Consider the following 57,671-nt stretch of genomic DNA (forward strand, 5'->3'; position numbering starts at 1 on the left):
GCATACCAACATACGTGGCGTTCGACTGTTCAAGCGATTGCTGCTGCGCAAAATAATAAAAATCTGGTGGAGCCAGATTATGGATTTTTAGGTGAGTACTATGACCGTGTATTGCGGATGCAAGAAGACCAAGCACAGATGGATTTTGGTACGGCCAAGTCGACGAATGTGACCTATCAATCTCAATTTGAAAACTCCAAGGCAGGCATGATGTATATGGGCTCTTGGTACATGGGCGCTTTGTTGACTAATATCGATGCTGGAACAACAGATGTGGAGTGGGGGATTTCTCAAATGCCACAAAATGAAAAAGGAAAGGAAATCCAAACATTTGGGTCACCAACAGCCTTTGCAATCAATAAGAACTCGAAAGAACAAGAACTAGCGCAAAAATTCCTTGATTTTTGTTCGGGTGAAGCGGGAGCTAAAGTATTAGCAGAAGTAGGTGTAGTACCTTCTTATCGAACAGATGCGATCAATGAGTTGTACTTTAGCCACAACGGAATGCCAAATGACGAAGTCTCACAAACAGCTTTCAAGCCGGAGAAAATCGCTATTGAGTTTCCAGTGGATGAAAACGGACCAGCTATCGATAAGATTTTACAAGAAGAACATGAACTGATTTTAGTAGGAGACGAAACACCAAAAGAAGCAATTGGTAATATGGAAAAACGAGTAAAACAAGAAAGTGAATAAAAAGGTGTGTGGCAATTTTGTCTTGAAGGTGTAAGATTTCTTTCATTTTCATATCAAATAAATAAGGGGGATAAATGATTTTCCTCCGCTATCTTGTCAACTATATGCTGAAGGTGCTTTCTCTGCGCCTTCAGTGTATAGCTAACAGGAATACCTGTTATTGCCTTTAATGAAAGGGGGAGCGTTAAAAGAACCAATTGGTTCTTTTAACATCAAGCTATGGAAGTAACGAAGTCAGCTTCACGTAAACTAAAACGTAAAAATACATTGATTGCTTGGTCATTTATTGCGCCAAATTTTATTGGATTTTTGATTTTTACTTTAGTACCTGTTGTTTTTTCATTGATTTTAGCCTTTATGAAATGGGATTCCTTTAGTACACCCGAATTTGTTGGTCTGCAAAATTTCACTCGCATGTTATCGGATGATACATTTTGGCTCTCTCTTAAAAACACCTTTTTGTATACGATCGGTGTGGTTCCGGTGACATTGGTATGTTCATTGGGCTTGGCCATTTTATTGAATCAGAAAATCAAAGGAGTCAAATTTTTTCGGACAGCTTTTTTCTTTCCGTATGTCACATCATTAGTGGCAATCGCAGTGGTGTGGAGTATGTTGTTCCATCCTACTATGGGACCGATTAACCAGTTTTTACGTGTGGTTATCGAAAATCCCCCTGGTTGGTTGTCTAGTTCAGATTGGGCATTGACAGCGATCATTATCGTTAGTGTCTGGCGAGGAATGGGGTACTACATGATTTTATACTTAGCTGGCTTACAAGGGATCTCGAAAGAATTGTACGAAGCAGCTGCAATGGATGGTGCGAATAAATGGAAACAATTCATCCACATCACCGTGCCTGCATTGCGCCCAACAACCTTTTTTGTGACGATCATGTTGGTTATCAACTGCTTCAAGATTTTTGACCTTGTTCAAGTGATGACTGATGGAGGACCGGGGCGTGCGACCAATGTGTTAGTTTATCAAGTTTATAGTGAAGCGTTCGTAAAATTCAATTTCGGTTATGCTTCAGCGATTGCTATGGTCTTGTTTGTCATCGTCCTTGTGATTACAGTCATCCAGTTTAAATGGAATCAGATCCGAGAGAAAGTGTAAAGGAGGAAAACGGATGAATAATCGATCAGAAAAAAAATCATTTCATAAAATTTTAGTATTTACGTTACTTCTAATTTTTTCACTGCTCACTTTGATCCCTTTTATCTGGATGATCTCTGCGTCATTCAAAGCAAACAATGATGTCTTTTCGGTTCCGATCCAATGGATACCTAAAACCTGGCATCCAGAAAACTATTCGGTCATTTGGACACGCATTCCATTATTGACCTTTTTCAAAAATACAGCTATTTTAAGTATCGTGATTACGCTGATCCAGTTATTTACATCAAGCTTTGCTGCTTATGGATTTTCCAAAATGCACTTTAAAGGAAGAAACCTCCTTTTTCTTGCATATATTGGTACGATCGCTGTTCCATGGCAATCCTATATGATCCCACAATTTATCATGATGCGGCAATTAGGATTATCTGATACGTTACTTTCTTTGATTTTGTTACAAGCATTTAGTGCGTTTGGCGTATTTTTATTGAAACAATACTATAGTAGTATTCCCGATTCACTTTGCGAAAGTGCAAGAATCGATGGATTATCCGAATGGGGCATCTATCGCAGGATCATCTTACCATTGACTAAACCAGCTTTGGCTAGTTTGACGATCATCACTTTTGTCAATACATGGAATGACTACATGGGACCTTTTATTTATCTGTCATCTACAGAAAATAAAACGATCCAATTAGGATTAAAAATGTTCGTCGGATTGTATGATACGGAATATGCCTTGATCATGGCAGCGTCTGTGTTGTCTGTTTTACCAGTTGCGATCGTCTTTTTAGCCATGCAAAAATATTTTGTTGAAGGTATTGCTTCTTCTGGGGTCAAAGGATAGAAAGGAAAGGCTATGTTTAAAAAGCAAACATTTGAAACGAATGTTTACATGAAGCTGTTTCGTTTAGCATATAGTTTTCTGGCGGGTAATTTATGCTTATTACTTGTGAATCTCCCATTTTTTTTAGTCGTAGTAACTACTGCAATCGATATCAGGAATAGCCTCTTTTTCTTAGGAAGTCTGTTTTTTTTCTTACCTGCCACCATGACAACTTTTGCCTGGTTTGTCGAGGGAATCCAAGAAAATGAAGTACCAGTCAAAACTTTTTTTCAATTGTATCGCTCGTTATGGAAAAAAAGTATGTACTTAGGTGGTCCAGGATATCTTGTAATCGTGATTTCTTTTGTCGATATCCTGTTTTTCATGGACCAACCAATCGGAAAATGGCTCATTCCTTTCTTTTTTATATTCATTATCTTGGCCATTAATCTGATGATCAATAATTTTTATCTCCAAGTGAAAAATCCAGAAATCTCCATACGAAAAATCTACCATGTCTCTTTCTATTATGTAGTGAGAAAATGGTACATTAGTTTATTGAATACTGTGTTGGTGTTTCTTTTGTTGGTCGTGATGGTCGTTAAGCCCCAATTTGGTTTCTTGGTCACACCCTGCTTATTTTTAGGTTTGATTTATTTGAACTGCAAGCAGACGTATCGCTATCTAAATCAAAATAAGTAGCTGTTAACACATAAAAAATGAAAACGAATAGGCCCCCAAAGGTTAGACCAAAAAATCTAACTTTTGGGGGCTAATCATTTCAAATAGTATTCATTTATCGGTGGCTGGAAGATTTCGAAAAAAGGTCAATAGATCCTAAAATCGAAAGCTTTTTCCGACCAATAGCCATAGGACAAGTGGTATCAGCATAAGCCCACTTGCTATCATGATCCAATCGATTGAAAGCATATCTGCTAATGGACCTAGGATCAACATCGTAGCTGGAGAAGCACTACTGATCGCCATCGTTACTAAGCTCATAACACGCCCCATATGTGCGTTATCCGTTTTTGCTTGAAAGAATGAAACCATAGCAGTTCGTGAGATGGGCACAATAAAACCAATTGCTACCATCATGACGAAATACAACCAAAAACTTGATGTGATACCTAATATAAAAAAAGGAAGGATCAATAATGAATAGCCTAAAGCAATCGTTTTGATTTTATTTTTGAAACCTCCCCAAGTACTCATCACAGATCCTCCAACTAACATCCCAGCAGCAAAACCAATCTCAATGGCTGATAGCTGCCATAGTCCGTCATGAAAATTACGAGTGATTTGTAAAGGCGCTAAATTTGCAGCAGGTGTAGAAAATATACTGCCCATAAAACCAACAAGGATCAGTGCGAGCAGGATTTTATGAGTACGGAGGTATTTGATACCTGAGTTTATTTCGGATAACATGTTTATTTTATTTGTTTCTTGAGATTTCATTGGAGAAACTGTTACTCGAAAAAACAGCATAGTCACACCGATAACCGCTGTCACAAAGTCGATCATCAATATCATCTCTAAAGGTAAAACTGTCAGTAATGTTGCTGCTAATGCAGGACTTGCAAGCATCATCACAGCTTGGATCGTTTGATCAATGCCGTTGATCCGTACTAAGTGCTTTTCTTTGGCAATTTGTGGAATGAGCGAAGAGACAGCAGGCGTTTGAAATCCTTGACCTACAGAGCGAATGAATATCAGTCCCAATAATAAGAAAAGATTATGCTCCATTTCTTTGTTTATCATCAATAAAATCGCCATGAACAAAGAAGCAAGTGCAACGCAGCTATCAGATAAAATAGCGATTTTTTTTCGGTCGTAATGATCAGCAAGTGCTCCTGCAAAAGGCATGACCAGCACCATTGGTAAGATGCCAATAGCGTTCATCAAACCAACCATCGTTCCTGATTGGGTTGATAATGTGACATGCCAAATAATAGCATACTGTACCAACATCGTTCCGATCATTGAGATGGCTTGCGATGTTAGTAAGTATGCTATGTTCGTTTTCCAATTCTTTTCATCATAAATAATTTTTGACATTTGTATTCTCTCCCTTTTGATATAAATCATGTGTTTAACAATTTATATGCCCAAAAGGGTTTTTCGGAGAATGTGTCCTAATTGCTGTCACGAATTTATCATATCTAAAAAAATTTGTAAAGAACAAATAGGAGGGAAGTATTTATGCAAACGATTATGATACTAAAAAGATCTTTTATTAGGAATGTAATAAATAACAATGTAAAAATGATAGGATGAGTTGCGTAATAAATTGATCTAAGAGATAGTAGTGAAATTTAATCCTTAAATATAAAGATGAATCAACCGCATTGATTTTGGATTTTCCAAAAATGAGCAACTATTAAATAACGATTTATTTTGATGGAGAAGTAGCTGATAAATTGTTTAGAGGATGTTTCTCAGTTTTTCGTTTTTTGATTGTCTTTGACGTATCTATTAAATAGAGAAGCGAAACTTTATTTTTGAAAGGAAAAGAGGGATAGATGAGAAACCGAACAAACAAACAACTTGTAATAGGTATGGCAGTGCTGATCAGTTTGGTAATGATTGGTATCGGCGGGAAAGTATACATGGATAACAGGGAAGAAAGAAAAGCGCAAGAATTGTTAGCAGTAGAGAAACAATCGGTACGAGTATTAAAAAATACATTTGCGGATATTGCAGAGATAAAATTTGAAGGTTCTGCTAAAAATGACATGACTGGTTCGTATAGATTATTTGTAACAATGAAAAATCTAAAAGGACAATCAGTTTATTTTTCGTATGGATTTTGGAAAGAATCTAATAAGTTAGGGGAACTTGGTGTCGAGGATAGAGCAATACAAATAAAAGGTATTACTAAAAATAAAATAAGGGTGATTTATACTAGTGAGGAGGAAGAAGAGATTTGACAATTACAGACCAAGATTATCAAACTTATAGTGATGTCGTTTATTGGACAGATCCTAACAATAAAAAGAAATATGATTCTAGCTTAAAAGAAGGAGCTATACGCGACTTTAATGGTACCGAATTCAAAATACTAAAACTCAAAGAAAACTCTAAAACAGATGGCATGCAAGCTGTGGCAGTTGCTCCGTTGGACGAAAAAGGGAACGTTGATACTTCCCAATTAGTGATTTCTTATGCAGGAACAAATACATCAGATATTAAGGATATAGAAAATGAAAAAACGAACGAATAAACAACTGTTAATAAGTATCACAGTAATGCTTAGTTTGGTAATAATTGTAATTGGAGGGAAAGTATATATGGATAAGAGAGAAGAACGAAAAGCGCAAGAATTGTTAGCAGTCGAGAAGCAATCGGTCCAAGTATTAAAAAATACATTTGCGGATATTGTAGAAGTGAAAATTGAGGATACAGCTTATAACAATATGACAGGTTCATATAGAATGCTTGTTACTATGAAGAATATCAAAGACCAATCTGTTTATTTTTCGTATGGATTTGGAAAGCATAGCCGAAAAATGGGGGATTACGGAATAGAAAATAGCAGTGTACAGATTGAAGGAATTACAAAAAATAAAGTCAAAATAATTCATTCAAACGGTAAGGTGGACTATGTATGAAAATTACAGATAAAAATTACAGATAAAAATTATAACAAATTAAATGAAGTAGTGTATAGAATAGACCCTAACCATCTTTACTATGATCCTACTTTAAAAGAAGGAGAAATACGGAAATTTAGCGGGACTACATTCAAAATACTAAAACTTAAAGAAAACTCTAAAACAGATGGCATGCAAGCTATGGCAGTTGCTCCGCTGGATGAAAAAGGGAATGTTGATACTTCCCAAGTAGTGATTTCTTATGCAGGAACAAATACATCAGATTTTAAGGATATAGAAACAGATATACGAACGATTGGTGGTTTTTTTGATAAAACAGTTAGTCCGGGTTTTTCTATGACACCTAGTCAAGCACGTGTTTCAGGGCAATTGACGTCAGCTACTGAGTTTGCGAAAGAAGTATAAAGATGCCGAAATTTCTACAACTGGACATTCATTAGGACAGTATCTAGCCTTGTATGTCGCAGTTGAAAACCAATGGAAAAATGTTGGGTTCAATGGACCAGATCCTTACGAACTATTATCTCCAGAATCCAAAAAATGGATAAAGGAAAATCCGGGGATGTTGACGAATTATCGTAATCGTGGGGATGAATTGCTTGGCAATCTCATGGGAGATGGAACAGGCGCAGAAATAAAAATAAGCATGGAAATGGGGTTAATGAATCCGTTTGATTATCATGGTTTAGATATTTGGAGGTTTGATAAATACGGAAATCTGATCATTCCAGAGAACGACTATAATACGAAAGCAAGTATACAACAGGAAAAACATAAAGCAATGAGTGATTTCTCAAGTCATTTGGGAACGTTGAAAAAATGGCGTGAGAAGTTTACTGCGAGTGGAGGACATTTATCAGCGAATGAGCGAATTTATTTGAATCATAGTCAAACAAAGGTAGTTGTAGAAACAATGGGACGAAAGACTAAAAGTGCAATGGAAGAAGTCATTCGAATCAATCAGAGTAGTATTGAACGAATCGAAATGAATTGGGCAGAAGAGGTACGAAGAGCGGAACATGCTGCACCTTCTTTGACTGCTTGGGAAGTAAAAGAAACATTGGCATCTGTTGGCGTGACATGGGAAACACACGTAATGACGCCAAAGGAAAAGTGTCAACAAAGAATCCAAAAAGCCAGACGAAAAGGCGAACGCTATGACGAATTGGCGAAAGAAATCAAAAATAAAATCGATGATTTAGTCGCACGAGATCAAGAATTAGCCAATCGACTAAAGGGATGAGGGAAGAAAATGACGATTGAAGAGTTGCAAGCAGACTATCAGAGAAAACGAATCAAACTAGAAGAAGAGGAAGACTTGTTGCGATATTTCAACCGAAAAGGAGAAGAAGTAGTTGAACAATCTGAACAACTGTTAAGGCGAAGTCTAAATGGTTTAGCCCGTGATAACGAACCATTGATGAGAGCAAGGAAACAATATCAAATTGCAGAAGAGCAATATAAGACAGCATTAAATTCAGAACGACGTCAGTTACATCAACGATTTGATGATTTAGAACGAGAGTATCAAGCGGCTTATCGAAAGTTAAATCAGTGATAAAAGAGCAATAATTACATAAAAACATACCCACATGTCATTTTAAATGGATCAATAATGCGTAGCTTGTGGTTGAGGAGAAATTATACTAAAAGTTCATTCTGCTTTACTCAATGAAAGTGGAGTTTTGAAATTCGAATTTTCTATATTTGGCAATTGTCTCATATAGATTAGTCTATAAAAATGTATCAATCAAAAGAGGAATTTAAGAATGATTGAGGAGCGCTTTCGTTGGTTATAGCGTAAAGTCTCTCAAAAATAAGAGGTAGATAAGGAGGAAACTAGTTTGTCAAAATATATAATCTCTATAAATTAGATGTTAGATAACTTTATCTTGAGGAACTAATTATAGATTTTTGGCAACGGGAAGTCATGGATGAATTAGAAGATTTGTTAAATGAATTAAGAAAAACTTTAGAGCGATGGAATGTCCAAACTGTGGGAATTGCCATGCAGGGAAATTTAGCGGCAGAAAAGAAAACGACGGATAAAACCCATAAGGATGCGGTAAAGGAAGCGGAAAATTCATTTTCTAGTAGTCGTGATCAGTTAGAAAATTCTTTAAAAGGAGGATTTGCCAAAAAGGTAATAGAAGTATTCGATGAACAAGAAAAAGAATTGAAAGTGTTTGAATAAATCAGTGTTATCATGAGAATAATAAGTGTTAGTTTGGCGGGCTGTTCCTCTGTGTTTCTTTTTATAATTGATTTATCCGAACTGCAAGCTACGTCGTCCAACAAGTGGAGTTAAAATGTAAAAAAGAACTTGAGAAAACGATTTGTTTTCCCAAGTTCTTTTTCGATGTTGGATGATGGATTTCGTTTCAAAAAACACGCTATGCATTAGTCTAAAGTATCAAGCCATTGCTTGGCATGGGTCAACTCATCCATTGTCAATTGATGTCCTTGATCTGTGATTTGTGTTGTTACTTTGGCGCCTCGTGAATCAAATTCGCGAACTAAATGACTAAATGAAGTATTAGAAACGATTGGATCTCCTTCGCCAAAGGATAACCAGACAGAAGTGTCAGGGAGTTCTGATTTTTCCTGATAGTCATCTAAGGACATCGGGTGAAAGAAGAGCCCTTTTTTTAGTTCTGTCTGTTGAGCCAACATGATATGAGCGGCAATATTTGCCCCGTTTGAAAAACCGACAACGATCCAATCAGTTAATGGGATATCCTGTAAGTGACTGATTTCCTTGATTTTATTATATAGTTTTGTAGATTCTTCAGCTAAACTGTCATAGTCGAATTGGTTCAAGCCGTTTCTTTTGAAAAAACGATTCAAGCCTTGCTCGTTGATATTCCCCCTAAAGGATAAAAGCGTACTTTCAGGTGCAAGAAATTCTGCAATTTCCAAAAGTGAGTGTTCGTCGCCGCCAGTTCCATGAAGTAGAATCAATTTTTTTTGTGTTGCTTTTCCTTGTCTATAAAGATACTTCAAATGACTCACTCCTGTCGTCGTTAATCTACCCGTTTTTGGTTTGCATCACGCGTGTCAAAAGGTCGAACATACGCTTCGATTTCTTTTCTTTTTGCTTCTAATAATGGTGGCAAAGCAAGGATCTCTCCAGCTGTTTCAGCGGGTTCATCTCCAAAGAATCCAGGGCCATCGGTGGCTAATTCAAATAAGACATGAGTAGAAGCTAAGAAATACTCAGATTCAAAGTAAAAGCGATCAACAAATCCAGAGCTAGGTAGGGACGTTTGACTAATTTTATTGATCCAAAACTGTAGTGCTTCATGATCAGCGACACGTAAAGCGAGGTGATGGACATTGCCGTACCCTTCGATGGCCTTGGGTAGATCGGCACGATGTTCGACGATGATACTAGCGCCGTTTCCACCAGCACTAACTTCAAACAAATAAAAATCATCCACTTGTTCGGTTTCTTTAAAACCGAGTAAGGCCAGCAATACTGTTCGGATCGGCTCAAGATCACTCACACGTACGATGACCGGACCAAGTCCAGTGATTGCCACGTCTGTCGGTATACTACTGTTTCTCCAAGGAACACCCGCAGGAACGCCGCTATTTTTTTCATCCGAAATCAATTGATACGCTTGTTCATCGAAATCTTCAAATTCAAGATATTTCTTACCAAAACGTTCTTTGATCTCAGAATGAGTGATTTGGTATTTTTCAAAGCGAGCCAACCAATACTCTAATGCTGTATCGGAAGGGACACGAAAAGACGTACGTGCGATCGTATCCGTTCCTTTCGTTCCTTTTGGCTGGTTGGGAAAATCAAAAAAGGTCATATCTGTACCGGCAGAGCCATGTTCGTCGGTGAAATATAAGTGGTAAGTTTCAATATCATCTTGATTCACTGTCTTTTTGATTAAACGCATGCCTAAGATATCTGTAAAGAAGCGATAGATTTTTGCTGCGCTAGATGTCATTGCTGTCACATGGTGGACGCCTCTGATTGTTGTATCCATAATTTATCCTCTTTTCTTTTAACTTACAAAAAGTAAGTAAATGTTATTAAAGTTAGTATAGGGCGTCACCAAAAATTTTGCAATAAATATGTCTTGCTAGTTGAAAGAGAGGTTGCTTCTGGAATATTGTTCACTCGATTTAATGAGAGGAAGAGGTGTAGTCAGCTAAGACGATATAAAAAAGCAACGCTCACGATAGTAAGATCGTAGACGTTGCTTAGATGAAATGACGATAGGAAAAGTCAGAATGCTTATTGATTTCCACGGACATCCAACAGTGAATAATTGCGGACATCAAAGCGATTGCGGCTTGAGGAATACTCGATGGGTTGACCATCTTTTAGATAGACTACTTGCTGGACTTCAAGAACTGGATCGGTCTCTGCACAATTCAAATATTGTTGATCAAATGCAGAGCTTTTATCTGCTGAGATCGCGCGATAGGCTCCGGCAAAATGGACATTGAGTTCTTTGTGCAAATAATCATAGATCGATGATAGGAGATGCTCTTTCTTTAATCCTGGAACAAGTTGAACTGGCATAAAAGTATGTTCTAGAATATACGGTTCATCATCTAAGATACGTAGGCGATGAATATTATACACAGGCTGTTCCGCATCGATCATCAAGCGTTCTTGAATAAAAGCATTAGGAAACTCAACATCGAATTGAATGATCTGACTTGTCAGCGAGCGTTGTCGGCGTTTCATTTGTAAACTTAATCCTTCGTATTCATTAGCTGGAGAAGTATCTTTGTTTAAATAAGGATGGCTTAAAATCTTAGTTCCAGACCCTCTTTGGGAATAAACAAGTCCTTCCATGGCTAAGATGTTGATGGCTTTTTTGATCGTCATTCGACTAGCGTTGAATTCTTCGACTAGATCCACCTGATTTGGTAAAAAACTATTTGGTGGATATTTTTTTGAACGAATTCGATCTCTTAGGACATTTGCGATTTCTTCATATTTTGGCACGTTTTTCACCTCACTTTGAGTATAACGAAAGATCATAGCGCCGACAACCAATAAAAGCATGAGAAGCGCGGATAGCTTTATCAGAGAATTTACTTTTTAATTTTGGTACAGGAAATAGCTGACTGATGTTTTATAGAGGACAGTTGCTCATTGCGATCAATAAAATACCAATTTATGTATGTTTCAAAACTTAAAGAAGCACCCATGAAAATGCAACGAGCAAATTTTCGTGGATGCTTCTTTGATTATTGTTCGTGAATATGTTTATTTCAACTTCAAATACTACATTCCTTTAGTATAGGATCAAACAACATCCAAATCAGGTTGTTTATCTAAGATCATCAAGAATGGATACCAGATAACTGCAACGATCACAAAATCGATCACTTGGAGTAAGCCACCTAACCATGAGTTTGTGGCTAAGACACCACTCGCGATGATTGGCACTGTCCATGGAACGGAGACACCAGTTGGCGCTGGTACGATACCTGCTGCCATTACAAGGTAGTTGAACGTTGTTACAACTAATGGTGCGACAACCCAAGGAATCAAAATAGTTGCGTTCAATACGATCGGTAAACCAAAAATTGCTGGTTCATTTACGTTGAAGATTCCTGGTGCAAGAGCTAAACGACCGACATCACGATATTGTTTTTTCTTCAAAACAAAGGCCATCAATAGTACAACTGCTAAAGTCATACCTGAGCCACCGATTCCGACAGTGAATGTTTCCATAAATGGTTTTGTGATGATGTGTGGCAATTCTTGACCATTTTGATATGCCTCTAAGTTATCAAGCATTAGTGTGTTCCAAATCGGGTCCATCACAGAGTTGACAATGATTTGACCATGAAGACCAAAGAACCATAAGAATTGTACAAAGAACAAAGCAATTAAAGTTGCAGGTAAACTACTTCCTAAACCAGTCAATGGTTTTTGGATAACTTCGTAAACCACATCATGCAAGTTTGCGTGGAAGACACCAGTCATCACTGCATTGATGATCAAGAAGACAGTTAAAGTAACCACTGCTGGGATCAACGCAGCAAATGATTTCGTCACAGCTGGTGGTACGCTTGCAGGCATTTTGATTTGCCAACCACGTTTAGTGATTCGGCAATAGATTTCACCTGCGATGAAAGCTGCGATCATACCGATGAACATTCCTTTTGCACCTAAGCGATCAAGAGTCAACACACCTGATACTTCTTCGCCACCAACAGTTGTCATGACGAAAGGTGTTAAGATCAAGAAGCTGGCGAATGAGACAGCCCCTCCAAAAATACCTTCTACATCATATGATTTAGATAAATAATAGCCAATACCAAAAGTAACAAAGACAGACATGATACTCATTGTTGCATTTTGTCCATTTCCAAATAAGCTAGACAACGTTCCTTTAGTCGCATCACTAAAGAAAGGTAAGTTATTGAAAACGACAACAATCGATCCGAACATTGTTAAAGGAAACGACAACATAAATGCATCCCGTAACACTGTCAAGTAACGATTTTGCCCTAGTAGGTTCGCTAAAGGCATGATTTTCTGAGCAAGTTTATCCATAAAACCGTTCATTCTATTCACCTCTATTTAAATTTGCAATCGATTACAAAATGAGTATAACTTCATTTCAGTTAAATGTCTAGTCATTTATTTAAAAAGTATTGATTTATTTTTAAGATTTGGTATGATTACGTTATCAAAAGAAAAATAAGTGAGGGACTAAACATGACAAACTATGTATTTCCAGAAAATTTTTGGTGGGGTTCAGCTGCTAGTGGACCACAAACAGAAGGACGTGTAGCAGGAGATGGAAAAGGAGAAAATATTTGGGATCATTGGTACGACTTGGAGCCTGAGAAGTTTTTCAATCAAGTAGGACCAAGCAAGACTTCTCAAGTCTACACGAAGTATAAAGAGGATGTCGCATTGATGAAAGCTACTGGTCATAATACGTTCCGAACATCGATCCAGTGGAGTCGTTTGCTTCCTAATGGTACAGGGAAAGTAAATGAGCAAGCAGTCACTTTCTATCGTACGTATTTTGAAGAATTGATTGAAAATGGTATTGAACCCTTCGTCAATCTCTTCCATTTTGATATGCCGATGCCTTTACAAGAAAAAGGTGGCTGGTTAGCAAGAGAGACTGTTGATGCTTATGCTGAGTATGCCAAAACATGTTTTGAGCTATTCGGAGATCTTGTGAAGAAATGGTTTACGCACAATGAGCCGATCGTTCCTGTAGAAGGTGGCTATCTTTATCAGTTCCACTATCCAAATCATGTGGACTTCAAAGAAGCAGTTCAAGTGGGTTTCCACGAAAACTTGGCAAGTGCGAAGGCGATTCAGATCTACCATGAAACAGGACAAGATGGGGAGATCGGTATTATCCTGAATTTGACTCCAAGTTATCCACGTGACGAAAATAATGCGGCCGATGTGAAAGCTGCGGCGATTGCGGACGCCTTTTTCAATCGCTCATTCCTTGATCCAGCAGTAAAAGGTGAATTTCCACAAGAGTTGATCGATATCGTCAAAGAATTGGATATCATGCCTGTTATGGAAGAAGGCGATTTGACGATCATCCAAGAAAATAAAGTGGATCTATTAGGAATCAATTACTATCAACCACGACGGATCAAAGCGAAAGAAACACCGATCGACAAAGATCGTGCGCCGTTACCAGATGATTATTTCGATAACTACGATATGCCGAATAAAAAAATGAATCCTTATCGTGGTTGGGAAATTTATGAGAAAGGTATCTATGATATCTTGACGAATACGAGAGAAAATTATGGCAATATCAAATGCTTTATCTCTGAAAATGGCATGGGTGTCGAAGGGGAAGAGCGCTACGTAAATGAACAAGGCATGATCGAAGATGATTATCGTATCGAGTTTGTGACAGATCATTTGAAATATGTGCATCAAGCCATTCAAGAAGGAACAAATTGTTTAGGGTATCATATGTGGACATGTATGGATAACTGGTCATGGACAAATGCGTATAAAAACCGTTATGGCTTTATCGCAGTCGATCTAGATCAAGATGGGAAACGGACGATCAAAAAATCAGGACACTGGTTTAAAGAAGTAGCAACAAATAATGGTTTTGACGCTTAATTAATGGCTTAAAAAACAAGTATTTTATAACTAAATGAATGGGATAAATTATTTTGAAATAAGGCGGTGAATCTAAAAATTAGATTTTCTGCCTTATTTTTTCTGTTGGAGCCATGAGCTTTTGAACCATATCCATAAGAATTGTTCTTCGTTTCTAATCGTGCTACACTAAAAGAAAAGAAGGAGGCGGTTTCAATGGTAGACACGTATAAAAATATTTTAGTAGCAATCGACGGTTCAGAAAAATCAGAAAAAGCATTTATTGAAGCAATCGCAACAGCAAAACGAAATCAAGCAAAATTACACATCTTGTATGTAAATGAGGTGTCAGGGAATTATTTTGGTGACTTTGCTTTTGTCACAACAAGTTTACAAGAAGAGTTAGATGAAGTGGCAGACAAACAAATGAAGGAACATCAAAATCTAGCGATCGAAAAAGGTTTGACGGATATTAAAACATATGTGTTATACGGTTATCCTAAAACATTGATCGCAAACTTCAACGAGTCAGAAGAGCCAATTGACTTGATCGTCATGGGGGCGACTGGGTTAAACGCCGTTGAACGTGCATTGGTTGGTTCAACGACTTCTTATGTGGTAAATCACGCGAAATGCAATGTATTAGTAGTAAAATAGAAGATGTTGTTCGAACTATTTACTTTTAACATATAATTTATCCGTTTTTGAGGATGCTGCATGATTCATTGCGCATCCTTTTTTGTTTTTCAGCAGAAAATGCGGTAGGATAAACAAGACAAACGTATTTCAAATAGGAGATGGATGAAATGGAACAACAATATGTCCAAGTAATGACGATCGCTGGATCAGATAGCGATGGAAGTGCAGGGATGCAAGCAGACTTGCATACGTTTTTTACAAGAAAGGTCTATGGGGTATCTGTTTTGACTGCTTGTGTCGCTGGAAATTCTTATGGAATCGGTGCAAGTGTTCCGTTACCTACGGATTTTATCGATAAAGAATTTGAACTGCTTGCAGATGATTACCAAGTCAAAGCAGCAAAGACTGGGATGCTAGCAGATGCGACATTGATCAATACCGTGGTCAAAAATATTCAAAGGTATGATTTCGGTCCCTTGGTAGTTGATCCAGTCATCATGACGAAACATGGCAATCAATTGTTGGAAGAAGAAGCATTGACTACATTAAAAACAGCATTACTGCCATTGGCAGAAGTAGTGACTCCTAATTTTTATGAAGCAGAAAAACTGACTGGTCTCAAATTGAGAACAGAAGAAGATTATGAAAAAGCGGCTAAGATCCTCCAAGAGCTGGGACCCAAAAATGTTTTGATCAAAGGACATCATACTAGTGATTCCAATCAACAAACAGTGAGGGATTATGTTCGTTTAGCTTCAGGAAAAACATTTTGGTTAGAAGCACCATTTTATGCAACAGATCGCATCAATGGAACAGGTGATTCTTTATCTGCGTGTATTGCTGCTGAATTAGCAAAAGGAGAAACGGTGGAAGCAGCCATCCGTATTGCGAAACAATATGTCAATCAAGCAATCAAAGAAGAACTTTTTATTGGACATAAATATGGCCCAATCAATCATTGGGCGGCAAGTACGATCGACTAAGAACGCCATACCTGTTTGAACGATTCATACTATGGACTAAAAAAATAAGCTGGCTTGCTCAAAATAGTTTGAGTAAGCCAGCTTATCATTTATTGTTCTTCTAACAATTTTGGGTTACAAAATCGGTGAGAATAGTCTGGAGATTTGTTGTTTGAACAACAACCAATTTGACATTTCTTTGACTGTTTCAGTAGTCATCGGATTGCTTGCTTGTTCATCAAGTACAAATTGGTCGGCTAGTTGTTGTAAGAAAGCTGGATCATAAATGATTGCACTACTTTCAAAATTCAAACGATAGCTACGAATATCTTGGTTAGCTGATCCGACTATGCAGATTTCGTCGTCCATGATCAATGTTTTCGCATGTAAAAAGCCATTTTCATAAACTAAGATCTGTACATTTTCTTTGATCAATTGGCGAGCGTAGTACTGAGTTGCTCGGTAGATGAAAGGATGATCTGGTTTGTTAGGGATCATGATTTTCACCTCTACGCCAGAAGCGGCAGCGATTTTTAACGCAGCAATCACACTCTCATCAGGTACTAAATAAGGTGTTTGGATCCATACACGTTTTTTTGCTGAACTGATCAGCTTGATAAAGGATAACTTTATCTGTTCCCGTTCATTGTTCGGTCCGCTAGATACAAGTTGGATCGATGTTTGGTATAGTTGATCCTGATCTTCTTTCTCTGCTTTAAAGAAATAATCTAAATGATAGCCGACTTTTTTTTGATCTGGAACAGAGACATTCCAATCCATCAAAAAGCGAAGCTGTAATAAAGAGGCAGCGGCCCCATAAATACGAATATGCGTATCTCGCCAATAGCCAAATTTTTTGGTGTGGTTGACATATTGATCGGCGATGTTGAAACCACCTGTGTATCCAATCTTGCCATCAACAACAATGATTTTTCGATGATCATGATAATTAAGACGAAAGCGTAGAAGTGCCCGCTGGGAAGTGATGAACGTGTGGACATGACCACCATTTTCGACTAACTTTTTAAAATCTTTTGTTTTTGTGCCATGGGAGCCAAAGGCATCATAGAGTAAACGGACTTCGACACCTTCCGCTGCTTTTTTTTCCAATACTTTCAAGATTTGTTGGCCGATGTTGTCAGTAACGAAGGCATAATATTCGATATGGATCGAATGCTCAGCTGCTTCGATATCTTTCAGGACGGCTGTTAATTTTTCTTGACCGTCTGTCAGTAAAGTGACGGCATTTTTTCGTGTGAGTGGCATTTGATTCAAGGATGAAAAGAAATCAACGAAATGCTGATGATCTTCATTTTGGATGATGGGATCATAATGTTCCAAGGTATCCCCCTTGAAATCCTGGAAATTTTCCAGTTCTGTTAAATCACTCTGACGCAGATAGAATTTTTTCTTGTCGGTCAAACCACGGCCAAAGAAAAGGTAGAGAATAAAACCAAAACCAGGTAAAGCAAATAAAACAAGTAACCATGCCCAGATTGCTGCGACGTCACGAGGTTTGATCAAGATAGTTACAAGAGCAATAAGTGCGTTCAATACATATAAAAAAGTAATAATGCTTCCTACCACGAGTGAATCCTCCTTTATATAATAACACTAGTATAGCATGAGAAAGGGGAGAAGCATATTCACAAGAAAACAAAGGTGGAAATTTTTTGAAAATATCAAGAGGATAAGCGAAAGTTGTTGCAATTTAAAAATAAATCATGTAGGATAAATGTACAGTTGAATATCTCCTTAGGGGAGTAACCGACAACATTTGTTGTGATAATATCAACAGTAAGTTAACCAAATGGTTTTCTGGTATTGTATGAAATGGTGAGACCTAAGACAAATCCGTATTTGTCTTAGGTCTCTTTTTTTTCAGGCGATAGCGGAAACAATAACTAAAATGGGGGATGAAATTTGGAAAACAAGGAACACGCACAATCAACGGTCTACAAAGAATCGATCGACACGTTGATGCAACAAACGCAAAGCTCACCAGATGGGTTGAGTAGTACGCAAGCAAAAGAAAAATTAGAAAGAGACGGCTTGAACCAACTGAAGGAAGCACCGAAGAAGCCAACTTGGAAACTGTTTCTCGAAACTTTTAAAGACGCTATGGTAATTGTGTTATTAGTTGTTGCATTGATTCAAATGGTGATGGGTGACTATATCGAATTTTTCGTTATCTTTGCCGTGTTGATGTTGAACTCAGTGATTAGTGTGATCCAAACGAAAAAAGCAGAAGGTTCACTTGAAGCATTGAAAAACCTTTCTGCACCAGATGCAAAAGTGATTCGTGACGGAAAAGAAATGACGATTCCGGCGAATGAATTAGTGGTTGGAGATATCGTTTTACTTGATGCAGGTGATTATGTACCGGCAGATGGACGTTTGTTAGAAGCTGGTTCATTAAAAGTTGACGAAGGAATGTTGACAGGTGAGTCGACATCAGCAGAAAAAGAAGTAGTAGAAATCACTCAGACTGTGCCGATCGGTGATCGCTTGAACATGGTCTTTAGTGGTACGATCATTACTTACGGTCGTGGGAAATTCTTAGTAACTGCTACAGGAAACAATACAGAAATCGGTGAAGTTGCTGGTTTATTAGAATCAACAACGGAACAAGTGACACCATTACAACGTGGATTAGATAAATTCAGTAAGAAGTTAAGTTTAGCCATTTTAGGCTTATCATTGGTGATTTTAGGTATCCAGTTATTCCGTATCTATATGGGTGGCGGAACAGGAGATATGACGGCAGATATCGTTAGTGCCATCATGTTTGCAGTTGCGGTTGCCGTAGCAGCGATCCCTGAAGCATTGCAGTCGATCGTAACGATCGTCTTGTCACTGGGAACCAATAAAATGGCCAAACGACATGCTATCATCCGTAAACTACCAGCTGTAGAAACATTAGGCTCAACGAGTATCATTTGTACGGATAAAACTGGTACATTGACACAAAACAAAATGACGGTTGTTGATTATTATTTAGCGAATGGGGCAACTGGTGATTTTTCAAATGATCCAAAAAACTGGTCCGTGGACGAGCGTCGTTTAATTGAGATCAGCGTCTTAGCAAATGATGCGTCGATCAGTGAAGATGGTTCAAAACTAGGTGATCCGACAGAAGTCGCTTTTGTTGACTTCAGTGAAAAAATGAACCAACCTTATCGCGAGATCCGCCAAACGTATCCAAGGCAAGCAGAATTACCATTTGACTCGGATCGAAAATTGATGTCAACAGCACATGAAATCGACAATCAACAATTCTTATTTGTCAAAGGTGGACCAGATATCGTGTTTGGCCGCAGTACAAAAGCATTGGTAAATGGTGAAGTCGTGCCAATGACAGATGAGTTAAGAAAAAAATTTCAAGAACAAAACGAAGCATTCTCAAAACGCGCATTGCGTGTATTAGCCTTTGCTTATCGTCCAATCAATAGCCTAGAATTGTCATTTGATGATGAAGATGATTTGATCTTAGTTGGGATCATGGCAATGATCGATCCGCCAAGAGATGAAGTAACTCAAGCGGTCAAAGAAGCAAAAAGTGCTGGGATCAAAACGATCATGATCACTGGTGACCATAAAACAACTGCGGTTGCTATTGCAAAAGAAATCGGTATTTTTGCTGAAGGTGATCAAGCCTTGACTGGTACAGAATTAGATGAGCTATCAGAAGATCAATTGAATGAAGTATTGGAAAAAGTAACGGTTTATGCGCGTGTATCTCCGGAAAATAAAATCCGTATCGTGCGTGCTTGGCAAACAAAAGGTCATATCTCTGCGATGACTGGTGACGGAGTAAATGATGCTCCTGCCTTGAAACAAGCAGATATTGGTATTGCAATGGGTACAGGTACTGACGTAGCCAAAGATGCTGCAGCAATGGTTCTGACAGATGATAATTTCGCATCGATCGTCAGTGCAGTGGAAGTAGGACGTAATGTCTTTGATAATATCAAAAAGGCCATCTCTTACTTGTTTTCAGGAAACCTAGGTGCGATCATCGCGATCATCTTTGCCTTAGTTGCAGATTGGTCAAATCCATTTACAGCCTTACAATTATTGTTCATCAACTTAGTCAACGACTCATTACCAGCAATCGCGTTAGGAACTGAAAAAGCAGAGCCAGCGACAATGAAACGTCCACCAAGAGATCCAAATTCAGGTATCTTTACGGACAAAACATTGATCTCTGTGACGTATCGTGGCGTATTGATCGGTATTGCAGTTATTTTTGCTCAATGGTTAGGGATGCAACATTCACCTGAATTTGGCGTAGCGATGTCCTTCACAACGTTGATCTGGTGTCGTACATTGCAAACATTCCCAGCCCGTTCAAATACCCAAACAGCGATTCAAGCTGGTTTCTTCTCAAACCGCAGTGTTCTATTAGCAGTTGCTGTATGTAGTGCGCTTTACTGTATTGCGATGATCCCAGGACTAAAAGAAGTATTCTCGATCCCAGCGGCATTTGGGTTGACTGAAGTCTTCACTTGTATCGGAATCGCGCTTGTAACGGTTGTGTTGATGGAAATCACTAAAATGATTTTGGTACGTGTACAAGGAAACAAATAATCATCAAAGAAAAAATAGTTCATCTATCACTTACGAATAACGATGAAATGTGATAGTTTTTAGCCTTTCGAATCAAAAAGAAATCCACGAGAATCGTTTCTTCGATTTTCGTGGATTTTGATTTATACTAAGAAACAAAGCTCATCGTTTTTCTGATAAAATATTTATTCCGAAAAGTGAAGATAAAAGGAGAAATATCCAAATGGACAAAGAAGAATGGAATACCTTTGCGAAAGACTATTACGAATCACAAAAAGAATCTAGTACGACGATCGTAGAGGATGTCGTTGCTTATCTAAAAAGCGAGGATTTATTACCAGCTGGCTCATTCGCAGATGTTGCCGGTGGTGCAGGGCGTTATCTGCCGTTAGCAAAAGAAATAGAACAATATGAGTTGATTGATTTTTCAGAAGAAATGCTTGTATATGCTGAACATGAAGCACAAATACTGGGGCTAAATAACTGTCAATTCATTTTGAAAGATTTTACTAATTTTTTACAAGAAGAGAAGACCTATGAACTTGTTTTTTCGGCAGCAAATCCCGCCTTGGTTTCTTGTGAACAATTGGAAAAACTGCGTGGGAAAGCGATGAGAGCTTGTTTGATCCTAAGAGTAGTCTCCTCAGAAGATAGTGTCTTCGTACCCCTTGAAAGGTATTTAGGGATCGAGGAATCTGACCCTAACACCTCGTCAACTATTATGGATCGGTTTGAGACGTATTTATCAAAGAAACACCTTTCTTATAAGAGAACTGAATTCACTTATGATTCACAGGAAGAAGTCACGCCTTCATTTTTGCGGGCTTATTATGAAGAAATGCAAGATGATCCACGTTTCCAGTCAGCTCTCCAAGAATTATTTAAAAACAGTGAGACAATTCAGAGTACAAATAAACTGACCTATCGATTATTGACTATCTATTAGTCAACGATCGAGGTCAGTTTTTTGCATTCATTATTTTTCTTTGTAAAAACGAATATCATTTTCAACTTGATAGATCGAGTAAGGTAGATCTGAATGATATTCAGCTGTTTCACCATTTCCCGGTAATGTTTCATTGAAGATCTTTTCATATTGATCAACCGTCAATGCTTCACGGTTATCTAACATCGCTTGATTGTCTTCTTTGGATAAGAAGTTTTGATAGCCTTCTTCTAAATATCCAGTGAAAAATTCACTCACAGCACCAGAACCATAGCTGAATAATCCGATACGGGCACCCGATTTCAATGCTTGAGAGTTTTCTAATAAAGAAATCAATCCCAAATAAAGGGACCCAGTGTATAGATTTCCTATTCGTCGACTATAGGTGATGCCTTCTTCATAACGAGCCATCAAACGTTTTTGCGTTGCCTCATCTGTTTCTTCGATCACACTTTGTAACGCTTTTTTCCCCATTTTTGTGTAAGGAATATGGAAGGTAAGCGCATCATAATCAGCAAGTGTTCGACCTGTTGTTTCTTTATATCTATTCCAGACTTTTTGGAAAGACTCAATATAAGTAGAGTTGGACAAAGGACCATCTACTACAGGATATTGACTATAATTTGGACGCCAAAAGTCATAAATATCTTCTGTTAAAAAGACGCTGTGGTCTTCAAGAGAAAGAATCCGAGGGTTTTGTGTGATCATCATAGCGACCGCACCTACACCTTGAGTCACTTCACCACCACTTGCTAAACCGTAGCGAGCAATATCGCTCGCAATCACTAAGACTTTACGATCTGGATGATTTTTGACATATTCTTTTGCCATGTGCAAAGCTGCTGTTCCCCCGTAACAAGCTTCTTTTACTTCGAATGAACGAGCAAAAGGTTGAACTTTTAACAAATGATGGATGATCACAGCACTTGCCTTTGATTGGTCGATGCCTGATTCGGTACCTACAATGACCATATCGATTTTCTCACGATCTTCTTCTGTGACGATTTTACTCGCTGCATTTGCTCCTAGCGTGACGATGTCTTCATAAACTTGATTGACAGCCATCTGATCTTGACCGATCCCGATATGGTATTTGGCAGGATCATCTCCACGTCTGTTTGCTAATTCAGTCATATCTAAAAATAAATTAGGAATAAAAAAGGAAAGACGATCAATCCCTATTTTCATTTCAACACCTCTTTACTCATGATAAAAAACTTACTTTATTAAAGTATCACAAAATCGCTAAAAGAAATACAAAAAAGCTAATTTTTAAGGATTTGTAAAAAAATATAGCGCTTTTTTTAAAAGGTGTATGTTATATTTGTATTTCCGGTAAAGAATGGTATATTTTTGTAGGAGATACTTGACAGTTAGAAAATAATCAACTGTCCATCTTTTATAAAATTTAATAAGAAGTGTATTTTAATTTTTACGAAACCATTCACATTGTTCTATCCATTTGATATAGACAAACGTTTTGAAGAATGTCTCGTCGGTTACAGCGTGACGTTGTTCGCAAATATATGAGAAATAAGGAGGGAATCCGTTTGCGCAAAAGATTGTAACACCTATAAATCTGTCGCGTTTTATATAATACGTGGATAAGTAAATTTATAGGCTTTGGCAACGGGTGGCTTAACTTGAAGGAAGTCGTTATTATAGATGCTGCACGAACACCGATTGGAAAGTATCGTGGTAGCTTAAGCAGTTATTCTGCTGTTGAGTTGGGAACATTCATTACAACAGAAATCCTTGAACGAACAGGGATAAACAAAGAAGCAATCAATCAAGTCATTTTTGGAAATGTGCTTCAAGCAGGGAATGGGCAAAATGTTGCACGACAAATTGCGATCAATAGCGGAATCCCCGTTAGTGTTCCGGCAATGACAATCAATGAAGTTTGTGGATCTGGGATGAAATCAGTGATCCTTGCGCGTCAACAAATCCAACTAGGCGAAGCGGACCTGATCATAGCCGGTGGTGTTGAAAGCATGACTAGAGCGCCGATGATCCAAGTGAGCGATCCAGAAAACGAGAAAATCGAAGAAATCTCAAGTATGGTCAATGATGGATTAACCGATGCATTTTCCAATACTCATATGGGACTGACAGCAGAAAATGTGGCAAAACAATTTTCTGTGACGAGAGCAGAGCAAGATCAATATGCACTGGCTTCACAATTAAAAGCAGGACAAGCCAGCGAGTCAGGGGTCTTCAAGGAAGAAATCATTCCAATTTCCCGTAATGAAGAAGTATTTGCAACAGATGAAGCAGTGCGAGGAAATAGTACATTAGAAAAATTAAGCACCTTACGGACGGTTTTTGCGGAGGACGGCACAGTTACTGCTGGAAATGCTTCACCTTTGAACGATGGTGGCTCTGTACTGATCTTAGCGTCTAAAGACTATGCGATTGCTCATGGCTTACCGTATTTAGCTACGATCAAAGGAGTCTCTGAAGTTGGGATCGATCCAAGTATCATGGGGGTAGCTCCAATCAAAGCAATCAATACCTTGATGGAGAAAACAGAGCTTTCCTTGGACGACATCGATCTATTTGAAATTAACGAAGCGTTTGCTGCGTCATCGATCGTTGTGAATCGTGAATTGAATCTCCCATCAGAGAAAGTCAATATTTATGGTGGTGCGATTGCGTTAGGCCATCCGATTGGTGCTAGTGGCGCTCGTATCTTGACTACTTTAGGCTATGCGTTAAGAAGGCAGCACCAACGATACGGAGTAGCTTCATTATGTATTGGTGGCGGTCTTGGATTAGCTGTTCTTTTGGAAGCTAATTTGCAAGAAACTGGTGATAACGAAAAAAAAAAGTTTTATGAACTAACGCCAGAACAACGTAGACAGCGATTAGTTCAAGAAAAAGTGATTTCCCAAGCAGAAGCAACAGGTTTTAAAGAATCTGTTTTAACAGAAGATATCGCCAACCATTTGATTGAAAATCAAATCAGCCAAGTAGAGATCCCATTAGGTGTCGCATTGAATTTTCAAGTGAACGGTCAAAAAAAATGGATTCCTATGGCAACGGAAGAACCTTCTGTAATTGCTGCAGCGAGCAATGGCGCAAAAATATGTGGCGATATCAGCGTTCAGATACCCCAACGATTGATGCGTGGGCAGATCGTCTTAACTGGTCGTTGTGATTATCGAAAAATCAAAGAAGTCATTGAAGCAAGAAAACCAGAATTGGTCACTTGTGCAAACGAAAGCTATCCTTCGATCGTCAAGCGTGGTGGAGGTGTCCGAGAAATTTCTACTCGAGAATTTATGGGGAGCGAGCATGCCTATCTTTCACTTGATTTTTTAGTGGATGTCAAAGATGCGATGGGTGCGAATATCATCAACTCGATTTTGGAGGGAGTTGCGGTTCGTATCAAAGAATGGTTCCCTGAACAAGAAATCTTGTTCAGTATCTTAAGTAATCTGGCGACGGAATCTTTAGCAATCGCGACTTGTATGATTCCTTTTGAGCGATTGGCAAAGGACAAAGAAACGGGTCAACTGATTGCTGAAAAGATTCGTCAAGCGAGTGAATACGCAAAATTGGATCCTTATCGGGCAACGACCCACAACAAAGGAATCATGAATGGTATCGAAGCGGTCATCTTAGCCACAGGAAATGATACACGAGCAGCCGCAGCGGCTATTCATGCCTATGCTGCTCGAAATGGTAGTTACCAAGGGTTGACTGACTGGCAAATCAAGGAAGATCATTTGGTAGGGAAATTGACGGTTCCTTTAGCTGTTGCGACAGTAGGGGGCGCTTCCCGAGTTTTACCGAAAGCGAAAGCTTCTTTAGATATGTTAGCAATTGATTCTGCACAAGAATTGGCACAAGTGATTGCAGCTGTTGGTTTAGCACAAAACCTGGCGGCACTGCGTGCACTTGTTAGTGACGGTATCCAAAAAGGACATATGTCCTTACAAGCGAGAGCATTGGCAATCACAGTTGGTGCCAAAGGGGACGAAATCGAGAGAGTTGCCGCAAAGCTTAGGGAGTCAGGAACGATCAACCAACAAAGCGCACTAGCTGCCTTAGAAGCTATCCAGGCGAGCAAAAACTAGGAATAATTTGCGAAATGGGCGTAGTAGCTGAGGAAAAATGACAAATAATTTTCATTATTATAACGTGCCTCTAAAAACACATAAAAAAATACCTATGCTAAGTATGAAGAATCTATAATCTGAAATTTATTTTTTTCATAAGAGGCCATCACGTCTTTTTATGCTATTTTCATTTTTTTGAGGTTGTATAATATCAAACAAAACGTAACAGACCTTGTCGATTAAAGGTTTTCTGTTACGTTTTTTTACATACTCTGATCTAAAAAATATAGAACATATATTATTAAATTTTAAAAATAATTTATATAACATTAAAAAAAGCTAAAGTTTTTTAAGCTTATTTGAGGTTCTCTTGTGAATAAATAATCTAACAGGTATACTTTTCCTCAAATAGAATAACTTGTTAGGCGAGACTCCTAAACAAACATAGGCTATTGCGCAGAAACGTCGAAAGACGCCAATGTGTAAAACAGGAATTGTCGGATTAAGGCTCTTCATAAGATAGCTAAGAGAAATCTTTACGTTGTTTAGTGTCAAAACTCACACGATGAGACTGAAAAGCCAATCGTTTTTTTCGTTTGGCTTTTTTTATTCAAGATGGGTAAGTGACGTATCTCCGCTGTAACACAAAGGAGAAATATAGGATGGGTGTAAAAGACATAAGAAAAATAGATTTGTATTTGCTCGTACCATATCTGTTGATCAGTGTAATAGGATTATTGATGATCTATAGTGCGAGTACGTTCCGTTTGATGTCATTCGATCAAAGTACAAATCAACTTTTAGTTCGACAAATGGTATTTGTGGCACTTAGTTGGGCAATGATTTTTTTCATTTACCGAGTGAAACCTGCATTTATACTCAATCATCGAATCGTAAAAATAATGATGGGGATCGGTATCGTGGGGCTGATCTTGACAAAGGTACCTGGGATTGGTGTCAATATCAGTGGTGCGCAACGATGGATCTCAATTGCAGGTTTTCAATTTCAACCTGCTGAAATTGTCAATGTCGGTATGATTTTTTATTTAGCTTATTATTTTAGAAAACCCAAGCAATCATTGAATGAATTAAAAAAACCCTTTTTTATCATCGCTTTATGTTCTCTGCTGATTTTATTCCAACCAAAAGTAGCTGGTGCGATCTTGTTGATCATCTTAGCTGCAATCATGATCACGACGGTTCAATTACCAGTTCGCTATATTTTATTGTTTTTTGCAGGACTGTTCAGTCTCTTTTTGCTCCTTGGCGGCATTATTTATTTACTAGGGCAAAATGACCTATTACCAAGTATTTTTGCTCATACTTATGATCGCTTGAGCATTGCTTTTAATCCTTTTTTAGATCCTTATGGAAAAGGATTTCAGATGAGTCAATCTTATTATGCCATGTACAACGGTGGGCTTTTTGGATTAGGACTGGGAAATAGTATTACCAAAAAGGGCTATTTACCAGTAGCCGAGACTGATTTTATTTTTTCGATTATTTTAGAAGAGTTAGGCCTGATCGTAGGCTTACTGATTCTAGCAATGTTATTTTCGATTATTTTGCGCTTATTTGTCTTGAGTGCGAATGAACCAAATCAGCAGATCGGGTTGATTTATTTGGGAACAGGGATGTTGTTATTGCTACAGACAAGTATCAATATTGCAAGTATCAGTGGCATGATCCCAATGACAGGTATTCCGCTTCCTTTTATTAGTTATGGAGGATCAAGCTATTTGATTTTGTCCATGCTTTTGGGTGTTTGCCTGAAACTGTCCTCACGAGGTAAGCAAAATGAAATTTAAAATAAATGAATTCAACTATGCATTATTTTTACCAATCTTTCTTTTATATTTATTAAGTGTCGGTGTGCAATATGGGGCAGCTGTTTATGACCAAGTTCCAGTCCGAGGAGTCGTGCTTCGACAAATCGTGTTTTGTTTGATGTCGGTCGGGCTGTTGTTTCTAACACAACGAGTGAAAACAGTCGTATTGTTAAGATATTCTCCTTATCTTTATGGCTTTTCACTTTTTGTGATGGGCCTGTTGTATCAGTTTTATGATCCGGTGATGTTTCAACTCACAGGCACCAAACGTTGGCTTAGGATCGGCAGCTTTTCATTTCAACCTTCTGAATTAGTGAAACTCACCTTTATCTTAGTGGTTGTTTATTTGACCTTGATCTATGAGCAAAAGGTGAAGCAACGAACCGTTAAAACTGATTTATTTTATGTAGGAAAGATATTACTGGTTAGTTTACCGACCTTTTTATTGATGTACATGCAAAAAGATTTTGGAACAAGTTTGGTTTTTGTCATATGCTTGGGGGCATTATTCATGATCGCTGGGGTACATTGGAAGATCATGACGGCAATAACCTCGATTCTAGTTATTCTCGGGGCCATTTTGATTGCTTTAGTTTTTACTGAATACGGACACCAGATTTTATATCGTCTGAATTTTAAGACTTATCAGTTAGATCGAGTACGCGCATGGGTTGATCCATTTGCATATAGCCAATCGATTGGTTATCAACAATCACAAAGTTTACTTTCTATCGGGGCAGGTGGGTTTAGTGGCAGGGCCGAAGCAATCAATCCTATCTATGTGCCCGTTCGTGAATCAGATATGGTCTTTACAGTGATTGCTGAAACATTTGGCTTTTTAGGAAGCGTTTCTGTGCTCTTTTTATATTTTTATCTTTTTTACCAAATCATTTATAGCGCAATCGAAACAAATAATAAAGGAAATGTGTATTTTGCGATTGTCTTCGTATTTGGTTTGTTATTCCAAGTGTTTGAAAATATTGGAGCTGCGATCGGTCTACTCCCATTAACAGGGATTCCTTTACCATTTTTAAGTCAAGGAGGAACTTCCCTCTTGGTTATTGGCTGTGGTTTAGGCATTATTTTAGGATTTAAAAAGTATGAATGAGAAGTAGAAGGGAAGTTATTATGAAACAGATGCCAAAAGGAACATTGGTGGTAGCATTCGTATCACTCGTCTTATTGACGACTTTGACCACACTAGTTATGACAGAAAACACCTTATTCAACCAACTTGATTTAGCCATTTATCAACAGGAGCGATTAATCGAATTCCCAGTATTAACAACATTTTTTAGTTATTTTGCAAAACTAGCAACGATTATTCCTACTTTATTTTTCACAGGGTTGCTTGCAATTTTTAGTTGGCGGAAACAGTACCACAAATTAGCCATTTGGCAAGTCTTAATGGTTTTGACAGTTAGTTTGATTGGCTACGTGATGAAACAAGCTATCCAGCGGACACGACCTGATGTGGAGCAATTGATTCCTAGATCTTCTTACTCTTTTCCAAGTGGTCATTCGATTTTGTCTATGACGCTATTCTTAGTATTTTTGATCACCATGTACATTATTTATCGCGAGAAAAGGGTAAATAAACTAGTATGGGTGGGGGCTCTATATCCATTATTGATTGCTAGTTCTAGAATTTATTTGAGAGTACATTATCCTAGCGATATCTTGGCAGGTTTTTTACTGAGTTTTTCAGTTGTTTTCTTATGCTATAGTCTGTTTTTCTCTTTTATCACTGAAAAAACAGTAAGAAAAAAGCACCAACAAAAACGAATATTCACTAGAAAACAAAAAGTTTTATTGTCTATTATGGCATTTCTTTTCCTATTAGTAGGTTCTGCAGTTGCGTATGGTGTTCGCTTTTACTACGATGCCAGACAGACCGTGACTTCGATGCAACAACCGTTACAAAGAGAAACCGTTCAGCGGGAAAAGGATACGCCAGTCAGCATTTTAGTTTTAGGTATCGCCAATAATTCAATTAGAAAAACGGACTATCGTGCAAATACGATCATGTTGGTGACATTGAATAATCAAAAGAAAACAACGACGATCACGAGTATTCCTCGAGATTCTTTCGTAGAAATTGCCAATATGGATGGACTGGTTGATAAAATCAACCATGCTCATTCTTACGGTGGTATCGACATGATGGTGGATACGGTTGAACAATATCTTGATATACCGATTCATCACTATGTATCGTTGAATATGGATGGATTAGAAGCGTTGATCGATGCTGTGGGAGGAATCACTGTAAATAATGCGTTTGAGTTTACAGCAGAAGACATCCATTATCCAGAAGGAACGCTAGAATTAAATGGTTGGGAAGGATTACAGTATGCGCGCATGCGAGCAGAAGATCCTGAGGATGACTATGGGCGACAGAAAAGGCAAAGGGAAGTCGTCAACATTTTAGTCAATGAGTTCTTATCTGTGAAAAGTTTATTCAATTATCGCCAGCTTTTAGAGGTAGTCGGTGAAAATGGGACAACGGATATGTCCTTAGATGAAATGCTCGGAATGATGAATGAATACCATTCGGCATTATCCAATATCACGAACCATCAGTTGAAAGGTGAACAATATATTGGTGATGGCATCTTGGGAGAAGCAGGGATCTACTATGAGAAGATACCCGATGAGGAACGGATGAGAGTGATGCAGTTGGTGCAAGAGCAATTAGAAACAACAGGGAAGAACGCAGCGCAACAATAGGAACAATCGATATTCTCTTTTTTACATTTATAAATGATAAAAAAAGCAGTTGAAATGAACGATGATCGTCATTTCAGCTGCTTTTTTAGGTAAAAATCATCACGCAATCTATTTGCTTGCGTTTATCTTTCGTTGATCGGTGTAGTGGCAAATTGTTCGATCAATGGCACTAATGTTAATTTCACTTTGTATTTACGTTCTAAAGCTTTTTCGATCGTAAATTCATTGACAGCAGACATAGAGATCTCTGCTAATTTTCGTGTGTCGTCTTTGACTGTTTCATTGATCACTACAGCATCTGCTGTTTTTTCAGCAGTGAACTTCGGATATTCTGCTACTTGTTTTGCAAAATCATCGAAAGTCAAAGAATCTGTCTCAACTTTTTCATCACTTGTTTTCTTGTCAGTTGTTGCTTCTTTACTGACTGATTGAGAAGTTGTCTCAACTTTTTCAACTTCTTTTGTTGGTGTTTCTTTTACGGACGCGTCATTAGTGACTGGTGTCGCTACAGGTTGAGCCGTTGGTTGATCTTTTTTCATGCGTTGATCATTCCAGTAAGAAACAATCTCAATCAATAGGTTGTCACGGAAACGTTCAAAAATCGTTGCTTCACCAGAACGAATACGTTTCAAGACAGCAGTAAAGTTATCGTCGATTGGTACATTGATGCGTGTATCTTCATTTGCTTGTCCTGCTAAGCCAATGATTAAGACTTGACGGTTTTTAGGATCAAGCATGACTTGCAATGGCAGACCATAACGGCGTAAACTTTCTTCTTCCAATGAACGGAATAATTGTGTGCGAACTCCATCTAAAGAAGGACGGAATTGTTTTAATAATTTTTGTTTTTGTTTTTTCTTCATAGATACTCTCCTTCATTCATACCCTTTCGATTATAAGAAAAAAACGAGCAAATGAAAAGGTTTATCAAGAAAAAACTTTTATTACTTCGATGGAAAAACAAAATTGAGTGGGATAATCGACCTCTCACATATGCTAAAACTGAATAAACGGTGGAAACAGCAGTAAACTTCTCGGAAATAAGGCGACATCCACAGAAATTTGATGAACAATTTCGTAGATATCGCCTTATTTCTCGAGGTTAAATACTTCTGTTCCAATCTCTCAAAAAGGGGAGCAAAAGTCCACAGACTAATGCTCCCTCATCTAGTTATTTTTTTGGCAATAAGGCAAAGGTGACTAGTTCAGGTGAATAGATGACCTCATGTCCTTGCCATTGCATCGTCATCAATGAATGATCCAAGCGTTTTTTTATTTCCGCAAGTTTTTCATCCCTTGACCAGTTTCGAGCAGGAAAATGCTGGATTTTTTCTGGACGGATCAAAAAGATAAAATCTGGATCAAATGTCTGAGTCACTTTTTCAGATAAACGATCTAAGCGGTCCACGGGCTTCATAGAATATCACTATCCTTTACCTTTAAAATTGTGTAGTATCTGGATCTTTTGCTTTGCCAACGACACCATCTAATTGGTCGATCGTCTTCATTTCTTCTTCTGATAGCTCAAAATCAAATAATTCAGTGTTCTCCTTGATTCTGCTTGGTGTAACAGATTTTGGTAATGGTAAGAAACCGTGTTGTAATGACCAACGTAGCGCTACTTGGGCAACGCTCTTATTGTGTGTGTTGGCAATCTCTTGCATTTCTGTGACGTCGAAGATTTTACCAGTGCCAAGAGGGCTATATGCTTCAAGGACCATATCATGTTTTTTCGCGTACTCAACAACAGGTGGTTGCAATTCGCCTGGAGCAAGAAATACTTGATTGACCATTGGCATGATTTTTGCTGTTTTTGCAAGTTCATCTAAGTGATGCGGTAAGAAGTTGCTGACACCGATCGCTTTGATTTTGCCAGCTTCGTATAACTCTTCAAAAGCACGCCATGTTTCGGCATTCGCTTCTTGCCAATTTTCGCGGAAAGAAACTGGATTAGGCCAATGGATCAAGAAAAGATCCACATAGTCTGTTTGTAATTTTTTTAAGGACTCTTCGAAAGAGGACATTGCTAGATCGTAGCTATGGTTTTCGTTCCAAAGTTTAGTCGTTAAGAAAATCTCTTCTCTTGGAACACCACTTTCTTTGATTGCTTGTCCGACACTTTCTTCGTTTTTGTACCCTTGAGCGGTATCAATATGACGATAACCGGCAGCTAATGCTTCTTTAACTGAGGAAACAGCAACGTCTCCGTCAGGGGTTTGCCAAGTACCGAAACCGACAACAGGGATTTCATAGCCATTTGATAAACGGTAAGTAGATGTTAGTGAATTCATACTTTCAGCTCCTTTGATTTTAGTACACTTTAAGTGTAGCTTATTTTCTAAAAAAAGAAATGTATTTTGTTTGTTATAAAATATTTTTTTGTTCGTTCCATTTTGTCTCTGGTATTTTTGTTTGATTTTCCGTAAACTAGAGCAGAAAGGAATGAAACGATGGATATCTATTTAAAAAAAGCAATCTTGCATATTATTGATCGAGAAACAGGATCTCCTGTATTTTCACAACAAGAACTGGATCTTACGAAAGATTTTGTCAGGGACTTTCTACAAAAGAAGATCAAAAAAATCTCTTCTGCACAAACTAAAACAGGGCAACTCACTGAAGAAAGCCTATTTTCTCAAAACTTGAAACAGTGTCAAGAAAATTTTGTCGAAGAAAGTGAGCGTTTAGTCCAACGGTGGTTTGACATCTATGCAGAAAGTGAGGAAGCACCTAGTGCAGATGTTTTCGTTGTCTTGTATGAAGTAGACACTGTGATGTATTTAGCCTTATTGAAAGTGAATTATCGTGATGCTTATACTCACTATGTGGAAGCAGATGAAGCCGGTATTGACAACCGTTTGATTTTGAACCGAGCGATCCTTGGCTCAAAATCTCAAAAAGCAGATGAAGCCTTAGCAGTCAATCTGACAGATCTGACGTATGAGTTGATTGAAAAACGCTATGAGTTCTCTGGTAAAAAAGAATGGTACTTTTCGGGAAAAGTGATTGAGAGCGTCCCGGCACCTTCTTTGGAAGACAACGTCAAAGTGATAAAAAAAGTGGCGAAGCAGCTAGGCAAGAAGTTTGAAGCAGAAGAATTCGATATCATGGCGGACTTAAAAGAAGCTGTGTATGATACGATCGAAGAAAAAGGTAGATTGGATCATGAAATGATCGCGGAGAAAGTATTCAAAGAAAATATCACTGCCAAGTTAGCATTCCAAGAAGAAGTCAAAGAACAAGGCTTTATTCCAGAAGCACCACCAGTGAAAGAAGTACAAGAAATCTCAGAGAAAAAATTCGGAAAGCAAAAATTCCGTTTATCAAATGGCATTGAATTGATTGTACCAGTAGACGTTTATCGTAACCCGGATCTGATTGAATTTGTCAATAATCCTGATGGTACGATCTCTGTCATGATTAAAAATGTGGATGAAGTATTGAATCGTCTATAGTTTCTTTTAGATGAATCAAAGAAACCAAATAAAAGTGAATAGTAAAAAAGCAGTCAATATCCACGAAGATCGTTTTTCAAGTCTTGTGGGTGTTGACTGCCTTTTTTGTGTTGTCTATTGTAAACTGGTTCATTGATCTAATTGATCTAACGCTTTGTCCGGCACTTGAGAAGCTGTTACTTCTTCCCAACTGATGACGCCTTTACGTGAATTGACTTTTAGTTTTAAATAAGCATCCATTTTTAAAGGACGTTCTCTCGCTTCACGTAAAGTGACTGCTTTTTCTTCTCCTTGTGCGTTGTAAGCATTTTGGTCGTATACATAAATAGAAACGTCCATGTCATTGTCTGCTGAGTCAACTTCTTTTTCTCCGTTAGTGGTGATTTTTGTATAATAAGTTTCACCGCCATAGAAATAATCATAAGCGATAAAGCTTCCTCCTAGGAAAATTCCCAATACAATCAATAATGCTATCAATTTTTTTATCATTTTTTTCACCTCGGATACTATTATTCAACAAAATCTATTATTCGTCTATCGAAAGTCCAAAATTTATCGTATTTATATATAATAATGGCATATTCGCCGTTTTATGTATAAAATACTTAAGTTTTCTGTGAGAACATTTTTCAAAGTTGAGCTTACGATAATCGAATTTTAGGAGAGCTAGTTGCTTTGCTTAAAAAAACACAAATTATATAATAATGTTATGAAAGGTGGTATTAAAATGGAACTGTATTATTTAGTTGGTTTGTTTGGTATAATTTTTGGACTTTATGTGTTAGCAAAAAGAAACAATAAGATAAAACCATTCTTTTCCAAATTAACTTTAGCATTTTTGGTTGTATACTTGATCTGGCGTCTTTTCTACACGATCCCAAATGATGGCGTGATATCATTAACTTTCGGTCTTATTTTATATGTGGCAGAATTTATTGGTTTATTTGTGTATGGTTTTTTTATTTACTTGTTTTCTAATAAGTTGTCGAAAGAGTCCATGAGAGTTCATTACGATGAGGAGCCATTTCAACCAAGTGTAGCAGCGTTTATATGTACGTATAATGAGGATAATAAATTAGTGATTGCGACTGCTTTGGCTGTCAAAGCGTTACGTTATCCAAATAAGAAAATATATATTTGTGATGATGGTCATCGTGAGGAATTGAAAGAACTTGCAGAAAAATACCATATTGGTTATCTGACAAGAGAAGGTAACGAGAACGCAAAGGCAGGAAATATCAACTATGCACTTTCACAAACAAGTAGCGACTTGATTTTGCTTTTAGATGCTGATTTCATCGTTAAGAAAAATATTATTTACGAGGCTATCGATTATTTTAGAAATCCAAAGGTTGCGTTAATTCAATATCCTCAAACTTTTTATAATAAAGATCCCTTCCAATTATTGAGAAAATCATTTTACAATGAACAGGAATTATTTATGCGTTTTTTAGAACCAGCTCTTTCACGTGAAAATGCGTTGATCCATATCGGGACCAACGCTATCATTCGACGCAGTGCTTTAGAGGAGATAGGTGGCGTCCCAACAAAAAGCATTACTGAAGATATGGCAACAGGGATGTTATTGCAAAATGCTGGTTATGAAACGATTTTCATAAATAAAGCTTATGCTTTGGGAATCACGCCTTATACAGCTCGAGAGCTGTCCTCTCAACGGACACGTTGGGCCCAAGGTACAAAGCAAATATTTGACCATTTTAAACCACGTAAATTTAAAGGGTTATCTCGTATGCAAAAATTGTGTTACTATAATTCTTATTTGTACTGGTTTACTTCATTTCAAAAAATCATTTTTTTATTAGCACCAACTCTTTTTATGGTCTGTGATATATTTATTGTTCGAAGTAACAACAATCAGTTATTATTGTTCTTTTTACCACCGTTTGTCATGATTTCTCTTTCGTTTCGGTTGTATGTTCCTAAAATCAGGAATCTTACTACTTCGCATATCTATGATTGTTTTGTCGCGCCGATCCATACTAGAGCATTGATCAAAGAGTTCTTTCATTCGGAAAAAAAATTCAAAGTGACAAAAAAGGAACTTGTTGACAGTCAATCATTTGATTGGCGAACAGTTTTTCCTCACATGTTACTATTTGGTTGGATCGCTTTCGCCTCTATCGTTGCATTGTACCGACTTTATCGAGGAGAAGGATATGAAACAGGCTATATTGTGACACTTCTATGGTCAGTGTATAACCTCTATGGATTATTCTATGCGATTTTGATTGGTAAAAATCGAACAATTGAAAGCGACAGTGAAGCATTGAGCATTGTAACAAAGAAACAACTAAGTTATCTATCCCAATCATTTGAGATGTATCAAATGAGTTATAACGGATTTAGACTTCGTTCCAAAAAATTAGTTACTCCCACTTTTACACCTGGGAAAGCTTATTTATTTATGGATGAGAAAACTGGACTTAGAATCAATTCGATATGTAAAGAAAATCATGGGAGATATGCGACTTTCTCATTTAACAATTTGACACAAGCTTCTGCAGAAGAACTTGCAAGTTACTACAGTGATCAGTTGAATGCAGCAAAACAATTAGAATTCGATATGGAAACCGATACTTTACAAAGTTGAGAGTATGACTATTACTAATAGAAAACGAACGCTGTCAATAATAACAATAGCGTTATGACAGAGGTCGGCACAGAAGTATTTAGGCTCGAGAAATAAGACGACAGCTACGTAAATTGTTCTTCAAATTTTTGTGGCTGCCGTCTTATTTCCGAAGAGTTTACTTCTGTCCCCGCTGTATATTCCCTTTTAGAATATGCGTGAAGACTAATGTCCCACTCACTTTTTATTGAAATAGTGTATCGAAACACTTTAATTGACTTTGACCAATTTTGACGTATAATAGGGTTTGTTCATAACTTACAAAAAGTAAGTGTAGATGATTTTTTTGAGTTTATACTGAAAAAACTGTTATGGACGATGAGCTGAAATCATTCAGTGCATAAGACTATTTAGGAGGTTTGTTAATTATGGCAAAAGAACATTTTGATAGAAGTAAACCACACGTAAACATCGGAACCATTGGGCACGTTGACCATGGGAAGACCACATTGACTGCTGCAATCACGACAGTATTAGGGAAAAAAGGCTTAGCAAATCCTCAAGATTATGCAAGCATTGATGCAGCTCCAGAAGAACGTGAACGTGGGATCACCATCAACACAGCACACGTAGAATATGAAACTGATAAACGTCACTATGCACATATCGATGCACCAGGACATGCGGATTATGTGAAGAACATGATCACAGGTGCCGCTCAAATGGATGGTGCGATCTTAGTTGTTTCTGCGACAGACGGACCAATGCCTCAAACTCGCGAGCATATCCTTTTGTCACGTCAAGTTGGTGTAAAATATTTGATTGTATTTTTGAATAAAGTTGATTTGGTCGATGATGAAGAATTGATCGATCTTGTAGAAATGGAAGTTCGTGAATTATTGAATGAATATGGTTTCCCAGGTGATGACACACCTGTCATCAAAGGCTCTGCATTGAAAGCATTGCAAGGTGACCCAGAAGCAGAAGCTGCGATCAATGAATTGATGGAAACAGTGGATGACTATATCCCAACACCAGAACGTGATACCGATAAACCATTGCTTTTACCAGTTGAAGATGTTTTCTCAATCACTGGTCGCGGAACGGTAGCATCTGGTCGGATCGACCGTGGAGCTGTTCGTGTCGGTGATGAAATCGAGATCATCGGAATCAAACCTGAAACGAAAAAAGCGGTTGTGACAGGGGTAGAGATGTTCCGTAAAACGTTAGATTATGGCGAAGCTGGAGATAACGTCGGAATCTTGTTACGTGGTATTCAAAGAGAAGATATTGAACGTGGTCAAGTAATTGCGAAACCTGGTTCAATCACACCACATACAAAATTCAAAGCGGAAGTTTATGTATTGACGAAAGAAGAAGGCGGACGTCATACACCGTTCTTCAATAACTACCGCCCACAATTTTATTTCCGCACAACAGACGTAACAGGTACGATCGTGTTGCCAGAAGGAACAGAAATGGTTATGCCTGGTGACAACGTAACCATCGACGTAGAATTGATCCATCCAGTGGCAATCGAACAAGGAACGACTTTCTCTATTCGTGAAGGTGGTCGAACTGTCGGTTCAGGAATGGTAACAGAAATCGAAGCGTAAGTATTTATATAAAAAAAATATAAAACCTGTGGACAAGGTATTTACTTGAATATCTTGTCCAATGGTTGTAATAGAAGTGTTAATCACCGATAAAAAAGCGAGCAAACTCGAAAATTTCTTTGAATTTTTGGGTTTCTCGCTTTTTTTTTGTGGGGGGAATCTTCGAACAACATTTTATGAGATTCTGGAAGAATAGATGAATTAGAAATTTGAACGTTCAAAGGGTTGAGCGAAATCCATGACTATTTGTTTTCTGAAATCGATGATTTTATTGGGGAAATTCGCTCAGTAAATAGTGCAAAGGGAAATTTTCGGTTTGCGCCGGTCATGTATTTAGAGTATTCTCTAAAACATATTGACCAAATGCCACAGTCTACTTTTGAAGAAATCATCAAAAAAATGTAGAGATGAACATCGCTCATCCTTTTCGTGAAGAGAACGGTAGGAGTACTAGAATTTGGTTAGATCTCATTTTGAAATCGGAGATACAGAAAGTGGTTGACTGGAATCTAATTGACAAGTCGGATTATTTATCTGCAATGGAACGTAGTCCGATCAATGACTTAGAAATCAGCTATTTGATTTCTAACGCGTTGACAGATAAGATTTCCGATCGTGAACTGTATATGAAAGGGATCGATGTGAGTTATTTTTATGAAGGTTACTCTGAATATACGATTGATGATTTATAACAGAAGGAAAAAATGTTTTATGAATAAACAAAGTACGCCTGATTTTGACTAAAACAGCAAAATCAGGCGTTTTTTTATTTACGGAACCATTTTTTTAAGCCATTCAAAGGTTTTGTTTTTTGATCAACGGGCGCATTGTCAATGATCAATAACGTGATCATTACATAAGCGATCCAACTATCTCTTGAATAAAGTGTATAGCGAGATTTCCAGTTGGTGGCATATTTATCTTTGTATTCTCTCAACCCTTGAAAAGAATAGAAATGTGAGCCAAATTCATAGACTAGATAAGCAATCCGTTCTTGAATGAAACTTTTTCTTGAAGTCCCAACATTAGACAAAGGAGCCATACCCAAATTGAACCATCGGATATTTTCCTCCTTCATATATTCAAAAAGATGGATGAATAAATAGTCCATGCTGCCGGAAGGGGCAGTATCTGGATCATAGCGCATCAAATCAATCGTTCCGATCTTATCATTCGTATAAGTCGGCATGATCGAAGCGAAAGCGACCAACTCATCTTGATCGTTTTTGACGACTGCAATCGGTGCTCGCTGTAAATAGTCTTCTGAGAAGAAACCTAATGAGAAGCCTTTTTCTTTGCGACTGCCTAGCCAACGATCAGAAATGGTTTTAAGCTCAGCCATTTGTTGGGATGAATATGGGGGCTGAAGTACCTCAAACGTGAATCCTTCTCGTTCGATGCGATTCAGTATCGCACGTGTGCCTTTCATTTTTTTCCCAGAAGTCGTGAAGTCGGCTAACGAAACATGGCCTTCTTCGCCCATTTTGATAAAATCATAGCCAAATTCATGAAGGATCATAACCAGTTCTTCGCTCGTTTCATAAAAGACTGGCAAGTAGCATAAGTGATCTGTTTCTGCGATAAAGGCTTCGATCGCTTCTGGAAAATCTTCTTTTTTGCCTGAGGGATCGCCCATCACCACACACTTATTGTTATAACTAGCAAATTGTAACAAGACGGTTGCTTCCCCGTCTTTTTCATAGGTAAACATCCGTTTATCTTTCAAAAAAATCAGTTGACTATCTGAATTACCGCCGTAAGTTTCTAAAATCGTGGTGGCGACCGCTTCATCTAACTCTTGTCCAACTTGTGCTTTTTTACCTTGGAGATAGTGGACAAATAAAATCATGATAAAGGCTACTGCTAAAATTGCTAGAAAACCAGACAACCAAATTTTTTCTGATGGAAATAGAAAAAATGAAATAAACCGATGATTACGATGTGGGAAAGTGGGCATATTATAAACACCGATCACGATATATAAAACGGTCAATGCACCTATGATCAACCCATCGATCGTCAACCATTCCCACGAGTAGATAAATTGATCTCTGAACAATTCATTGCGTGAAGCGATCACGATACCTAATAGCAATAGTAAGAAAATAATGCCAGTAGTGCTTAGATCATTCAGCCCAACATAAATTAATGAAACAAGGATCAAAAAAATGGTTGGCCAGTAGACACGCTTGACTCTGGCTGCGATGCCTCGTCCCATAATAACAAACAAGAAGCCTAACAATATGCTTGGAAATTGCATAATAAAATGCATCTTTATAGGATTGATATGATGCAACCAACGAAACTCAGTAAATGCTTGCGGGATCGTTGCTGAAAGAACCAACATGATGCCAGAAAAATACATTAAGATCACCAGGATCTTCCGGGCAATCTGGGTCGCTAATTGCTTTGGAATACCAGAGTATCGTTGGTCGATCGATACACCGACATTTTTAAAGAAGAAAACTAATCCAATGAAAAATGGAATAAAGTAATAGAAGATCCGATAAAGCAAGATCCAGATCACAACGGTTTCTTTAGGGATACCTAGAGCTGATAAACCAAAGATCATCATCACATCAAAACTACCGATTTCTCCTGGGATCATTGAGATGATCCCGATAACTGAAGCAGCGATAAATAGAGGGATTGTTTGCCATAGATCGATGGGGATCTCCATCAAATAGCCGACTGCAAGAAAGGTTCCTAAGACACCCGTCCATTCCAATAAGGAAACGAGTAACAATTGCCCTTGGGATTTAATTGAAAGACCACCAACATAGCCTTCTTTTTTGATCGTGGTAAAAATAAAAACGATGGGGAAATACAAACCACCGGCAATCAACCAAATCCAATACTGTTTAAGAAACGGAGCGACAGGAGTAAAGAAGACCAAAAAAAACGAGACTAAACTATACAGAGATAAACCCGCCATCAAAAATAAAAATACTTTGGATAAAGCTTGCATGACTTGTTTGCTATCTTTTCTTTGACCGTAGAGTTCGGATCGTAAACCGATACTGACAAAGCCACCAAATCCAGCAATGTTATTAATGGTATTGATCATCCAACTTGTTTCAAATAAATATAATGGCTTTTGCTTTTGATTTAGTAACTTGTTGAAAATCAAATCATATCCAATCATGGGTAGAATAGAAATCAACCCAATCAAAAACATGACACCAATTTTCCAGAGTGGGATCGTGGAAAATGTTTGAGCTAGTTGGTCCGCAGATAACAAAGTACTGATTGTCATCAATTCACGAATAATAATCACTAATACAGAAATCAAAAAAATCGTTTTGATAAGTCTCAAGTGGCTTTTGAACCACTGAATGATTGGCTTGAACAAAAAATCACCTACTATTTTCAAATTTATTTTGTCAAGAAGTCTAAAACTTCTTGATTGAAGCGTTCTGGGTTTTGGCGAGCTAATTGGTGTCCTTGTCCTGTGACGAGAACAAATGAAGCATTAGGGATCGTTTTCGCTAAATAAAGCGAATGTTTCAGTTTGATGACATCTTTTTTACCGACGATGATCAGTGTTGGGCAATTGATTTTTTCTAAATGTTCTGTCGTGAGGCCAATATCATGAAGCAATAAATCGATGACCAATAAATGCTGACGTAAATGTGGCTGGAACAGTGCGCGCAACCAAACAAAGAAATAGTGAAAAGCACTGAGTAGTCGTGAGGACCAGAGAACCCCATTCAACCGTGTATTACCCGAATTTAAAATCAAGCGATTGACCCTATCTGGATAATTGCTTGAAAAAACTAAGGCAAGATTGGCTCCATCACTAAATCCCAAGATATTCGCTTGTGAGATTTGTTCCAGCAGCATGACTGTCAATAAATCATCTGCCATCAAACGAAAATTCAATGTTCCTGCTTGATTTGTCGATTGTCCATGCCCGCGACTATCGATGAGATAGATCGTAAAGTATTGTTCTAAAACGGGCACTTGTTCTGAAAAGAAATCACCGCTCCCGTCATTTCCATGAAGTAGCAAGAGGGGAAATCCATGTCCACTTTTTTCATAATAGATGTCAGTACCATCTGCCATTTTTGCAAATTTCTTTTCTCTTTTCACATTTATCACCTACTATTTTGAATTATAACGCTCTTTATCTATTTTAGAAATCGAAACTCTATAAAACGAACGATCATTTTCGTAAGATGAAAGGGAAAATGAAACATTCATTTTTTATTAAATTAAATAAGAAAAAACAGAGAAAAAATAGCCAAGAATGAAAAGAAATAGTAAGATAAAAAAAGATGTCAAATAGCTAGGTGGGTTTGAATGAAGAAAAAAATAAAATCAATCTTCCGTATGATCGTAGGTCTATTTGTCTTCACGATTCTGGCAACGATTCTTTTTCTATTCGGTAGAACATATCAATCGATCAAGCGTGTAGAAAATTATCAGCCAGAGATTTCGTCAGCATTAGAAAAGTATCAAATGCAAGAACATGAGAATCTAGTGAAGGCAATCATACTTACTGAATCAAGAGGAAATGGTGTCGATTTGATGCAAAGTTCGGAAAGTGCCTATGGACAGATGGAGGCGATCACGACACAAGAAGGAAGTATTGACCAAGGAGTCAAATACCTCTCAGAGATGATAGCTGAGGCGAAAGCATTAGGTTGCGATCTGGCGACAGCGATCCAAGCGTACAATTTTGGCAAAGACTATATTGCTTACGTCAACGAAAGAGGCGGGAAGAACACGGTCCGTTTAGCCGAAGAGTATTCTAGGGATGTGTTGAGTCCGCTTTTAGGCAATGACAACAAAAAAACCTATCGCTATTGGCGAATCCAGTCATTATTGTATAATGGTGGGTATTTATACCATAATGGTGGTAATATGTTTTATGCAGATGTAGTGAAGATGAACCAACAGTTTCTTGAATGGTATGAAAATATTTTTTAAGCCTGTTGGATCGAACCAACTGCAAATCAAAGCAAGACGAATAATGAATACAATGAATGGAAAGAAGGAGTGCTTGGACGAGTGGAAGAAAATCAAAAAGTAATGGAGAAAAGAGAGAATACAACGAAAGATTGGGGATTAAGATTTTTCAAAGGAATGTTTATCGGCTCAGGATTTATCTTGCCGGGAGTGAGCGGAGGAGCTTTAGCAGCAGTATTTGGAATGTATGAGCGGCTGATTTCATTCTTAGCACATATCACTAGAAACTTTAAAGAAAACGTCTTATTCTTTTTACCAGTCGGCTTAGGTGGTGTCACTGGCGTATTCTTGCTGTCTTTTTTAGTCAGTTTTTTACTAGGGGCCTATGAAACAACGATTTTGTGGTTCTTTGTGGGATGTATTGCTGGAACGGTGCCCGCTTTATGGAAAGAGTCAGGGAAAAAAGGCCGAAACAATACAGATCTCATTATTATGGTTGTGACATTTATTTTAGGTTATCTTTTCTTGTTATATGGTGCCCGTTTATTTGATGGGCAAGTAGAACAAAATGTCTATACCTGGATGATGGCAGGCGGTTTGATTGGTCTCGGAATGATCGTTCCTGGATTAAGTCCATCGAATTTTTTAGTTTACATGGGACTGTATAAAGCGATGGCTGATGGATTTAAAGAAGTGCGTTTAGAAGTGATCATTCCTATTGCAATCGGCGGAATCGTGTGTGTACTAGGTCTTTCCAAAGTAATGGATTTTATTTTCTCAAAAGCTTATAGCAAATTATTCCATTTTATTCTAGGCATTGTTTTTGCATCCACGATCATGATCATTCCTACAAATTATAGTGGACTTGGCATTTTAGGTATCTTGGCATGTCTAGTGTTATTCATTGCTGGTGCTGCACTAGGCTGGTGGATGAGCCGTTTAGAAGAGCAGTATAAGTAGAAGAAGCACAAGAAGAAAAGTCACGTGATCGTTGTATTCAATCAGCCAAGTTCTTGATAGATGGTTCGAAGAAACGATTCTCTTCTGTGATTTTTCTAGGTGAAGTATATGGTGAGATAGAAAAATAGAAAACAGATCCGCTGTTTTTTGATTTTTCTATCTTTTTTTAAAATTAAAAAAACGAGTTGTTTTTAATCGTAGAAACAGCTAGACTAATTGAAGTGATTATTTTTGAAAGTTGGCGTGATATGGAAATGAAAGAATTAAAGGGACTTACAGAAAATGAAGTGAGCCAAAGACGTGCCTCTGGTCAACAGAATGATTACCAAGAGGATGCTACAAAAAGTACGAAACAAATTTTCAGCGATAATATTTTAACATTATTCAATTTTTTGAACTTAGGAATAGGACTATGCTTATTACTAGTTGGAGCCTATTCAAACATGGCTTACTTAGCAATTATTTTTGTAAATATCACCATGGGGATCTATCAGGAAATCCATGCGCGTAATCTTGTGCGCCGATTATCAATCGTCTCACAGGCGGAAGTAACCGTCATTCGTGATGGGAAAGAACAGATGATTGCAACGAAAGAACTAGTTTTAGGCGATCTTGTAAAAATCGGTGCGGGTGAACAGATTCCTTCAGACTTGCAAGTGATCAGTGGTCGGGCAGAGGCAAATGAAGCTTTACTGACCGGTGAATCTGATTTGATCGTCAAAGAGTCAGGAGCAGAATTACTTTCTGGTAGTTACCTGACTAGTGGCTCTGTCTTTGCTACAGTTATCCGTGTTGGGGCAGATAATTATGCTGTCCGCTTGACCAACGAAGCAAAAACACACAAGGAAATTCATTCGGAACTTGTGGAATCGATCCGCAAAGTATCTAAGTTTACAAGTTTTGTGATCATTCCTTTAGGGATCATCTTATTCTTGGAAGCTTTGTTCATTCGAAATGCGTCGATCCAACTATCAGTCGTTGCTTCTGCGGCGGCCTTACTGGGAATGTTACCAAAAGGATTAGTGTTATTGATCAGTATCGCATTGACGACTGGTGTAACTAAACTAGCGAAGAAACGAATCTTAGTCCAAGATATGTATTCGATCGAAACATTGGCACATGTAGATACATTATGTCTTGATAAAACAGGGACGATCACCGAAGGAAAAATGAGCATCCAACGAGTCGAACCCTTAAATAAAACCTATGAAAAAATGATTCCAACCATTATGGGGACATATTTAGCTGAAAGTAGCGATAACAATGTCACAATGCGTGCGTTGAGAGAGTATTTCGAGATTTCTAATCGTTACGATGTCGGAGAAAAATTAGCCTTTTCATCTGACCGCAAATGGGGCGCAATGGAATTTCCTGAACTAGGTGTAGTCTATGTCGGGGCTCCGGAACGGTTAGTGGCAGACGATCAGTTGCCGGAAAGTTTAGTGGAAGCCCAGGCCAACGGGTTTCGTGTATTGATGTTAGGTCTTGCTCCCAATCAAACGTTGTCTTCAGGCGATCCTCAAGGGGTTGAACCGATTGCTTTGTTTGAAATCGATGATCCTATCCGTAAAAACGCGCAAGAAACCTTAGCTTATCTACACGAAGAAGGGGTAGACTTGAAAGTGATTTCTGGAGACAATCCTTTTACGGTGTCAAATATTGCGCGACGTGCTGATTTGCCCAACTATCAATCGTATGTTGATCTATCTGATTTGACAGAAGAAGCAGAAGTCAGAAAAGCGGCGCATCAATATACAGTTTTTGGGCGAGTGAGTCCGCAACAAAAGAAACTCTTAGTCAACGAACTGAAAGCAAGTGGACGAACAGTTGCAATGACTGGAGATGGCGTAAACGATGTATTGGCTTTACGTGAAGCCGATTGTAGTATTGCGATGGCAGAAGGAGACGGAGCGACACGACAAATTGCTAATCTTGTCTTGTTAGATTCTGATTTTACGACATTGCCCGAGGTATTGTTTGAGGGACGCCGAGTCGTGAATAACGTAACGAAAGTTTCAGGTATTTTCTTTATTAAGACAATCTATTCATTTATCTTATCGATTTTATGTGCAGTGACGGCTATCGGATTCCCATTTATTCCGATCCAGATCACGTTGATCGATCTTGCTATCGAAGGGTATCCATCTTTCTTCTTATCATTTGAGAATGATAAACGAAAAGTCGATTATCGCTATCTGCCTACTGCGCTAGTCAATGCATTACCTAATGCATTGCTTGTTGCTTTCAATACTGTGGCGATTTACCTGATCGGTCACAACCAAGGTTGGACATCTGGTGAAACAACGACATTGATGTATTATTTATTGATTGGGATCAGCTGTCTGGCAGTGATCAAAGCCTGCTTGCCATTCAATCTATTACGGATTTTCTTAGCAGTCACCACAGTGGTCGGTATTTATGTTGCTGCGATGCTTTTCCATCATATATTAGAAGTCAATCTTGGGTTAGGAAATACTTGGCCATATTTTGTTGGCTTTATGGTTTTGAATGTGTTATTACGTTTAGGATATTGGAAATTAGGCATACAAAACAAATTATTGAATAAAGTAAATGCAAATAAAACTCATCATACTCAAGTGGAAGAAAATGTCATATAATCCAGTATCTATCACTTGAAAAAGTATAGGAATATGGTACAATGAAACATGTATAATTGTGTCCTTTAAAATCGCACTGATTTTCGTTAGTGCGATTTTTTACCGGTTATTCTCCTGAAATGTCTTGTCGATGAGTATGAGATATCAACTAATGCAGGGGGTGAGAATATGGCTCAAAGGATCCCTCAAGAGACCATTGAGACGATTCGTAATCAAACGAATATCGTTGAGGTGATTGGGCAATACGTCCAGTTGAAAAAATCTGGGAAGAATTATTTAGGTCTCTGCCCTTTCCATGAAGAACGTACTCCTTCATTTTCGGTTGCGGAAGATAAGCAGATTTTCCATTGCTTTGGTTGTGGAAAAGGTGGGAATGTCTTTACGTTTCTTCAAGAATTGGAAGGTCTGTCTTTTCCAGAAGCAGTGGTCAAGGTCGCTGATTTAGAACAGATCCAACTCGAAGATCAGTGGCGACAACAAACGCTGACTACTCAAACCGGAGATTCAGCTACTGGTAAATTGATCGCGGCTCATGAAAAAGCAGTAGAAGTTTATCATCACATGTTGTTGCACACAAAAGTAGGTGAGCCAGCGTTAAATTATTTACTCGAACGTGGTCTGACCACCGAGTTGATCGAAGAATTCAAGATCGGTTTTGCGCCAAATGAACGCTCATTTTTACAACAAGTGTTCCAAAATGAAGACTATTCTGAGGAAGTATTCAAGCAGTCCGGCTTGTTTGTGACACATGATGATGGACGGATGTCGGATCGTTTTTATCAACGGATCATGTTTCCTCTTCGTAATGGTCAAGGTCGGACGATCGGGTTTTCTGGTCGTTACTTGGCTAGTGAACACGATGCAAAAGATCAACCAAAATATTTGAACAGTCCTGAAACGGATCTATTCAACAAAAGACAAGTCTTATTCAACTTAGACAAAGCACGTAGTGAGATCCGCAAGTCGGGTGAAATCTTACTATTCGAAGGATTTATGGATGTTATCGCTGCATGGCAAGCGGGTGTCAAGACTGGTTTAGCCTCCATGGGAACAAGTCTGACGACTCAACAGATCCAGCAGATGGAAAAACTGACAAAAGAATTAGTGTTTTGTTATGATGGTGACCGTGCGGGTGTAGAAGCTACGAACCGAGGCATCGAACTACTGCGTCAAAATAGTCGAATGCAATTATCTGTCGTAGCGATCCCAGAAAAACTCGATCCAGATGAGTACTTGAGAAAGTATGGGGAAGAGGCTTTTCAAGAATTAGTTTTACACGGACGAGAAACCATTTTTGCTTTTAAATCGCGTTATTTGAAGCAAGAAAAAAATCTGGAAAATGAAAAAGATAAAATTGAATATCTTGAAGCGGTACTAAGTGAATTGAGTAAAGTTGTTTCGCCAATCGAACAAGACATGTATCTAACGCAGTTATCAGCAGAATTTCAGCTGAGTCGAGAAACGATGCAAAAACAAATACGTGATCTGCGCCGAAAGAATCAACCAACCAAGCAAGAACAAGCTCAACCAACGACAGAGCAGGTGTCCGTAAAATCTGGAACGATCAGACAAAAACGCCCACTATCTCAGGTTGAAAAAGCAGAACAAATGCTATTGTATCGAGCGTTCAAAGAACTTGCTGTGCGTAATCTACTCAAGGAACAAGGCGTTCAATTTATTCATGATACTTATGCAGAAATCTATTTTTTATTTGATGCGTTTGTATCTCAAAATGGAGAATTCAAACTTGCGGAGTTTTTAGACTTCTTGCAAGATGAAAATTTAAGGCGGATAGTGGTCGAGATCGAATATATGCGAATGGCTGAAGAAAGTACGCCACGTGAGATCCAAGACTTACTGAGAGTGATCAGTAAATCGGGCTTAGCTGAAGAAATCATAACAAAAAAACAGATGCAGCAAGAAGCACGACGTACTGGGAACAAACAGTTAGAATTGGAATTGACGATTGAGATCATCAATTTAACGAAACAGTTAAAACAAGCCGAATAGCTACTTAAAGGGGGCCTTCTTTTATGGCAAATGGAACAGATGTTAAAAAATATGAAGCAGCAGTGGCAGCGTTCATTAAAGAAAATAAACCAAAAGGGCAAGTGATTTATGATGATCTATCAAATAAACTTGCGACACCATTCACTTTAAATGCAGATGAAATGGATAAGTTGATCCAAAAAGTAGAGGACGCAGGTATCAGCGTCGTTGACGAAAATGGTGAACCATCGATCCATAGTCTGAAAAGTGCTGAGAAAAAAGCAGAACAAGCGAAAACAGAAGATCTTTCTGCACCGACAGGCGTCAAAATCAATGATCCTGTTCGGATGTACCTCAAAGAAATTGGCCGCGTCTCCCTTTTAACTGCAGAAGAAGAAGTAGCATTAGCATTGAAGATCGAAGAAGGTGACCAGGAAGCGAAACAACGCTTAGCTGAAGCTAACCTTCGTTTAGTTGTAAGTATTGCCAAAAGATATGTGGGTCGTGGGATGCAATTTTTAGATTTGATCCAAGAAGGAAATATGGGATTGATGAAAGCTGTTGAAAAATTTGACTACCGTAAAGGGTTCAAATTTTCTACCTACGCAACTTGGTGGATCCGTCAAGCGATCACACGTGCGATTGCTGACCAAGCCCGTACGATTCGTATTCCAGTGCATATGGTGGAAACCATCAATAAATTGATCCGTATCCAACGTCAATTACTACAAGACTTAGGAAGAGAACCAACGCCTGAAGAAATCGGTGCTGAAATGGATCTTCCTACAGAAAAAGTACGCGAAATCTTAAAAATCGCTCAAGAACCTGTCTCATTAGAAACACCAATCGGTGAAGAAGATGATTCACATTTAGGTGATTTTATCGAGGACCAAGAAGCAACTAGTCCTGCGGAACATGCAGCGTATGAATTATTGAAAGAACAATTAGAAGATGTCTTAGATACTTTGACAGATCGTGAAGAAAACGTCTTACGTTTGCGTTTTGGCTTAGATGATGGCCGTACACGTACGTTGGAAGAAGTAGGTAAAGTCTTCGGCGTGACTCGTGAACGTATTCGACAAATCGAAGCAAAAGCATTAAGAAAACTTCGCCACCCATCACGCTCAAAACAATTGAAAGATTTCTTGGAATAATCAAGAAATAATTTTTTAAACAAAAAAACAGATCATTTTTCTTGAATGATAGAAAACCCTCAAAGTAGGAGATCTCTCCAGCTATTGAGGGTTTGTTTTTTATCAAACAATTCGACTAACTTTCAACAAAGGTCCGTTTAAACAAAGTAGCTCATTACGGTCGTTATTTATTTTTTACTGAAAGACTTATTTGTTTTTTTATAAAATCCTTAGGATATCCTATTGGCGTGTGGATTAGATTATGGTAGATTTAATGGTAGCGAAAACCTAGTAAAGGAGCCGATCGCTAAGTGATAAAAAAATGTCCAAAATGTGGATCAGAAAAAATCAAAGATCAATCAAAATGTCCAGAATGTGACTTTGAACCACAACAAGATGAACTGACACAATTACCCCAAACAGATGGAAATCAATCGTTAGACGAAACAGCTGAGGAAGTTTATCCAGACAGTATCGTAAATGATCCAATCGAGTGGTCAGAACTAAAAGATCTACCGTTGGAGTCTGTCATGGAGTTGTTTGACTCAAGTGACACGAGCACTGAGTCAAAGGATGATCAAGTAGATAAAAAAGAAAATACCAATCTTGGCAAAGAAAAAACAGAGACAGATCACTCTGCTACCTCTGAGCAAAGAGAAAAAGCGCAGCAGAAAAAACGAGTAGCTGAATTAAAAGAAGCAGTAAACAATGAAGAAGAAAATTCCATTCTAGCTGCTTACATCAAGGCGCATCGTGAAGATACGACTGAAGAACACGCAAAAGAGCTGCTTCGAATGATCGAAACGGCGGCAGCAACGGGTGAGGATTCAGTCGACATTCGCTTGTCGGAAAATACAACGGAGCAAGTTTCTCCTGAAAAATCTCAAGAGGATGCAATAAAAGAGCCACCAGTGGAAGAACCAACAGAAGAAACGATCATTGAAGATACTGTGGTCGAAGATTCTTCAACAAGTACAGAAGAACAAGTAGACGTAATTACAAATATAGAAGAAACTGCCCCAGTTTCTACGGAAGAACCTGTAGAGACGACTGAACCGATCGAAGAGGAAAGTTCTAAGGTTGAGAGTACGAAAGCTGCTTCAACAGATGCACCGCAACCAAAAGAAGCTCCTGAAACAACTGAACTGGTGGAAACACAGCCGGAACAGACAAAGGTTGAGGAACAAGAAACAAGCAATGCGTCCATCAAAAAAGAAGAATTGCCAAATGATCGAGGATCAAAGAAATCCAAAAAAAGATTATACCTGACGAGTGCGGCAGTGCTTTTACTTGGTGCAGGGGGTTGGATGTATTATGATCATCAGCAAAAAGTCCAAGCAGAAATCGCTGCCGAAACCCAACGTAAACAAGATAAAATGGCTGATTTACAATCAGATTTAGCTGCGTTTTATTCAGATGATGATGAACAGTTCATTCGTACAAGTATGATCAATCAAGACTTATCAAAATTAAGGGCATCATTGAATGAGGTCAAAGATGAAAAAGGGTATGCAGATCTGGAAAAAACCTTTGAAGATATCCAATCAAAGATCAAACAGATCCAAACGGTCAATGAATGGTTTGTTACACCAGTTATCGCAGATGATCAACTGATCGCAGAACCCAAATTGAAAGCTGACCAAGCGATCCAAAGTTTTGAAACAGAAGATACAGCATTTGGTCAATTGATCGACAAAGCGACAGATGAAGCAACTAAACAGTATCAACAACTTCAAACAGCAAAAGAAAAAACTGCTGTGATCTATGCAGATGGTCAAGTAAAAGATTCAGCAACGAAAGAGCAGTACGACACAGCAAAAGCAGAAGTGGCGAAAGTAAAAAATACAGAATTAGTCAAAGCACTTGTGACCGAATTGGACAAAGTCGATGAAGCTTTGACGAAAAAAGAAGAAGCGAAGAAAGCCGAAGAAGCAAAGAAAGCTGAAGAAGCGATGAAAGCCGAAGAAGCGAAACAAGCGCAGGCGCAGGCTGAAGCGCAAGCACAAGCTGAGGCAGCTGCTCAACAAACTGAGGCGACACAAACAACGCCAGCGACTAACTCCGCAAACCGTCCAATCATGGAAACAAGAGCCAGTGATGTCGCAGATGCTTCTAATCCTGCTTGGAATTGGGCACCAGGAGTCAAAGAAAGTGTGATCGCAACAAGTATTGCACGAGGCTACATCGTAGAGGGCGGCTATCGATTAGAGAAAGCTCGCATCGAAAACGGTGAAGGATACTACAACCTTTATGCGACTTCTACTAAATCATCTTTGATGAATGGTATCGGTGAAAGTGCTCTACCATTTTATATTGTCACAATCAATTGTAAAACTGGTTGGTTTGGTGGGAACGGTAGTAACTAGATCAGTGGTAGTTAGCTAGAGTATAGTTCTATCAGCCTGATTTGCTATTCCTACAAAGCAAAACAACAATGGTCCAGAAGCAATTTTTCTTTCTATCATAGCGTCAAAAATAGGCCTTAGAATCCAAAAATATGAGGATATTTTCGGGTTTTATGGCCTATTTCAGTCGAACACTGACGGCTTAAGCTTTTATGGAGAATCTCTATCTATAAACATGGCGTTATGTTATGATAGCAAAGAAATGTTGGAATACAAAGGCCTTTTAGAAAAGGAGAAAAAGATGAACGAATTATTAGCAAACGTCTTTACCGCAATGGTGATTGACGAAAATGAAAAAAATTATTTTGTCCAAAAAAATGGACAAACTTTCCGTTTGAGCAAAGAGGAGGGAGAGCATACGATCGGCGAAGCAGTCGAAGGTTTTGGTTATCAGAATCAAAAACAAGAGAATCGTTTTACAACGGTGATCCCGAAGAGTCGCATTGGTCATTATGCTTTTGGAACAGTCACTTCTTCAAGAAAAGATCTAGGTGTCTTTATTGATATTGGTTTACCGGATAAAGATTTTGTTGTTTCACTGGATGAGTTACCTACAATGACTGAGTTGTGGCCCAAAAAAGGGGATCAGTTGATGATCGCTTTGCGTGTTGACGCGAAAGATCGCATTTGGGGAAGCCTAGCAGAAGAAAGAATCTTCAAATCACTAAGTAAGCATGGTTCAGAAGAATTGAAAAATAAAAACATCTCAGGAATCGCTTATCGTTTGAAGCTGACTGGCACGTATCTGCTGACGGATGATTTTTATATTGGGTTCATCCATCCTTCAGAACGTTACCGCGAACCACGTTTAGGTGAAAAATTAGAAGGACGCGTAGTTGGGGCTAGACCTGATGGTGTGTTGAATATCTCTTTGAAACCACGTGCACACGAAGCGATTTCTGATGATGCACAAATGATCTTAACGATTTTAGAACGTTCAGCAGATCAACAAATCGCATTCACTGACAAATCAGATCCAGATGAGATCATGCGTGCCTTTGGGATCAGTAAAGGGGCATTTAAGCGAGCAATTGGTAATTTATTGAAACAAGGATTGATCAAACAAGAGGATGGCGTGACGAAACTAGCGAAAAAATCTAATTGAGAATGACTTGCATGTTTTTCTCGTCTAGCTTATAATAATTTTAATCTAGAACGGTTGATTAGATATCTTAATTATAATCATTATAAATTGTTGGGGTTGAGAAAATGGGCATGAATACAATGTCAGTAATGAAAAAAACAAAACAACAGCTACATGAATCTGGGTTTAAACTGACCCCACAACGAGAAGCAACCTTGCTCGTCCTCTTAGAGAACGAAAAAGAACACTTGTCAGCAGAAGAAGTTTTCTTTCTAGTCAAAAAGAAAAACTCAGAGATCGGTTTGGCCACCGTTTATCGGACGTTGGAGATTCTAACGGATCTAAAAGTCATCGACAAAGTTAGCTTCAATGATGGTGTGGCTCGGTATGATCTGCGAAAAGAAGGAGCCAAACATTTTCATCATCATCTCCTGTGCTTAGATTGTGGAACGATCGAGGAAGTCGAAGAAGATCTGCTAAGTGAAGTTGAACAAGTGATCGAACAGCGTTACCACTTTTTTGTCAAAGATCATCGTTTGACCTTTCATGGTATCTGCCAAGAATGCTATAATAAGAAAAAAGAAAGAAAGACCGTCTGAATTGATAGACGGCTTTTTCTTTGAAGTGTCTACTGAAAAATAGACTACCGAAACCAAAGGCTATCTGATATGATAAAGAAGCATGAGGTGAGAAGGATGGAAGAAGAAATCAATGAATATCTTCGCTATTTAAGTATCGAGCGTGGATTATCGTTCAATACTCGAAAAAGTTATGAACGAGACTTGAATCAATACTTGCACTATCTAAAAGAACACGAGATAACCTCTTGGCAAACAATTGATCGATTTGTCGTCATCCAATATTTAGAAACGTTGCATGCGGAAAATAAGGCTTCTGCAACGATTACACGTATGATTACAAGTTTAAGAAAATTCCATCAATTTTTGCGACAAGAACGGTATACAGAACAAGATCCAATGCAACACATCGAGACACCGAAGAAAGCCCAAAAGTTGCCAAGTACATTGTCTTTAAAGGAAGTAGAACGGCTGATCGAAACACCTGATACATCGAAAAGTTTAGGGATCAGAGATCGCGCTATTTTAGAAGTCATGTATGCAACAGGGATGCGTGTGAGTGAGTTAGTCGGACTGAAGTTAGGCGATTTGCACTTGTCTTTAGGGCTGGTTCAAACCTTAGGTAAAGGAGATAAAGAACGAATCATTCCTTTAGGCGATTATGCGATCCAATGGTTAGAACGTTATTTGGATGAGGTTCGTCCTTTACTAGTCAAAAATCCATCTGAAAATCACGTTTTTTTGAATCATCATGGTTCAAGTCTCTCTCGACAAGGAATATGGAAAAATTTAAAACAACTTGTTCGAGAAGCAGGGATCTACAAAGACGTGACCCCTCATACATTGAGGCATAGTTTTGCGACACATTTACTAGAGAATGGGGCGGATTTACGTACCGTTCAAGAACTATTAGGTCATGCAGATATTTCAACGACACAGATCTATACACATATCACGAAAAAAAGAATGACAGATGTCTACAAGCAGCATTTCCCAAGGGCTTAGTTTATAGGATGGTGAGAAAATGTTAACACATTATCGAAAAGAAAACCGAAAAATCGCGATGGGACTATTGAGCTTTCATAAAAAGTTAAATGCAGAATCAAGTTTACTAAAAGAGATCGATACCTATGAATCTGCTGAGGATTATGAACTTTTTTTCTATACGCCAGAAGATTCTACAAATATCCAAGGAATCATTGGTGTGCATTGGAATGATAAAGATCAGATGACGATTCACGATATTTCGTTGAATCCTTCCTACCGGGGGGAGAATATCGGGTTTCAAATGTTGAATGAATTGCAAGCAAAATATCCCGATGTGTTGATCCATCCAACGGATATCACAGAAGCTTATTTAAGTAGATGGATCAATGAAAACAAGGAAGAGTGAATGATGTGTCAGAAATCAATATCAAATTAGATGTCTTTGAAGGTCCATTAGATTTACTCCTTCATCTGATCCAAGATATGTCGATCGATATTTACGATATCCCGATCGCCACTATCACGGAACAATACATGAACTATATCCATACGATGAAGACGCTTGAGTTAGCTGTGGCAGGAGAGTACCTTGTCATGGCAGCAACACTGATGGCAATCAAAAGTAAGACATTATTGCCTATCCAAGAAGTAAGCAATGACGAAGAAGAATTTTGGGAAGAAGATCCGCGTGACGAATTAGTCAATCAGCTGTTAGAATACCGCAAATTCAAGTATGCAGCAGAGAAGCTTACTGAAAAGGCAGAAGAACGTAGTTTGTATTTCACAAAAGAACCTTCTGCAATCGATGAGTTATTGGGGCAAGAAAAACCATTGAAGCGTGGACAAGTGAAAAAAATCGATTTATTTCAAGCCATGCAGAAAATTTTAGAACGAAAGAAATTTGCTCAAAAAGAAGAAAAAACGATCGCACCTGATGATGCGACAATCGAAGAACGAATGACATTTATCCAACAGCGCATCGTCTCTCAAAAAAATGGCTGTTTGTTCGAATCTTTTTTTGAAACGCCTTCTAGAAACGAAGTCGTCACAACATTTTTGGCGATCCTCGAATTGATGAAAAATGGACAGATCGTGGCTCAGCAAGAAAAAAATTATGAATCAATCATGCTTTATCCAGCAGTAGGAGATACACAACATGACGAAATTAAGTGAACTTGAAGCAATCTTATTTATAGTAGGAGAAGAAGGAACGACAATCGAAGAATTGAGTGCCTTACTGACCTATACACGAGAAGAAACGACTGCTTTAGTGGCAGAGTTGGCAGCTAGTTATGAAGCAAATGACAACACAGCGTTACATCTTTTTGAAACAGAAAAACAACTCGTGCTGACTACCAAAAAGGAGTTAGCGCCGATCGTCAAAAGATACGCGCAAGGGACATCGAATACCTTGTCACAAGCGGCAGTCGAAACACTAGCAATCATTGCATATAAACAACCGATCACTAGAAGTGAGGTCGAGTTGATTCGTGGCGTTCAAGTTTCTGGCGCGATTCAACGCTTGACTGCACACCAACTGATCGAAGAAAAAGGGCGAGTCGATGGACCAGGTCGCCCGATCCTTTACGGGACCACAAGTCATTTTTTAGATTATTTTGGTCTGAGATCGCTAAATGAGTTACCCGATATTCAAGATATCGAACGTTCACTGGAAGAAGACGCACCCCTTGATTTATTTTTTGATGGCGTGCATGAAGGAGAAAACATATAATGGAAAGATTACAAAAAGTAATTGCTCACGCAGGAATTACCTCTCGCCGTAAAGCCGAGGAATATATTTTGGCTGGTCGAGTAAAAGTAAATGGTCAAGTCGTCAAAGAACTTGGCGTAAAAGTTGGCAAACACGATACAGTGGAAGTCGACCAAGTGCCGATCTATCAAGAAGAATATGGCTATTATTTACTTTATAAGCCAAAAGGGGTCATTTCTGCTGTAGCAGATGACAAGGGCCGGAAAGTAGTGACAGACCTATTACCAATGGTCAAAGAGCGTATCTATCCAGTTGGACGACTAGATTATGATACTTCTGGCATACTTTTATTGACGAATGATGGTGATTTTGCGCAACGATTGACGCATCCCAAGCATGAAGTTGATAAAGTATATGTTGCCAAAGTCAAAGGAATCGCCACTAAGTCAGCGCTGAACCCATTGACAAAAGGAATCAAAATTGAAGGAAAGAAAACGTCACCTGCAAAGTATGCCATTTTATCTGTTGATCCTCATACGAATCATAGTATCGTAGAATTAACGATCCATGAAGGCCGTAACCACCAAGTAAAAAACATGCTACAAGCCGTCGGGTTACCTGTGCAAAAATTAAAACGAGAAAAATATGGCGAATTGACCTTGCAAGGTTTACGTCCTGGTGAGTATCGTGAGCTGAATAAAAAAGAAATCAGTCAGTTATTGAATCAATCAAAATAAATAACTTACTTTTTGTAAGGCTAAATACCTTGCTTTTTTGTTATGAAATAAGTATAATAAAATGGTAAACAAAAATTAGATATGGTTCGTCTTCAGGGGCAGGGTGAAATTCCCGACCGGTGGTTATAGTCCACGACCTACTTTTGCGAGTAGCTGAATCGGTGAAATTCCGATACCGACAGTAAAGTCTGGATAAAGAAGATAGAGCTTATTTGGCATACGTATGTACAAATGACTCTAACTCTATTTTCCCCTGCGAAAATAGAGTTTTTTTGTTTGTGTTTACGTGGTTGAATAGTTCGCTGAAGAGGAATCCCAACAGGAGGATTTCAACATGAAGAACACCCGAGTACAAAAAATGGTTGCGGTCGCATTATTTGCTGCAATCGGATTGGTTTTGCAATTTTTCTCATTTCCAATCATGCCAACATTTAGTTTTTTGAAAATCGATTTTAGTGATATCCCAGTTTTGATCAGCATGTTTTTATTTGGCCCGTTAGCGGGGATCGTTACCGCGTTTTTACGTTCGATCTTACATTTGATCATGACTGGTTTTAGTCCGGAGAATCTAGTTGGCGACGTCGCTAGTTTCTTTTCAACAGCGGTCTTTACTTTACCGATTTTCTACATCTTCAAAAGAAACAAATACCAAAAAGGAAAAAATCAAATTTTAGGCGTGATCAGTGGAACACTTGCACTAACCATTTTCATGAGTATTGCGAACTATTTTGTAATCACACCTCTTTATTTAACATTTTTAGGCCTAAACGCAACCCAAATGTTAGGTATGCCACTGGCAAATTACATTTTGATCGGTATTGTA

48 protein-coding genes, 2 pseudogenes and 2 riboswitches (2 of these 52 only partly in view) are annotated in these 57,671 nt (G+C 38.3%); of the genes and pseudogenes, 37 read left to right on the plus strand and 13 right to left on the minus strand.

Annotated elements, in window-relative coordinates; all coding sequences use genetic code 11:
• From IGK01_RS04885 to IGK01_RS04900, 4 genes are all read left to right on the plus strand, one after another.
• Positions 1 to 696, plus strand: partial view of an ABC transporter substrate-binding protein gene (locus tag IGK01_RS04885; RefSeq protein ID WP_010735826.1) — the 3' portion only. Its footprint begins 570 nt before the window's first position; only the last 696 of its 1,266 coding nucleotides appear in the window; its start codon lies beyond the left edge, outside the window; it ends in the stop codon at positions 694 to 696.
• 219 nt (positions 697 to 915) lie between these two features.
• On the plus strand, positions 916 to 1,812 hold the full coding sequence (locus tag IGK01_RS04890) for a carbohydrate ABC transporter permease (RefSeq protein WP_438840528.1): 897 nt from the start codon (positions 916 to 918) through the stop codon (positions 1,810 to 1,812).
• 13 nt (positions 1,813 to 1,825) lie between these two features.
• Positions 1,826 to 2,662, plus strand: coding sequence for a carbohydrate ABC transporter permease (locus IGK01_RS04895; protein ID WP_019724157.1), 837 nt, complete (start codon positions 1,826 to 1,828; stop codon positions 2,660 to 2,662).
• 12 nt (positions 2,663 to 2,674) lie between these two features.
• Positions 2,675 to 3,343 (plus strand): DUF624 domain-containing protein, encoded by a 669-nt coding sequence (locus IGK01_RS04900; RefSeq protein ID WP_062805430.1) that lies wholly within the window; start codon positions 2,675 to 2,677, stop codon positions 3,341 to 3,343.
• A 135-nt stretch (positions 3,344 to 3,478) separates the two neighbouring features.
• Here IGK01_RS04900 and IGK01_RS04905 read toward each other — a convergent pair whose 3' ends face one another.
• On the minus strand, positions 3,479 to 4,699 hold the full coding sequence (locus tag IGK01_RS04905) for an MFS transporter (RefSeq protein WP_349520185.1): 1,221 nt from the start codon (positions 4,697 to 4,699) through the stop codon (positions 3,479 to 3,481).
• A 464-nt stretch (positions 4,700 to 5,163) separates the two neighbouring features.
• Here IGK01_RS04905 and IGK01_RS04910 point away from each other — a divergent pair, with 464 nt between their 5' ends.
• The 6 genes and pseudogenes from IGK01_RS04910 (at position 5,164) to IGK01_RS04935 (ending at position 8,449) form a co-directional block, all read left to right on the plus strand.
• Positions 5,164 to 5,571 (plus strand): hypothetical protein, encoded by a 408-nt coding sequence (locus IGK01_RS04910; RefSeq protein ID WP_096081457.1) that lies wholly within the window; start codon positions 5,164 to 5,166, stop codon positions 5,569 to 5,571.
• Positions 5,568 to 5,864 carry a hypothetical protein gene (locus tag IGK01_RS04915; protein WP_194928341.1) on the plus strand — a complete coding sequence of 99 codons (297 nt, stop codon included), beginning with the start codon at positions 5,568 to 5,570 and terminating at the stop codon, positions 5,862 to 5,864. The genes IGK01_RS04910 and IGK01_RS04915 overlap by 4 nt, the downstream gene beginning before the upstream one ends.
• On the plus strand, positions 5,845 to 6,252 hold the full coding sequence (locus IGK01_RS04920; RefSeq protein WP_438840529.1) for a hypothetical protein: 408 nt from the start codon (positions 5,845 to 5,847) through the stop codon (positions 6,250 to 6,252). The genes IGK01_RS04915 and IGK01_RS04920 overlap by 20 nt, the downstream gene beginning before the upstream one ends.
• A 9-nt stretch (positions 6,253 to 6,261) precedes the next feature.
• A pseudogene (locus IGK01_RS04925) lies at positions 6,262 to 7,498 on the plus strand (lipase).
• Positions 7,499 to 7,507: 9 nt separating this feature from the next.
• A complete protein-coding gene (locus IGK01_RS04930; RefSeq protein ID WP_023519445.1) occupies positions 7,508 to 7,813 on the plus strand; it encodes a hypothetical protein in 306 nt (101 codons plus the stop codon).
• A gap of 372 nt (positions 7,814 to 8,185) precedes the next feature.
• A complete protein-coding gene (locus IGK01_RS04935; protein ID WP_010735819.1) occupies positions 8,186 to 8,449 on the plus strand; it encodes a hypothetical protein in 264 nt (87 codons plus the stop codon).
• Positions 8,450 to 8,655: 206 nt separating this feature from the next.
• On the opposite strand, the gene IGK01_RS04940 is transcribed toward IGK01_RS04935, so the two are convergent.
• From IGK01_RS04940 to celB, 4 genes are all read right to left on the minus strand, one after another.
• Positions 8,656 to 9,258 (minus strand): alpha/beta hydrolase, encoded by a 603-nt coding sequence (locus IGK01_RS04940; protein WP_010735818.1) that lies wholly within the window; start codon positions 9,256 to 9,258, stop codon positions 8,656 to 8,658.
• Between the two features lie 20 nt (positions 9,259 to 9,278).
• Positions 9,279 to 10,256, minus strand: a complete 978-nt coding sequence (locus tag IGK01_RS04945) for a ring-cleaving dioxygenase (protein ID WP_438840530.1) — start codon at positions 10,254 to 10,256, stop codon at positions 9,279 to 9,281.
• Between the two features lie 251 nt (positions 10,257 to 10,507).
• Positions 10,508 to 11,230, minus strand: coding sequence for a GntR family transcriptional regulator (locus IGK01_RS04950; protein WP_023519447.1), 723 nt, complete (start codon positions 11,228 to 11,230; stop codon positions 10,508 to 10,510).
• A 303-nt stretch (positions 11,231 to 11,533) separates the two neighbouring features.
• Positions 11,534 to 12,805 (minus strand): PTS cellobiose transporter subunit IIC, encoded by a 1,272-nt coding sequence (gene celB, locus IGK01_RS04955; RefSeq protein ID WP_010735815.1) that lies wholly within the window; start codon positions 12,803 to 12,805, stop codon positions 11,534 to 11,536.
• Between the two features lie 153 nt (positions 12,806 to 12,958).
• Between celB and IGK01_RS04960 the strand changes: the two genes are divergently transcribed.
• The 3 genes from IGK01_RS04960 to thiD all read left to right on the plus strand — a co-directional run bounded on the left by IGK01_RS04960 (position 12,959) and on the right by thiD (position 15,957).
• Positions 12,959 to 14,356 carry a glycoside hydrolase family 1 protein gene (locus IGK01_RS04960; protein ID WP_062805422.1) on the plus strand — a complete coding sequence of 466 codons (1,398 nt, stop codon included), beginning with the start codon at positions 12,959 to 12,961 and terminating at the stop codon, positions 14,354 to 14,356.
• A gap of 195 nt (positions 14,357 to 14,551) precedes the next feature.
• A complete protein-coding gene (locus tag IGK01_RS04965) occupies positions 14,552 to 14,992 on the plus strand; it encodes a universal stress protein (protein WP_010735813.1) in 441 nt (146 codons plus the stop codon).
• A gap of 149 nt (positions 14,993 to 15,141) precedes the next feature.
• Positions 15,142 to 15,957, plus strand: a complete 816-nt coding sequence (thiD, locus tag IGK01_RS04970) for a bifunctional hydroxymethylpyrimidine kinase/phosphomethylpyrimidine kinase (RefSeq protein WP_062805421.1) — start codon at positions 15,142 to 15,144, stop codon at positions 15,955 to 15,957.
• Positions 15,958 to 16,071: 114 nt separating this feature from the next.
• Here thiD and cls read toward each other — a convergent pair whose 3' ends face one another.
• Positions 16,072 to 17,523, minus strand: coding sequence for a cardiolipin synthase (cls, locus tag IGK01_RS04975; RefSeq protein ID WP_010735811.1), 1,452 nt, complete (start codon positions 17,521 to 17,523; stop codon positions 16,072 to 16,074).
• A 336-nt stretch (positions 17,524 to 17,859) separates the two neighbouring features.
• Between cls and IGK01_RS04980 the strand changes: the two genes are divergently transcribed.
• Both IGK01_RS04980 and IGK01_RS04985 read left to right on the plus strand, forming a co-directional pair.
• Positions 17,860 to 20,526, plus strand: a complete 2,667-nt coding sequence (locus IGK01_RS04980; protein ID WP_010735810.1) for a cation-translocating P-type ATPase — start codon at positions 17,860 to 17,862, stop codon at positions 20,524 to 20,526.
• Between the two features lie 202 nt (positions 20,527 to 20,728).
• On the plus strand, positions 20,729 to 21,451 hold the full coding sequence (locus tag IGK01_RS04985) for a class I SAM-dependent methyltransferase (protein WP_010735809.1): 723 nt from the start codon (positions 20,729 to 20,731) through the stop codon (positions 21,449 to 21,451).
• Between the two features lie 30 nt (positions 21,452 to 21,481).
• On the opposite strand, the gene IGK01_RS04990 is transcribed toward IGK01_RS04985, so the two are convergent.
• Positions 21,482 to 22,639, minus strand: coding sequence for a hydroxymethylglutaryl-CoA synthase (locus IGK01_RS04990; RefSeq protein WP_438840531.1), 1,158 nt, complete (start codon positions 22,637 to 22,639; stop codon positions 21,482 to 21,484).
• A 455-nt stretch (positions 22,640 to 23,094) separates the two neighbouring features.
• Here IGK01_RS04990 and IGK01_RS04995 point away from each other — a divergent pair, with 455 nt between their 5' ends.
• From IGK01_RS04995 to IGK01_RS05010, 4 genes are all read left to right on the plus strand, one after another.
• Entirely contained in the window at positions 23,095 to 25,533 is a 2,439-nt protein-coding gene (locus tag IGK01_RS04995) for a hydroxymethylglutaryl-CoA reductase, degradative (protein ID WP_084812837.1), read from the plus strand.
• Positions 25,534 to 25,925: 392 nt separating this feature from the next.
• Positions 25,926 to 26,093, plus strand: a riboswitch (M-box (ykoK) riboswitch).
• 84 nt (positions 26,094 to 26,177) lie between these two features.
• The gene (locus IGK01_RS05000) at positions 26,178 to 27,323 is read left to right on the plus strand and encodes an FtsW/RodA/SpoVE family cell cycle protein (RefSeq protein WP_010735805.1); all 1,146 of its coding nucleotides are present in this window, start codon (positions 26,178 to 26,180) and stop codon (positions 27,321 to 27,323) included.
• Positions 27,313 to 28,452 carry an FtsW/RodA/SpoVE family cell cycle protein gene (locus tag IGK01_RS05005; RefSeq protein WP_010735804.1) on the plus strand — a complete coding sequence of 380 codons (1,140 nt, stop codon included), beginning with the start codon at positions 27,313 to 27,315 and terminating at the stop codon, positions 28,450 to 28,452. The genes IGK01_RS05000 and IGK01_RS05005 overlap by 11 nt, the downstream gene beginning before the upstream one ends.
• Before the next feature lie 20 nt (positions 28,453 to 28,472).
• The gene (locus IGK01_RS05010; protein WP_077151656.1) at positions 28,473 to 30,074 is read left to right on the plus strand and encodes a phosphatase PAP2/LCP family protein; all 1,602 of its coding nucleotides are present in this window, start codon (positions 28,473 to 28,475) and stop codon (positions 30,072 to 30,074) included.
• A gap of 122 nt (positions 30,075 to 30,196) precedes the next feature.
• Here IGK01_RS05010 and IGK01_RS05015 read toward each other — a convergent pair whose 3' ends face one another.
• From IGK01_RS05015 to IGK01_RS05025, 3 genes are all read right to left on the minus strand, one after another.
• Complete coding sequence (locus IGK01_RS05015) at positions 30,197 to 30,937, minus strand: hypothetical protein (protein WP_226076297.1); 741 nt, start codon at positions 30,935 to 30,937, stop codon at positions 30,197 to 30,199.
• A gap of 308 nt (positions 30,938 to 31,245) precedes the next feature.
• Entirely contained in the window at positions 31,246 to 31,491 is a 246-nt protein-coding gene (locus IGK01_RS05020) for a hypothetical protein (RefSeq protein WP_438840532.1), read from the minus strand.
• 22 nt (positions 31,492 to 31,513) lie between these two features.
• Positions 31,514 to 32,365 carry an aldo/keto reductase gene (locus IGK01_RS05025; RefSeq protein WP_010735800.1) on the minus strand — a complete coding sequence of 284 codons (852 nt, stop codon included), beginning with the start codon at positions 32,363 to 32,365 and terminating at the stop codon, positions 31,514 to 31,516.
• A 159-nt stretch (positions 32,366 to 32,524) separates the two neighbouring features.
• Here IGK01_RS05025 and IGK01_RS05030 point away from each other — a divergent pair, with 159 nt between their 5' ends.
• Positions 32,525 to 33,529 (plus strand): nucleoid-associated protein, encoded by a 1,005-nt coding sequence (locus tag IGK01_RS05030; protein ID WP_438840533.1) that lies wholly within the window; start codon positions 32,525 to 32,527, stop codon positions 33,527 to 33,529.
• 129 nt (positions 33,530 to 33,658) lie between these two features.
• Here the strand turns inward: IGK01_RS05030 and IGK01_RS05035 are convergent, their stop codons facing one another.
• The gene (locus IGK01_RS05035) at positions 33,659 to 34,015 is read right to left on the minus strand and encodes a YxeA family protein (RefSeq protein WP_029594083.1); all 357 of its coding nucleotides are present in this window, start codon (positions 34,013 to 34,015) and stop codon (positions 33,659 to 33,661) included.
• Between the two features lie 241 nt (positions 34,016 to 34,256).
• Between IGK01_RS05035 and IGK01_RS05040 the strand changes: the two genes are divergently transcribed.
• From IGK01_RS05040 to fic, 3 genes and pseudogenes are all read left to right on the plus strand, one after another.
• Positions 34,257 to 36,140: a glycosyltransferase gene (locus IGK01_RS05040; protein WP_438840534.1), complete on the plus strand. Its 1,884-nt coding sequence runs from the start codon at positions 34,257 to 34,259 to the stop codon at positions 36,138 to 36,140.
• Between the two features lie 407 nt (positions 36,141 to 36,547).
• On the plus strand, positions 36,548 to 37,735 hold the full coding sequence (gene tuf / locus IGK01_RS05045) for an elongation factor Tu (RefSeq protein WP_023519460.1): 1,188 nt from the start codon (positions 36,548 to 36,550) through the stop codon (positions 37,733 to 37,735).
• Positions 37,736 to 37,915: 180 nt separating this feature from the next.
• Positions 37,916 to 38,427 (plus strand): annotated as a pseudogene (fic, locus tag IGK01_RS05050) (protein adenylyltransferase Fic); the annotation flags it as partial.
• Positions 38,428 to 38,501: 74 nt separating this feature from the next.
• Here fic and mprF read toward each other — a convergent pair.
• Entirely contained in the window at positions 38,502 to 41,087 is a 2,586-nt protein-coding gene (mprF, locus tag IGK01_RS05055; protein WP_438840535.1) for a bifunctional lysylphosphatidylglycerol flippase/synthetase MprF, read from the minus strand.
• Between the two features lie 23 nt (positions 41,088 to 41,110).
• Entirely contained in the window at positions 41,111 to 41,827 is a 717-nt protein-coding gene (locus IGK01_RS05060) for an alpha/beta fold hydrolase (RefSeq protein WP_010735792.1), read from the minus strand.
• A gap of 210 nt (positions 41,828 to 42,037) precedes the next feature.
• On the opposite strand from IGK01_RS05060, the gene IGK01_RS05065 reads away from it, so the two are divergent.
• The 14 genes from IGK01_RS05065 to IGK01_RS05130 all read left to right on the plus strand — a co-directional run.
• Positions 42,038 to 42,667 (plus strand): lysozyme family protein, encoded by a 630-nt coding sequence (locus IGK01_RS05065; RefSeq protein ID WP_438840536.1) that lies wholly within the window; start codon positions 42,038 to 42,040, stop codon positions 42,665 to 42,667.
• A gap of 102 nt (positions 42,668 to 42,769) precedes the next feature.
• Positions 42,770 to 43,606, plus strand: coding sequence for a DUF368 domain-containing protein (locus tag IGK01_RS05070; RefSeq protein WP_041684401.1), 837 nt, complete (start codon positions 42,770 to 42,772; stop codon positions 43,604 to 43,606).
• Positions 43,607 to 43,854: 248 nt separating this feature from the next.
• Positions 43,855 to 46,224: a cation-translocating P-type ATPase gene (locus IGK01_RS05075; RefSeq protein WP_194179700.1), complete on the plus strand. Its 2,370-nt coding sequence runs from the start codon at positions 43,855 to 43,857 to the stop codon at positions 46,222 to 46,224.
• A 168-nt stretch (positions 46,225 to 46,392) separates the two neighbouring features.
• Positions 46,393 to 48,234, plus strand: coding sequence for a DNA primase (gene dnaG / locus IGK01_RS05080; RefSeq protein ID WP_062805410.1), 1,842 nt, complete (start codon positions 46,393 to 46,395; stop codon positions 48,232 to 48,234).
• A 23-nt stretch (positions 48,235 to 48,257) separates the two neighbouring features.
• On the plus strand, positions 48,258 to 49,367 hold the full coding sequence (gene rpoD, locus IGK01_RS05085) for an RNA polymerase sigma factor RpoD (RefSeq protein ID WP_010735787.1): 1,110 nt from the start codon (positions 48,258 to 48,260) through the stop codon (positions 49,365 to 49,367).
• A 290-nt stretch (positions 49,368 to 49,657) separates the two neighbouring features.
• Positions 49,658 to 51,712: a cell division site-positioning protein MapZ family protein gene (locus IGK01_RS05090; RefSeq protein WP_438840537.1), complete on the plus strand. Its 2,055-nt coding sequence runs from the start codon at positions 49,658 to 49,660 to the stop codon at positions 51,710 to 51,712.
• A 280-nt stretch (positions 51,713 to 51,992) separates the two neighbouring features.
• Complete coding sequence (locus IGK01_RS05095; RefSeq protein WP_010735785.1) at positions 51,993 to 52,856, plus strand: CvfB family protein; 864 nt, start codon at positions 51,993 to 51,995, stop codon at positions 52,854 to 52,856.
• Between the two features lie 104 nt (positions 52,857 to 52,960).
• Complete coding sequence (gene fur, locus IGK01_RS05100; protein WP_023519469.1) at positions 52,961 to 53,434, plus strand: ferric iron uptake transcriptional regulator; 474 nt, start codon at positions 52,961 to 52,963, stop codon at positions 53,432 to 53,434.
• A 96-nt stretch (positions 53,435 to 53,530) separates the two neighbouring features.
• Positions 53,531 to 54,418: a site-specific tyrosine recombinase XerD gene (xerD, locus tag IGK01_RS05105; RefSeq protein ID WP_023519470.1), complete on the plus strand. Its 888-nt coding sequence runs from the start codon at positions 53,531 to 53,533 to the stop codon at positions 54,416 to 54,418.
• Positions 54,419 to 54,437: 19 nt separating this feature from the next.
• Positions 54,438 to 54,806: a GNAT family N-acetyltransferase gene (locus IGK01_RS05110; RefSeq protein ID WP_019723231.1), complete on the plus strand. Its 369-nt coding sequence runs from the start codon at positions 54,438 to 54,440 to the stop codon at positions 54,804 to 54,806.
• Positions 54,803 to 55,573 carry a segregation/condensation protein A gene (locus IGK01_RS05115; protein WP_029594036.1) on the plus strand — a complete coding sequence of 257 codons (771 nt, stop codon included), beginning with the start codon at positions 54,803 to 54,805 and terminating at the stop codon, positions 55,571 to 55,573. The genes IGK01_RS05110 and IGK01_RS05115 overlap by 4 nt, the downstream gene beginning before the upstream one ends.
• Positions 55,557 to 56,132 carry an SMC-Scp complex subunit ScpB gene (gene scpB / locus IGK01_RS05120; protein WP_010735780.1) on the plus strand — a complete coding sequence of 192 codons (576 nt, stop codon included), beginning with the start codon at positions 55,557 to 55,559 and terminating at the stop codon, positions 56,130 to 56,132. Before IGK01_RS05115 ends, scpB begins: the two co-directional genes overlap by 17 nt.
• A complete protein-coding gene (locus IGK01_RS05125; protein ID WP_010735779.1) occupies positions 56,132 to 56,848 on the plus strand; it encodes a pseudouridine synthase in 717 nt (238 codons plus the stop codon). The genes scpB and IGK01_RS05125 overlap by 1 nt, the downstream gene beginning before the upstream one ends.
• Before the next feature lie 84 nt (positions 56,849 to 56,932).
• A riboswitch (FMN riboswitch) is annotated at positions 56,933 to 57,055 on the plus strand.
• A gap of 127 nt (positions 57,056 to 57,182) precedes the next feature.
• Positions 57,183 to 57,671: the 5' portion of an ECF transporter S component gene (locus tag IGK01_RS05130; RefSeq protein WP_019723230.1), read on the plus strand. 123 nt of this gene lie beyond the right edge of the window; only the first 489 of its 612 coding nucleotides appear in the window; it begins with the start codon at positions 57,183 to 57,185; the stop codon falls past the right edge of the window.

Source organism: Enterococcus sp. AZ080 (genome assembly GCF_051714945.1).
Lineage (GTDB): Bacteria > Bacillota > Bacilli > Lactobacillales > Enterococcaceae > Enterococcus_B > Enterococcus_B pernyi.

Coding starts and splice junctions, on each gene's coding strand:
- IGK01_RS04910 (WP_096081457.1), top strand. CDS start 5,164: ATGAGAAACCGAACAAACAAACAACTTGTAATAGGTATGGCAGTGCTG.
- IGK01_RS05040 (WP_438840534.1), top strand. CDS start 34,257: ATGGAACTGTATTATTTAGTTGGTTTGTTTGGTATAATTTTTGGACTT.
- celB (WP_010735815.1), bottom strand. CDS start 12,805: ATGAACGGTTTTATGGATAAACTTGCTCAGAAAATCATGCCTTTAGCG.
- IGK01_RS05030 (WP_438840533.1), top strand. CDS start 32,525: ATGGATATCTATTTAAAAAAAGCAATCTTGCATATTATTGATCGAGAA.
- scpB (WP_010735780.1), top strand. CDS start 55,557: ATGACGAAATTAAGTGAACTTGAAGCAATCTTATTTATAGTAGGAGAA.
- IGK01_RS04945 (WP_438840530.1), bottom strand. CDS start 10,256: ATGGATACAACAATCAGAGGCGTCCACCATGTGACAGCAATGACATCT.
- IGK01_RS04920 (WP_438840529.1), top strand. CDS start 5,845: ATGAAAAAACGAACGAATAAACAACTGTTAATAAGTATCACAGTAATG.
- IGK01_RS04965 (WP_010735813.1), top strand. CDS start 14,552: ATGGTAGACACGTATAAAAATATTTTAGTAGCAATCGACGGTTCAGAA.
- IGK01_RS05075 (WP_194179700.1), top strand. CDS start 43,855: ATGGAAATGAAAGAATTAAAGGGACTTACAGAAAATGAAGTGAGCCAA.
- fur (WP_023519469.1), top strand. CDS start 52,961: ATGGGCATGAATACAATGTCAGTAATGAAAAAAACAAAACAACAGCTA.
- thiD (WP_062805421.1), top strand. CDS start 15,142: ATGGAACAACAATATGTCCAAGTAATGACGATCGCTGGATCAGATAGC.
- IGK01_RS05000 (WP_010735805.1), top strand. CDS start 26,178: ATGGGTGTAAAAGACATAAGAAAAATAGATTTGTATTTGCTCGTACCA.
- IGK01_RS05025 (WP_010735800.1), bottom strand. CDS start 32,365: ATGAATTCACTAACATCTACTTACCGTTTATCAAATGGCTATGAAATC.
- IGK01_RS05125 (WP_010735779.1), top strand. CDS start 56,132: ATGGAAAGATTACAAAAAGTAATTGCTCACGCAGGAATTACCTCTCGC.
- IGK01_RS04985 (WP_010735809.1), top strand. CDS start 20,729: ATGGACAAAGAAGAATGGAATACCTTTGCGAAAGACTATTACGAATCA.
- IGK01_RS04935 (WP_010735819.1), top strand. CDS start 8,186: ATGGATGAATTAGAAGATTTGTTAAATGAATTAAGAAAAACTTTAGAG.
- IGK01_RS05010 (WP_077151656.1), top strand. CDS start 28,473: ATGAAACAGATGCCAAAAGGAACATTGGTGGTAGCATTCGTATCACTC.
- IGK01_RS04960 (WP_062805422.1), top strand. CDS start 12,959: ATGACAAACTATGTATTTCCAGAAAATTTTTGGTGGGGTTCAGCTGCT.
- IGK01_RS04895 (WP_019724157.1), top strand. CDS start 1,826: ATGAATAATCGATCAGAAAAAAAATCATTTCATAAAATTTTAGTATTT.
- IGK01_RS04905 (WP_349520185.1), bottom strand. CDS start 4,699: ATGTCAAAAATTATTTATGATGAAAAGAATTGGAAAACGAACATAGCA.
- IGK01_RS05110 (WP_019723231.1), top strand. CDS start 54,438: ATGTTAACACATTATCGAAAAGAAAACCGAAAAATCGCGATGGGACTA.
- IGK01_RS04930 (WP_023519445.1), top strand. CDS start 7,508: ATGACGATTGAAGAGTTGCAAGCAGACTATCAGAGAAAACGAATCAAA.
- IGK01_RS05095 (WP_010735785.1), top strand. CDS start 51,993: ATGAACGAATTATTAGCAAACGTCTTTACCGCAATGGTGATTGACGAA.
- xerD (WP_023519470.1), top strand. CDS start 53,531: ATGGAAGAAGAAATCAATGAATATCTTCGCTATTTAAGTATCGAGCGT.
- tuf (WP_023519460.1), top strand. CDS start 36,548: ATGGCAAAAGAACATTTTGATAGAAGTAAACCACACGTAAACATCGGA.
- IGK01_RS04900 (WP_062805430.1), top strand. CDS start 2,675: ATGTTTAAAAAGCAAACATTTGAAACGAATGTTTACATGAAGCTGTTT.
- IGK01_RS04990 (WP_438840531.1), bottom strand. CDS start 22,639: ATGAAAATAGGGATTGATCGTCTTTCCTTTTTTATTCCTAATTTATTT.
- IGK01_RS05020 (WP_438840532.1), bottom strand. CDS start 31,491: ATGAAGCCCGTGGACCGCTTAGATCGTTTATCTGAAAAAGTGACTCAG.
- IGK01_RS05015 (WP_226076297.1), bottom strand. CDS start 30,937: ATGAAGAAAAAACAAAAACAAAAATTATTAAAACAATTCCGTCCTTCT.
- dnaG (WP_062805410.1), top strand. CDS start 46,393: ATGGCTCAAAGGATCCCTCAAGAGACCATTGAGACGATTCGTAATCAA.
- IGK01_RS05005 (WP_010735804.1), top strand. CDS start 27,313: ATGAAATTTAAAATAAATGAATTCAACTATGCATTATTTTTACCAATC.
- IGK01_RS05070 (WP_041684401.1), top strand. CDS start 42,770: ATGGAGAAAAGAGAGAATACAACGAAAGATTGGGGATTAAGATTTTTC.
- rpoD (WP_010735787.1), top strand. CDS start 48,258: ATGGCAAATGGAACAGATGTTAAAAAATATGAAGCAGCAGTGGCAGCG.
- IGK01_RS05065 (WP_438840536.1), top strand. CDS start 42,038: ATGAAGAAAAAAATAAAATCAATCTTCCGTATGATCGTAGGTCTATTT.
- IGK01_RS04890 (WP_438840528.1), top strand. CDS start 916: ATGGAAGTAACGAAGTCAGCTTCACGTAAACTAAAACGTAAAAATACA.